Origin of the sequence: Microbacterium sp. USTB-Y (assembly GCF_023703415.1) — a bacterium.
Lineage (GTDB): Bacteria > Actinomycetota > Actinomycetes > Actinomycetales > Microbacteriaceae > Microbacterium.
Genome location: NZ_JAGMTU010000003.1, coordinates 340,055 through 396,820 on the forward strand (window position 1 = coordinate 340,055; position 56,766 = coordinate 396,820).

Annotated in this window: 52 protein-coding genes (1 of these 52 running past the window's edge); 26 read left to right on the forward strand and 26 right to left on the reverse strand. The window is 68.0% G+C overall.

Annotation, left to right across the window (positions count from 1 at the left end; all coding sequences use genetic code 11):
- The 3 genes in view from fumC to J8G10_RS08825 are tightly spaced (each overlapping or abutting the next) and all read left to right on the forward strand, a layout consistent with a single transcriptional unit that may run on beyond the window.
- Positions 1–599 carry the end of a class II fumarate hydratase gene (gene fumC / locus J8G10_RS08815; protein WP_251443288.1) on the forward strand. 862 nt of this gene lie to the left of the window's left edge, so the window shows 599 of its 1,461 coding nt (coding positions 863–1,461); the start codon falls outside the window, past its left edge; its stop codon occupies positions 597–599.
- Positions 599–1,858: a threonine/serine exporter ThrE family protein gene (locus J8G10_RS08820; RefSeq protein WP_251443289.1), complete on the forward strand. Its 1,260-nt coding sequence runs from the start codon at positions 599–601 to the stop codon at positions 1,856–1,858. The genes fumC and J8G10_RS08820 overlap by 1 nt, the downstream gene beginning before the upstream one ends.
- Positions 1,855–2,574 carry a YoaK family protein gene (locus J8G10_RS08825; RefSeq protein WP_251443290.1) on the forward strand — a complete coding sequence of 240 codons (720 nt, stop codon included), beginning with the start codon at positions 1,855–1,857 and terminating at the stop codon, positions 2,572–2,574. The genes J8G10_RS08820 and J8G10_RS08825 overlap by 4 nt, the downstream gene beginning before the upstream one ends.
- 306 nt (positions 2,575–2,880) lie before the next feature.
- Here J8G10_RS08825 and J8G10_RS08830 read toward each other — a convergent pair whose 3' ends face one another.
- The gene (locus J8G10_RS08830) at positions 2,881–3,255 is read right to left on the reverse strand and encodes a CrcB family protein (protein ID WP_251443291.1); all 375 of its coding nucleotides are present in this window, start codon (positions 3,253–3,255) and stop codon (positions 2,881–2,883) included.
- Positions 3,252–3,647, reverse strand: a complete 396-nt coding sequence (locus J8G10_RS08835; protein ID WP_251443301.1) for a CrcB family protein — start codon at positions 3,645–3,647, stop codon at positions 3,252–3,254. The genes J8G10_RS08830 and J8G10_RS08835 overlap by 4 nt, the downstream gene beginning before the upstream one ends.
- Before the next feature lie 294 nt (positions 3,648–3,941).
- Here J8G10_RS08835 and J8G10_RS08840 point away from each other — a divergent pair, with 294 nt between their 5' ends.
- From J8G10_RS08840 to J8G10_RS08850, 3 genes are all read left to right on the forward strand, one after another.
- Positions 3,942–4,778, forward strand: coding sequence for an alpha/beta fold hydrolase (locus J8G10_RS08840; protein WP_251443303.1), 837 nt, complete (start codon positions 3,942–3,944; stop codon positions 4,776–4,778).
- Between the two features lie 106 nt (positions 4,779–4,884).
- Positions 4,885–5,949 carry a metallophosphoesterase gene (locus tag J8G10_RS08845; protein WP_251443306.1) on the forward strand — a complete coding sequence of 355 codons (1,065 nt, stop codon included), beginning with the start codon at positions 4,885–4,887 and terminating at the stop codon, positions 5,947–5,949.
- Positions 5,946–6,329 (forward strand): hypothetical protein, encoded by a 384-nt coding sequence (locus J8G10_RS08850; protein ID WP_251443308.1) that lies wholly within the window; start codon positions 5,946–5,948, stop codon positions 6,327–6,329. The genes J8G10_RS08845 and J8G10_RS08850 overlap by 4 nt, the downstream gene beginning before the upstream one ends.
- A gap of 37 nt (positions 6,330–6,366) precedes the next feature.
- On the opposite strand, the gene J8G10_RS08855 is transcribed toward J8G10_RS08850, so the two are convergent.
- From J8G10_RS08855 to J8G10_RS08870, 4 genes are all read right to left on the reverse strand, one after another.
- Positions 6,367–6,684, reverse strand: a complete 318-nt coding sequence (locus J8G10_RS08855; protein ID WP_251443311.1) for a hypothetical protein — start codon at positions 6,682–6,684, stop codon at positions 6,367–6,369.
- Between the two features lie 627 nt (positions 6,685–7,311).
- Positions 7,312–8,100 carry a helix-turn-helix transcriptional regulator gene (locus tag J8G10_RS08860; protein WP_251443313.1) on the reverse strand — a complete coding sequence of 263 codons (789 nt, stop codon included), beginning with the start codon at positions 8,098–8,100 and terminating at the stop codon, positions 7,312–7,314.
- A gap of 143 nt (positions 8,101–8,243) precedes the next feature.
- On the reverse strand, positions 8,244–8,462 hold the full coding sequence (locus tag J8G10_RS08865) for a helix-turn-helix transcriptional regulator (RefSeq protein ID WP_251443316.1): 219 nt from the start codon (positions 8,460–8,462) through the stop codon (positions 8,244–8,246).
- 220 nt (positions 8,463–8,682) lie between these two features.
- Positions 8,683–9,390, reverse strand: coding sequence for a hypothetical protein (locus J8G10_RS08870; RefSeq protein WP_251443319.1), 708 nt, complete (start codon positions 9,388–9,390; stop codon positions 8,683–8,685).
- A 117-nt stretch (positions 9,391–9,507) separates the two neighbouring features.
- Between J8G10_RS08870 and J8G10_RS08875 the strand changes: the two genes are divergently transcribed.
- The 7 genes from J8G10_RS08875 to J8G10_RS08905 all read left to right on the forward strand — a co-directional run bounded on the left by J8G10_RS08875 (position 9,508) and on the right by J8G10_RS08905 (position 20,753).
- A complete protein-coding gene (locus J8G10_RS08875; RefSeq protein WP_251443322.1) occupies positions 9,508–10,263 on the forward strand; it encodes a TnsA-like heteromeric transposase endonuclease subunit in 756 nt (251 codons plus the stop codon).
- Positions 10,250–12,109 carry a Mu transposase C-terminal domain-containing protein gene (locus J8G10_RS08880; RefSeq protein ID WP_251443325.1) on the forward strand — a complete coding sequence of 620 codons (1,860 nt, stop codon included), beginning with the start codon at positions 10,250–10,252 and terminating at the stop codon, positions 12,107–12,109. The genes J8G10_RS08875 and J8G10_RS08880 overlap by 14 nt, the downstream gene beginning before the upstream one ends.
- Positions 12,110–12,119: 10 nt before the next feature.
- Positions 12,120–13,190: an ATP-binding protein gene (locus J8G10_RS08885; RefSeq protein WP_251443327.1), complete on the forward strand. Its 1,071-nt coding sequence runs from the start codon at positions 12,120–12,122 to the stop codon at positions 13,188–13,190.
- Positions 13,187–15,115 (forward strand): zinc-ribbon domain-containing protein, encoded by a 1,929-nt coding sequence (locus tag J8G10_RS08890; protein WP_251443330.1) that lies wholly within the window; start codon positions 13,187–13,189, stop codon positions 15,113–15,115. The genes J8G10_RS08885 and J8G10_RS08890 overlap by 4 nt, the downstream gene beginning before the upstream one ends.
- A 599-nt stretch (positions 15,116–15,714) precedes the next feature.
- Positions 15,715–17,217, forward strand: coding sequence for an AAA family ATPase (locus J8G10_RS08895; RefSeq protein ID WP_251443342.1), 1,503 nt, complete (start codon positions 15,715–15,717; stop codon positions 17,215–17,217).
- The gene (locus tag J8G10_RS08900) at positions 17,214–18,956 is read left to right on the forward strand and encodes a hypothetical protein (RefSeq protein ID WP_251443344.1); all 1,743 of its coding nucleotides are present in this window, start codon (positions 17,214–17,216) and stop codon (positions 18,954–18,956) included. Before J8G10_RS08895 ends, J8G10_RS08900 begins: the two co-directional genes overlap by 4 nt.
- 183 nt (positions 18,957–19,139) lie before the next feature.
- The gene (locus J8G10_RS08905; protein WP_251443346.1) at positions 19,140–20,753 is read left to right on the forward strand and encodes a histone-like nucleoid-structuring protein Lsr2; all 1,614 of its coding nucleotides are present in this window, start codon (positions 19,140–19,142) and stop codon (positions 20,751–20,753) included.
- A 303-nt stretch (positions 20,754–21,056) separates the two neighbouring features.
- On the opposite strand, the gene J8G10_RS08910 is transcribed toward J8G10_RS08905, so the two are convergent.
- From J8G10_RS08910 to J8G10_RS08925, 4 genes are all read right to left on the reverse strand, one after another.
- Positions 21,057–22,112, reverse strand: coding sequence for an ImmA/IrrE family metallo-endopeptidase (locus J8G10_RS08910; protein ID WP_251443348.1), 1,056 nt, complete (start codon positions 22,110–22,112; stop codon positions 21,057–21,059).
- The gene (locus J8G10_RS08915; protein WP_251443351.1) at positions 22,109–22,993 is read right to left on the reverse strand and encodes a hypothetical protein; all 885 of its coding nucleotides are present in this window, start codon (positions 22,991–22,993) and stop codon (positions 22,109–22,111) included. Before J8G10_RS08915 ends, J8G10_RS08910 begins: the two co-directional genes overlap by 4 nt.
- 31 nt (positions 22,994–23,024) lie before the next feature.
- The gene (locus J8G10_RS08920) at positions 23,025–23,951 is read right to left on the reverse strand and encodes a hypothetical protein (protein WP_251443353.1); all 927 of its coding nucleotides are present in this window, start codon (positions 23,949–23,951) and stop codon (positions 23,025–23,027) included.
- 145 nt (positions 23,952–24,096) lie between these two features.
- On the reverse strand, positions 24,097–24,258 hold the full coding sequence (locus J8G10_RS08925) for a hypothetical protein (RefSeq protein WP_251443357.1): 162 nt from the start codon (positions 24,256–24,258) through the stop codon (positions 24,097–24,099).
- A 227-nt stretch (positions 24,259–24,485) separates the two neighbouring features.
- On the opposite strand from J8G10_RS08925, the gene J8G10_RS08930 reads away from it, so the two are divergent.
- On the forward strand, positions 24,486–25,943 hold the full coding sequence (locus J8G10_RS08930; protein ID WP_251443360.1) for a hypothetical protein: 1,458 nt from the start codon (positions 24,486–24,488) through the stop codon (positions 25,941–25,943).
- A gap of 70 nt (positions 25,944–26,013) precedes the next feature.
- Here the strand turns inward: J8G10_RS08930 and J8G10_RS08935 are convergent, their stop codons facing one another.
- Entirely contained in the window at positions 26,014–26,553 is a 540-nt protein-coding gene (locus J8G10_RS08935) for a hypothetical protein (protein ID WP_251443363.1), read from the reverse strand.
- A gap of 508 nt (positions 26,554–27,061) precedes the next feature.
- Here J8G10_RS08935 and J8G10_RS08940 point away from each other — a divergent pair.
- Together J8G10_RS08940 and J8G10_RS08945 are read left to right on the forward strand one after the other, a co-directional pair.
- Positions 27,062–27,379 (forward strand): DUF2853 family protein, encoded by a 318-nt coding sequence (locus J8G10_RS08940; RefSeq protein ID WP_251443366.1) that lies wholly within the window; start codon positions 27,062–27,064, stop codon positions 27,377–27,379.
- Positions 27,380–27,490: 111 nt separating this feature from the next.
- Entirely contained in the window at positions 27,491–28,405 is a 915-nt protein-coding gene (locus J8G10_RS08945) for a cyclase family protein (protein ID WP_251443369.1), read from the forward strand.
- 58 nt (positions 28,406–28,463) lie between these two features.
- Here the strand turns inward: J8G10_RS08945 and J8G10_RS08950 are convergent, their stop codons facing one another.
- Positions 28,464–28,616 (reverse strand): hypothetical protein, encoded by a 153-nt coding sequence (locus J8G10_RS08950; RefSeq protein WP_251443372.1) that lies wholly within the window; start codon positions 28,614–28,616, stop codon positions 28,464–28,466.
- Between the two features lie 275 nt (positions 28,617–28,891).
- Here J8G10_RS08950 and J8G10_RS08955 point away from each other — a divergent pair, with 275 nt between their 5' ends.
- Both J8G10_RS08955 and J8G10_RS08960 read left to right on the forward strand, forming a co-directional pair.
- Positions 28,892–29,428, forward strand: coding sequence for a GNAT family N-acetyltransferase (locus J8G10_RS08955; protein WP_251443375.1), 537 nt, complete (start codon positions 28,892–28,894; stop codon positions 29,426–29,428).
- A 96-nt stretch (positions 29,429–29,524) separates the two neighbouring features.
- Positions 29,525–31,168, forward strand: coding sequence for an acyl-CoA dehydrogenase family protein (locus J8G10_RS08960; protein ID WP_251443378.1), 1,644 nt, complete (start codon positions 29,525–29,527; stop codon positions 31,166–31,168).
- 5 nt (positions 31,169–31,173) lie between these two features.
- On the opposite strand, the gene pntB is transcribed toward J8G10_RS08960, so the two are convergent.
- Both pntB and J8G10_RS08970 read right to left on the reverse strand, forming a co-directional pair.
- Positions 31,174–32,571: a Re/Si-specific NAD(P)(+) transhydrogenase subunit beta gene (pntB, locus tag J8G10_RS08965; protein ID WP_251443382.1), complete on the reverse strand. Its 1,398-nt coding sequence runs from the start codon at positions 32,569–32,571 to the stop codon at positions 31,174–31,176.
- Positions 32,568–34,109 carry a Re/Si-specific NAD(P)(+) transhydrogenase subunit alpha gene (locus tag J8G10_RS08970; RefSeq protein WP_251443385.1) on the reverse strand — a complete coding sequence of 514 codons (1,542 nt, stop codon included), beginning with the start codon at positions 34,107–34,109 and terminating at the stop codon, positions 32,568–32,570. Before J8G10_RS08970 ends, pntB begins: the two co-directional genes overlap by 4 nt.
- Positions 34,110–34,451: 342 nt before the next feature.
- Here J8G10_RS08970 and J8G10_RS08975 point away from each other — a divergent pair, with 342 nt between their 5' ends.
- Positions 34,452–34,889: a hypothetical protein gene (locus J8G10_RS08975; protein WP_251443388.1), complete on the forward strand. Its 438-nt coding sequence runs from the start codon at positions 34,452–34,454 to the stop codon at positions 34,887–34,889.
- A gap of 46 nt (positions 34,890–34,935) precedes the next feature.
- Here the strand turns inward: J8G10_RS08975 and J8G10_RS08980 are convergent, their stop codons facing one another.
- A complete protein-coding gene (locus J8G10_RS08980; RefSeq protein WP_251443391.1) occupies positions 34,936–36,759 on the reverse strand; it encodes an alkaline phosphatase family protein in 1,824 nt (607 codons plus the stop codon).
- A 127-nt stretch (positions 36,760–36,886) separates the two neighbouring features.
- Between J8G10_RS08980 and J8G10_RS08985 the strand changes: the two genes are divergently transcribed.
- A complete protein-coding gene (locus J8G10_RS08985; protein ID WP_251443394.1) occupies positions 36,887–38,203 on the forward strand; it encodes an esterase family protein in 1,317 nt (438 codons plus the stop codon).
- 48 nt (positions 38,204–38,251) lie between these two features.
- Here J8G10_RS08985 and J8G10_RS08990 read toward each other — a convergent pair whose 3' ends face one another.
- Positions 38,252–39,550 carry a cation:proton antiporter gene (locus tag J8G10_RS08990; RefSeq protein ID WP_251443397.1) on the reverse strand — a complete coding sequence of 433 codons (1,299 nt, stop codon included), beginning with the start codon at positions 39,548–39,550 and terminating at the stop codon, positions 38,252–38,254.
- A gap of 22 nt (positions 39,551–39,572) precedes the next feature.
- A complete protein-coding gene (locus J8G10_RS08995) occupies positions 39,573–40,529 on the reverse strand; it encodes a LysR family transcriptional regulator (protein WP_251443400.1) in 957 nt (318 codons plus the stop codon).
- A gap of 81 nt (positions 40,530–40,610) precedes the next feature.
- On the opposite strand from J8G10_RS08995, the gene J8G10_RS09000 reads away from it, so the two are divergent.
- Positions 40,611–41,651: a YeiH family protein gene (locus J8G10_RS09000; protein ID WP_251443402.1), complete on the forward strand. Its 1,041-nt coding sequence runs from the start codon at positions 40,611–40,613 to the stop codon at positions 41,649–41,651.
- Between the two features lie 121 nt (positions 41,652–41,772).
- On the opposite strand, the gene J8G10_RS09005 is transcribed toward J8G10_RS09000, so the two are convergent.
- The 5 genes from J8G10_RS09005 to J8G10_RS09025 all read right to left on the reverse strand — a co-directional run bounded on the left by J8G10_RS09005 (position 41,773) and on the right by J8G10_RS09025 (position 46,811).
- Complete coding sequence (locus tag J8G10_RS09005) at positions 41,773–42,789, reverse strand: magnesium and cobalt transport protein CorA (RefSeq protein ID WP_251443404.1); 1,017 nt, start codon at positions 42,787–42,789, stop codon at positions 41,773–41,775.
- Positions 42,790–42,868: 79 nt separating this feature from the next.
- Positions 42,869–44,125, reverse strand: a complete 1,257-nt coding sequence (locus tag J8G10_RS09010) for a serine hydrolase domain-containing protein (RefSeq protein WP_251443406.1) — start codon at positions 44,123–44,125, stop codon at positions 42,869–42,871.
- Positions 44,126–44,263: 138 nt separating this feature from the next.
- Positions 44,264–44,968 (reverse strand): response regulator transcription factor, encoded by a 705-nt coding sequence (locus J8G10_RS09015; protein ID WP_251443409.1) that lies wholly within the window; start codon positions 44,966–44,968, stop codon positions 44,264–44,266.
- Positions 44,965–46,242 carry a histidine kinase gene (locus J8G10_RS09020; RefSeq protein WP_251443412.1) on the reverse strand — a complete coding sequence of 426 codons (1,278 nt, stop codon included), beginning with the start codon at positions 46,240–46,242 and terminating at the stop codon, positions 44,965–44,967. Before J8G10_RS09020 ends, J8G10_RS09015 begins: the two co-directional genes overlap by 4 nt.
- Positions 46,239–46,811, reverse strand: coding sequence for a hypothetical protein (locus tag J8G10_RS09025; protein WP_251443416.1), 573 nt, complete (start codon positions 46,809–46,811; stop codon positions 46,239–46,241). Before J8G10_RS09025 ends, J8G10_RS09020 begins: the two co-directional genes overlap by 4 nt.
- 227 nt (positions 46,812–47,038) lie before the next feature.
- Here J8G10_RS09025 and J8G10_RS09030 point away from each other — a divergent pair, with 227 nt between their 5' ends.
- Both J8G10_RS09030 and J8G10_RS09035 read left to right on the forward strand, forming a co-directional pair.
- Complete coding sequence (locus tag J8G10_RS09030) at positions 47,039–48,100, forward strand: hypothetical protein (RefSeq protein ID WP_251443419.1); 1,062 nt, start codon at positions 47,039–47,041, stop codon at positions 48,098–48,100.
- 111 nt (positions 48,101–48,211) lie between these two features.
- The gene (locus tag J8G10_RS09035; RefSeq protein WP_251443422.1) at positions 48,212–48,865 is read left to right on the forward strand and encodes a response regulator transcription factor; all 654 of its coding nucleotides are present in this window, start codon (positions 48,212–48,214) and stop codon (positions 48,863–48,865) included.
- Between the two features lie 27 nt (positions 48,866–48,892).
- On the opposite strand, the gene J8G10_RS09040 is transcribed toward J8G10_RS09035, so the two are convergent.
- Positions 48,893–50,644: a sensor histidine kinase gene (locus J8G10_RS09040; RefSeq protein WP_251443425.1), complete on the reverse strand. Its 1,752-nt coding sequence runs from the start codon at positions 50,642–50,644 to the stop codon at positions 48,893–48,895.
- Between the two features lie 79 nt (positions 50,645–50,723).
- On the opposite strand from J8G10_RS09040, the gene J8G10_RS09045 reads away from it, so the two are divergent.
- The gene (locus J8G10_RS09045) at positions 50,724–50,930 is read left to right on the forward strand and encodes a ribbon-helix-helix domain-containing protein (RefSeq protein ID WP_251443428.1); all 207 of its coding nucleotides are present in this window, start codon (positions 50,724–50,726) and stop codon (positions 50,928–50,930) included.
- A complete protein-coding gene (locus tag J8G10_RS09050; protein WP_251443431.1) occupies positions 50,927–51,292 on the forward strand; it encodes a Fic family protein in 366 nt (121 codons plus the stop codon). Before J8G10_RS09045 ends, J8G10_RS09050 begins: the two co-directional genes overlap by 4 nt.
- Before the next feature lie 38 nt (positions 51,293–51,330).
- Here J8G10_RS09050 and J8G10_RS09055 read toward each other — a convergent pair whose 3' ends face one another.
- Entirely contained in the window at positions 51,331–52,716 is a 1,386-nt protein-coding gene (locus J8G10_RS09055) for an ATP-dependent RecD-like DNA helicase (RefSeq protein WP_251443433.1), read from the reverse strand.
- Between the two features lie 130 nt (positions 52,717–52,846).
- Between J8G10_RS09055 and J8G10_RS09060 the strand changes: the two genes are divergently transcribed.
- A complete protein-coding gene (locus J8G10_RS09060) occupies positions 52,847–53,965 on the forward strand; it encodes a hypothetical protein (RefSeq protein ID WP_251443437.1) in 1,119 nt (372 codons plus the stop codon).
- A gap of 15 nt (positions 53,966–53,980) precedes the next feature.
- On the opposite strand, the gene J8G10_RS09065 is transcribed toward J8G10_RS09060, so the two are convergent.
- Entirely contained in the window at positions 53,981–56,017 is a 2,037-nt protein-coding gene (locus J8G10_RS09065; RefSeq protein WP_251444355.1) for a cytochrome c oxidase assembly protein, read from the reverse strand.
- 271 nt (positions 56,018–56,288) lie between these two features.
- Positions 56,289–56,576 carry an HU family DNA-binding protein gene (locus J8G10_RS09070; RefSeq protein ID WP_045250850.1) on the reverse strand — a complete coding sequence of 96 codons (288 nt, stop codon included), beginning with the start codon at positions 56,574–56,576 and terminating at the stop codon, positions 56,289–56,291.
- Positions 56,577–56,766: the final 190 nt, after the last annotated feature.

Below are 56,766 nucleotides of genomic sequence, written 5' to 3' on the forward strand. Positions count from 1 at the left end.
GCTCGCTGGACGCGATGGTCCGCGCTCATGCGGCGCTGCGCGGACTGGCCGTGTCGTTGATGAAGATCGCCAACGACATGCGCTGGCTGGCCTCTGGGCCGCGGACCGGGTTCGCGGAACTCGTGCTCCCGTCCAACGAACCGGGCTCGTCCATCATGCCGGGCAAGGTCAACCCGACCCAGTGCGAGGCCATCGTGATGATCTCCATCCAGGTCATCGGGGACGACGCGGGCGTGGCGTTCGCGGGCTCGCAGGGCAACTTCGAGCTCAATGCCATGCGCCCGATCATCATCAACAACTTCCTCCACTCCGCGCGGATCCTCGGCGACGGGATGGCGAAGTTCCTCGAGTACTCGGTATCCGGCACAGAACTGAACGAGAAGAAGATCAGCTCCTACGTCGGCGAGAGCCTCATGCTCGTGACAGCGCTCAGCCCTGTGATCGGATACCAGAACGCCGCCCACATCGCAGAGGACGCCCTGGCGAAAGACCAGACGCTTCGCGATGCGGCGCTTGCTTCCGGCAAGGTCACCGCAGAGCAGTTCGACTCCATCGTCGTGCCGGCCGACCTCGTCGGTCGCGGAGTCGGCGGAGCCTGATGCAGCTGCACAACGACGTCGACGCGCTGGCGACGAGGCACGACCTCATCGCCAGCGCGTCGGCGACGCTCCAAGCCTCAGGTGAGTCCACCTCGGTAACGCTCGCCGCCATCGACCGGATGAACCACGGCCTGGGCACCGACGTCGAACTCATCCCCGCCTGGACGTCCGTGACACTAGCGGAACGCGGCACCGGCGTGGCCTCCGCGCCCCGCATCGTTGTCGCGCCACCGACCGGAATCGCCATGAATGCCGTCGCGAGGCTGATGCGAACAATCGACAAGGTAGGCGCGGGATCAGCGAGCGAGTCCCATCTTGCAACGGCACTCGCCGAGGCGAAGAAGATGCGGCCGGCCAACATCTGGCTGTTCCTCCTCGCCTGCGCCACCGGTTCCGCCGCGTTGGCGGTCATCTTCGGCGCCCAGGACGCAACGGCCGTAGGGCTCGCGGCGGGCAGCGCAGTGCTCGGTGGTGTCGCCCGCCGGGCGCTCGCACGCCTGCACGTCGGACCCATAGGCCAAGTCTTCACCGCCGCTCTCATCGCGGGGCTCATCGGTGGGCTTGCCGTGCACGCAGATCTCAGCTCCGCTCTACGGCTCATCGCCGTCTGCCCTGCGATGATCTTGGTCCCCGGACCGCACATCCTCAACGCCACGCTCGACCTGCTCAACCTGCGGATCCCGCTCGGCTTCGCGCGTCTCGGATACGCCGGCCTACTCCTGCTGTCCATCGGGACGGGGCTTGCCATCGGCTTGGCCGCCTTCGGCACGGGACTCCCACCCACCCCACAGGGACGCGAGGTCGCACTTGGCCTGGACGTCCTCGCGGCAGCCATCGCCGCCGCGTCATATCCGGTGTACTTCGCGATGCCCCTGCGGCTCATCTGGTGGCCAGTCGTTATCGGCGCGGTCGCGCACGGACTCCGGTGGTTCGTCATGGACGTGTGGGGCTGGAACATCGCGGTGGGCGCGCTTGTCGCGTGCCTGTTCGTCGGGTTCGCGCTGGCCCCTGTCGCCCACGCTAAGCACATTCCGTTCGCCGGTATCGGTTTCGCGGCCGTCGTCTCGCTCGTCCCAGGGGTCTACATCTTCCGCACCATCGACGCACTGGGGGTGCTGACGTTTGCCGGCAGCGCGTCACCGTCGTTCGGGGCGCTTAGCGATGGTGCAACCGCAGTCTTCATAATCATGGCGATGACGGCAGGGCTTGCCATCCCCATGCGGTTCTACGAACTCATCCGGCTGAGGCGGATGACATGAACCGGCAGATCTCACTACCTGCTGCCCTCGCGGTCATCGCCGGGGTCACCGACGTCACAAGCTGGCTGCTGCTCGGTGGATTCTTCTCCGCACACGTCACCGGCAACCTCGTGGTGATAGCCGCAGACGTCGTGCGTGGGACACTCCCCGACCTCGCCTCGATGCTGGCCGTGCCGGTGTTCATCGTCGCGACCGTGGTCGCAACCTTCGTCGCCCGTCGGGTCGGTGCCCATACCTCTGCGACGAACAGGTTGCTCCTCGGAATTCAGGCGGCGTTCCTCATCGCGGCAGCCGTGCTGTCCTTCACCACCCAAGCGTCGGCACACCCGAAATCTGGGATCGCCGTCCTCATCGGGATGCTCGCGGTGTGTGCAATGGCAGCCCAGAATGCCTACCTCCATCTAGTCCCGGATCGCGCCCTCTCCACCGCGGTGATGACCGGCAACCTCGTCGCGGGAACCATCGCCGTCACGGACATCGCCCGGTCGCGGGGGAAGGATCAGCAAGCGCGGCAGAGATGGACCCAGGCATGGCCACTGCTCGCGGGCTTCATCGGCGGGTGCCTGGTCGGCGCAGCCGGAGCGACCTTGTTCGGCGACCACGCGGCTGTCTTGCCCGCCCTGCTCGCGTTGGCACTGTTCCTGACGACGATTCGTCCCGGTTCCTTCGACGTTCCGAACCCTCGTTCCCCCGACGTTCGACAGAAAAGCGCCTGAAAATGAGCCTCCGGCACTCGAATGCGAAACCGCCGCGTACACACGACTCGGCGACGGCGGCTGTCGCAGCATCAGGGAGAAACGATGCGTTCGCCTTGCCTATCCTCGTCGCCTACGTCGTGCTCATTCTCCCGGTCCTGGTACTTCGCGTCCTCGTGATTGCGCTGTGGGACCGTCTGGCGAGGAGACGGAGTTCGGCTGGGGGGCCGGAGCAGGGCACGCCCTGACCTCTCGGCTCAAGCGCGCAGACGCTCAGCCGCCGGCGTCGCGAGTGATCCCAGCAGCCGCGGCTTTGCAGGACGGTAGTCACGCGGAGAACAGACCAAGTCCCAGCAGCCCCGCCGCAAGCGCCGCGGTAAGCATGCCGCCCGCATAACCGACAGCAAGCCCCGTGCGTCGGCGGGCGAAGAGCTCAGCGGCCTGAACACTCGCGGTGCTGAACGTCGTATATCCGCCGAGAAATCCCAGGCCGAGCACGACGCTCCATGATTCGGGCAGCAGCGATGCGTCGGCGGCCCCGGTGACGACGCCGAGGTGGAAAGCTCCCGTCACGTTGATGATGAAAGTTCCCCACGGGAACGCACCGCCGACGTGCGCCGTGATGCGGGAGTCGAGTGCATATCGCGCCGTGGCGCCTAGTCCTCCGGCCAGAGCGGCGAGGAGACCGATGGTAGGGGTCATGCCCGGGCTACCGGAATAGTGCGGGCCTGGCACGCGCGCTCAGCGAGGAACGCTGACAGGATCCCCAGCACGACCGTGGGAATGGCATACGCGGCGCCAAGGAGCAGGCGATCCCCGAGAATGAGGCCGTCCGTTCCGACGGCCAAAGTGCTGTAGGTCGTATAGCCACCCATCAGTCCGGTTCCGAGCAGAAGCCTCATCCGAGTGCGCGCTGAGGTGGATACGACGAAGCGGCTGGTGAGCCCGTAAAGGACTCCCAGCAACCCCGCGCCAGTGATGTTGATCACGAACGTGACCCATGGAAACTCGGAGTCTCCGGGAACCAAGCCGAGCAGGATCCGCAGAAGCGTTCCGGCCGTTCCACCGATGAAGACGAGGATGTAGGGGTTCAACACCAACCACCCGGGAAGTGGATGTGCGCACGCATCGTCGATACTCCGTGAGACATGATTGACCTCCTCCGTCTCAGTGACCCTAGGTGTGGTGGAACGGCGCGGAGCACGACGACTGTCGAGTCCGATGTCGACAATCGCCGATTCGCCAGAGCGAGCATGAGGACTCGTCAAACGTCGGAGCCGTCTCGCTGGCTCGGCCACTTACCGTGAGGTGTGACTCCGCCGACCCGCGCGGAGATCTCATGACGGAAGCCGGGCGCTGCCCGGCTCGAGAACATCTTGGAGACCCTCATGCCCTTTGTGACCGCGGACGACGGTACGGATATCTACTTCAAGGACTGGGGCCCCCGCGACGCCCAGCCCATCATGTTCCACCACGGCTGGCCGCTCTCGTCGGACGACTGGGACGCCCAGATGCTCTACTTCCTCGGCAAGGGATTCCGCGTCGTCGCCAGCGACCGTCGCGGCCACGGTCGTTCCTCGCAGACCAGCATCGGCCATGACATGGACCACTACGCCAGCGACGTGAACACCGTGGTCGAGCACCTCGACCTCCGCAACGCCATCCACATCGGACACTCGACCGGCGGCGGCCAGGTCGCCCGTTACGTCGCGAAGTACGGCGAGCCGCAGGGCCGTGTCGCCAAGGCGGTCCTGGTCTCCTCGGTTCCACCGTTGATGGTACAGACCGACGCGAACCCGGAGGGCACCCCGATCTCAGTCTTCGACGGCTTCCGTGAGGCACTCGCCGCGAACCGCGCCGAGTTCTTTCAGGCTGTCGCTTCGGGTCCGTTCTACGGGTTCAACCGCGAAGGAGTGGAACTCTCCGAGCCCGTCGTCGCGAACTGGTGGCGCCAGGGCATGACGGGGAGCGCACTCGCCCACTACGAGGGCATCAAAGCGTTCTCCGAGACCGACCAGACCGAAGATCTCAAGGCCATCTCGGTCCCGGTCCTCGTCCTCCAGGGCGACGACGACCAGGTCGTTCCCTACAAGGACGCAGCCATCAAGCAGCACGAGCTCCTCCCGAACTCCGAGATCAAGATCTACGAGGGGTACCCGCACGGCATGCTCACCACTCACGCGGACGTCATCAACCCAGACATCCTCGCCTTCATCCAGGGCTGACCCGTTCCACACCCCGAGGCCGTGTGCTCGATACTGTCGAACACACGGCCTCGCGCGCGTTCCTGGACTCGTTAAGAATCCGGGAAAGGCCAGGATGCCGTGGCGCATGACCTCGACATCCATCCAGATTCCCGGTATATCTGGATTGCATGACGAGGTCGAGATGAAGGCTCTAGAGGTGACGGCGAGCATCACGCTGCCGGATACGCGCGTCGCAGTGGTCGGCGATCTCCACGGCAATGTTGGTTGGGCACAGGTTCTGGCACGGACGCTGCCTTCCCTCGCGCCAGACGTGACGACCATGCTGCAGCTCGGCGACTGGCAGATGCCGCCCGCCGAGACTGATGAGGTCTTCGCCGAGACGGGCATCGAGCGCATCTACGTGACCCTCGGGAATCACGACCGCTGGAACGAGATCACTCCGCTGCTCAACAGGCATCCCGGCGCCGCTGTGCGCGTCTCAAAGATGACGTGGCTCCTCCCGCGCCCGGCGCGCCTGACCATTGGCGGCCGCCGCGTCTTGTCAGTCGGAGGTGCCGCGTCGGTCGACCGCGAGTCGCGGATCGAAGGGCTGACCTGGTGGCCGGATGAGGCCATTACCGACGAGCACGTCGCTGCCGCCATCGCTGGTGGCTCCGCGGATCTGATGCTCACCCATGAGTCCCCTGCCGGCACCCCTGTCCGACCCGTCCAGAGAATCCTCCGCACCAACCCGCACGGGTTCCCGCAGTCCGCGCTGGATGCGTCCGCGTCGTCACGAGCGCGAGTCAGTGAAGTGTGGGATGCCGTCCGGCCGGAGCTGCTGATGCATGGCCACTTGCATGTGGCTGGCGGCGGTAAGACCGAAGATGGCCGACGGGTCGCAAGCTTCGGGAGAGACACTCACGAGGGCAACCTCGGAATCCTCGACATGAAAACGCTGAAGGTATCTGCGCCGAGCCTCGCGGTGATCCGCGGGATGGCAGATCGATGGGAGGATGACTACCTCGAGCGCGAACGGCGGATGAAGAGCGTCGCAGAGTCGCTGCACTTCGGTGCCCTCGACGGGAAGAAACCATCACCTGCTGCCACCCAGGATGCCCGCGACTACGTCAACGGGCGCCGCACCCTCGACGAGCTCATTGAAGACGTTCGCCGCCGTCATACGCGGCGCCCCGAGGACGAGGCGTGAGCGACGAGAGTATGTCGAACCCGTGGGCGGAGATCGTCGGCCCGTGCTACACCGTCGGTCGCGCTGCGCACGTTCTCGGATGGACTGAGGAGGAGGTTGTTCGCGCCGGGGACGAGCTTCGCCTCCTGACGGTGCGCACATCCGACGATGCCCTGCTCGTCCCGTTGTTCCAGTTCAAGAACGGCGCGGTGGTCGCTGGGTTGCCGGACGTGCTCGGCATCCTCGCGACGGGGACTGCAGGCCGATGGACGTGGGCGCAGTGGCTGAACGGGAGGCTTCCCAGCGCGGTCACGCCTCGCAACATCGAGCTTCTCTATGACGGACGACTCGACGAGGCGGTTCGTGCCGCCGAGCATGACGCATGGGCGTGGCGGTCATGACGGCAAGGCTGGCACACCCGCCGCAAGCCTGCGGGCATCAGTCACCCACGGCGGGGACGACGGCGTTGCCCCACACCCAACAGCGGAACACCTGATCCCCGGCCTTGAATCCGATCCCTGCGGCCTGGCGTGTCGAGCGCAGCAGCACGGCATCGACCTGAACCGCTTCCGGTCCGAACCGGACCCACGCAGAGACCTTGGGATGAGGGCGGGGGTAGATCGTCAGGGGCTGCCTTTCGAGTGCCAGCTCTCGGTCAGTCAGCGATTGCAGCGGTCCGGCGCGGGACGCCTCGAGGACCGATGAGTGCTGCGCGTAGCGGTCGTACAGCGGAGCGAGTCTCTTACTGGTCCCCATAAGCCGGCGATCCTTCCTCCGGCCGAACGCTCCACAGCATACGAGCTGCCTCAGACGTCTCGGACTCGGCCCCGTGGAGGTGACGATGATTCACTCGCTGTGGAGTTCTGGAGGTAAACACGGGCCCCGGCGCGAGGCCGTCGCCTCCTGCATCGGTCGCGGCCGCTCGGCAGCTCTCTGGCGTGCTTCGACCGGGGATGTGTTCTCCGCGACTCTTTCTCACCTCATACCCTGCGGCGAAAATGAGGGTCTTCCCATAGATTCGCAAGATTCTCTTCAGATCCACGCGCTGCCAAGGTCCCTGCCAAGGTCGAAATGCCCCGTTTGGCCAGTCGGGAGTAGAGGAGCCGGGTCTCCAGCCAAGGTGACCAAGTGCGGGGAGTGCCCCTATAGAGAATCTGGGAGTGAGTTCCCCCCTATATCTACTACTTACTTTTTGATCTCATATATGAACTAACTACTACTTGGCAGCCTTGGCAGGCCCTTCCGATCCCAGCGGAGAGTAAGGCTCCCTCCAGCCAAGGTCACCTTGGCAGGACCTTGTCAACCTTGGCAGTATTCGTACCAATGTTCGATTTTGGACCGTTGCAAGCGAAGACCGGAGGGTTCGCGACGTTGGCCAACGACCTAGATCGTGTCCGGATCGGGCAGCCGGTCTTGCATCGGAACGTGCAGCGAGTGCGAGGGCGGGGTGCGGTGCGCGTCGAACCAGGTGAACGGGTGACGGTCTTCGAGGAGTAGCGGCAGGGACGGTAGACCGAGGGGAACCTCCCAGTCGGCTGAGTGCGCCTCGTCGTCCAGCCAGTCACTGAGAACATCCCAGTCCTCATCACCGATTCCATCGTCGCCGTTCCCCGGTCGCGCGGTGATCCCTTCGAACATCTCCGGCATGTCCGCAAGGAGGTCCTGCGCGCGCGGGAGGGCGGCTCCGATGAGCACTTCGTCGATGAAACGCCCCGGTCGCATGACGGGAAGAACGCCATCCCCGATCTCGCCCGCGACAGCAGCACAACGCTCGCGCGCCTCCTCTGCGTATGCGCGGTTGTCGCCGATGTAGAACATCACCCTGCCATCGAACGCAGCGAAGGGGCCGACCTGGTGCAACGGCTCCTCCGGCGACGCGATCCACTCGCGAAGCTCGTCCGCCCATAGGTCGAGGACCACAGCAAGTGCGAACGCCTGCCTGGGGGTGATCTCCGTCGCATTCGCCCACTGCCGCTCGAAGAGCTCATCATCGCCCGCAACTCGTAACGGGCGCACGTCGAGAACCCGCTCGCACGCCTGGCTAGTCTCGGCGGCCACGGCTGTGTGATCAGCCTCCCAACGTCGCCAGGTCGCGAGACTCACCTTTGCTCGGGCGGCAGCCTCAGATTGGGTGAGACCAAGGTTCTTTCGGATATTCGCGCGCTCAGACATGTGTCGATTCTTGCTGAGCACTCACTGAGCAGTCAAGCCAATGAGGGCAATCAGGCGGAGTGCTCATTGAGCACTCCGCCTGCCGCAGCCCGCAGAGCCAGCCGCGGCTTGGCGCGAATGGTCAACCACAGCGAGGGCACGACTTATAGGCGCGACTCCGCCATGAGCTGTTCAACAGATAGGTCGAAAGCCTCGGCGATGCCGACCAGCGTCGTCATTCGAGGATTAGACGGCCCGGCATCCTGCTTCGCACTAGCCGACCGGCCAGCCTCGATGAGCTGAAGCTGATTCTTCGTGATCCCGACCTGAACGGCGAGCATCTCCTGCGTCAGGCCGGAGTCCTGACGCAGCGCACGGACCACGCCGCCGAACCTCGCAGCCGCTTCAGGACCCCACATCGCACTCCATGCTCAACAGGGGGCGACGAGATCCATGCATGGTGCGCCCCGTTAGACACGTCCAACGGTATTAGGCGTCACTCAAATTCTTTGGCACGCCGCTTGAAATCCCGGTAAACCGGGATTACAGTGCTATCTCATGACGCGCAGCCACCTGCGGCGGGCTCCATCTGAACCTACGAGGTCAGCTACGACCGCGTGCCGCTCGCCATGCGTTCTGCAACCGCGCGATGATGGCGATCCCTCGCTCGCGCTCATACACACCTCCCGTGAGCGTCAGGTCCACGGCCACGACGGCGTCAGGCATGGACGGCGCCGAATAGGAGATCGGGAGCGTGTTGTCGAACAAGACGTTCATGCCGTCGTAGTCCTCGACGAAGAGATGCCGGGAGGCGAAGGCAACACTGCTTCCATCCCGGACATATCCCGCTGCGTAGTTGTACGCGCGATTGACCCGCACTCCGAGGTGACGCGCAGCGGGCCTTCCCGTGCGGATGAGGTCCTCCCATGAGACGTCTGGACTCATTGGTGACGGCGCGTAGTAATGTGCGCGAGTTCGACCAGAGGTGGCTTGCACGATCCCTTCCGCAGATTGCGCAGCGATCTGCTGACGCACGCGCGCCAACGTGCTTGCCGAAAGCCACGTGGGCTGTAGACCTGATAGCTCCCAGAGCATGCCCCACGCGGTCGCCGTGCTCAGTGCACGCCCCCGCCCCCGCTGCGCAGTGGCTCGGTAACGCTCAACGGCAGCTCGGCTCGTGAGCCACGTCCCTGAACGCAACTGACGACCCGCTATCAGCCGATCCTTCAACAACGCCTCAGCATGCCGCTCGCCGACTGCAAGAACTGCTGCCGCGTCCGCCGCCGTGATCTCGCGCTTGCCATATCTCATCGCTTTCCCGATGTTATATGGCAAGCGAGCGACGGCATAATCACGCTTTTCAACCTCCAGAACTGGGATTTTGCTTCCTGACGCATTTCGGTTTCTGGTGCCGCGGAAATACTAGACATGACAGAAATCACAACACCCTCACCCGGCACTGCGACCTGGATTCGAGACGGAGTCGCGCAGTCAGCACCGCTCGACGCCGGCCTTCTCGCTCAGGAGCTCTACACCGCCGACCCGGTTCGCGTCGGAAACGCCTACCCGCACCAGCGGAACTACCACGGCTACTACTGGATGGCCGCGACCCAGAAGCACGTCTGGCATGAGTCGCTGCTGGAACGCGACTCCCTGATGTGGCTCGACCACACGGCAGACATCCTCGCCGTCACCTCCCAGCCGATGCTGCTCGTGAACGGAGACGGCGTCTACCACTACCCAGACTTCATCGCCCTCGACGCCCGCGGTGACCAGACCGTCTACGACGTGAAGCCATACGGTCGACTCAACGCCAAGGCGCTCGCGCAATTCGAGTGGACCCGCACCGTCTGCGAAACCGTCGGCTGGAACTACCGCATCCTCACCGAGCTCCCGCACCAGCACCACGTCAACCTCACCTGGCTCGCACAGTTCCGCCACCCCGGCCACCACCCTGGCGCGGACGCCGAAGAGGAACTGCTCGCCGCTCTCGGCCACGACTCGACGGTGGGCGACGCCATCACGCTCATGACCGCGAAGAGCACACCTCTCGCGCGAAGCCACGTGTTCCACCTCATCTGGACGGGGGCGCTGTCGTTCGACATGAACACACTTCTCTCCAACGGCACACCACTCGTCGCCCCCGCCTCTCACCGTCAGGAGTTCCCGCATGCCCACGCCTAACATCGCCGTCGCCGTCGCCATCGACGGAGACGTCTATGAACTCGAAGCCGCCACCACCAAGGGCGTGACCCTTATTCACCGCGTCACGGGCGACAGCCGCACCGTGACCCACGCCGAGCTCGCCAACCTCGTCCCCAGCGAGAAGCAGCGCTCGCCCCGCCTGCTCGACCACGTCCCCTCCCATGTGCTGCACGCTGCGAGCATTCTGGCGACGGACATCGAAGAGGTCCTGACGGGCGTGGGCCGGAAGGGCAAGTGCTGGCCTGAGTATGACCTGGAGACCACCAGCCAGGAGCAGCGCATCGCCCGCAAGCTCGGCGAGCTGGAGCGCACAGGACGCGGAATGGCTCGCTCCACGTTCTTCGGCAAGCTCATGAAATACCAGCGAGACGGGCTCGTCGGACTCATCGACGGACGAGCCATCAGGAACTACATCCCTAACGAAAAGGTCGAGATAGTCGTCATCAATCACCTCATCAAGACCATCAATGACCAGGTGAAGTGGTCCACAGGCACGAAGAAGCGCATCATCGAGCAGACCACGAAGTCGCTCGAGGCCGTGCACCCGGGCGTCAAGCTCCCGAGCACGTCCGCGTGGTACCTGCTCATCGACCGACTCGGTCACGGCAAGCATGTCACCGGCAGCGCGAAGACCCGCAAGTCTCTCGCCAACCGCCCCAAGGACCGCATGCTGGGGAAGAGCGAGCCCCTCCTCCCCGGCTCGCAGGTCGAGGTCGACACCAACACGATGGACCTCGAGGTCCAGACACCGAAGGGCGAGCGCAAGCGCGCACGCCTGTCCCTCATGCTGGACGTGAACTCACGCACCATCATGGCCTACACGTTCCGCCTGGACGGGACCAAGGGCGTCGACCATACGATGCTGCTCGCCCAGGCCCTGACGCCGCGGGCCAACCGTCCCTCCCGTTCGGAATTCCGCGAGCTGCTTCAACGGAAGCACCCGGGACTGCCCCTCCTGTCCGACGATGAGTACGAGCGTCACGCTGCCGAGCACCCGTACATCTACCCGGCCAACATCACCGTCGACCGCGGCACCGACTACATCACCCCAACGTTCCGGAACGCAGTCGAGCAGCGCGGCGGCAGCGTCGTCCTCTCCGCGCCATACACACCGACGAGCAAACCGCACGTCGAGCGCCAGTTCCACACCATCAACACGATGTTCGTTCAACACCTCGAGGGGTACGTCGGCCGCAGCCCCGAGCACAAGGGCAAGGAAGTCCCGACCGAGAAGCTGCTCACCCTCGAGGCCCTCAGGGAGCTGTTCGAAGACTGGGTCATCAGCGTGTGGCAGAACGCACCTCACACCAGCCTCCGCCATCGTCTGCATCAGACGCGTCACATCTCACCGAACGAGAAGGCCGGGCAAGCGGCACTGAGCGTCGCGCAGCTGCACCTGCCGCTCAACGAAGACAACTTCATCCTCATGCTGCCAAGCAAGTTCCGCCGCATCACCGCCACCGGCGTCAAGGTCGACAAGCGCGAGTACGACTCCCCAGAACTCAACATGCTCCGCGGCACGCTATCGGACATGCCGCGCCACAAGGGCAAGTGGGAAGTGAAGGTCGACCCCTACAGCCCCGAGGCCGTGTGGGTTATCGGCGGAGAAGGCGAGCTCATCGAGTGCCTCGAGCGTGGCGCTGCAATGCGCCGGTACGAGCCCGACTTCGCCCCCGTCGAGGACGACTACCGGGCCCTCACCGCAAAGGCCGACGCCGAACTCGTCGGAACGCGCTTCCCGCAGGCCAAGCAGCCCGCTGCCCTTCCCGAGTACACGGTCGTCGACGAAGAGCTCAACGACGACGACATCCTCCCCACCTTCTGAAAGGACCACCATGACCACGCTCGCCTTCACCAGCCACAACTCTCACACGACTGCCCTCAATCGCCGAGAGTCCCTGCTGCACTACCTGCAGCGCCCGCTCGCTGCCCCCGTCCCGCTGGACACAACGTCGTCTGCCGACCGGCACGAGCACGACCAGCAACGGATGGACTACCTCTCGGGAGGAATCGTCCTGGCCACGTCGACCGTCGCCAAGGGCAAGCTCCTCCTCGCACGCGCGTTCCAGGAGAACAGGGCACGCAATTCCGGCCACTCAGGCGTGATGCTGTCCGGCGACTCCAGCCTCGGCAAGACCACGACCGCGAAGCGTCTGTTGCGGTGGGTGCTCGAGGAATACACCAGGCAAGTTCCGCACTGGGAACAGGACGAACACATCCCGGCCGCGTACGTCGAGGTACCGTCCGGCAGCAACGCCAAGGACCTGCTCCGCGAGTTCTGCGACTTCTACGGCCTCTCAGTCCTGTCCCGCGACACCACCGCCGACCTCCGAACCAAGGTCGTCGGCGCCATCCGCCGCGCCCGCACCCAACTCATCGTCGTCGACGAGCTCCACAACCTCGCGGGCCGCGCCTCCGGGCTCGGCGAAGCCGTCGACCTCCTCAAGGGGCTCCACAATGACGTGTCTGCCACGTTCCTCTACTGCGGGCTCGACGTGACCAACTCCACCCTCATGCACGGAGCTCGCGGACAGCAGCTCATGAGCCGGTTCGCAGTCATCGAGCTCAAGTCGTACGACTGGGCCGACACCGACCAGCGCAAGGAGTGGAAGCTGCTCATCCGCACGTTCGAATCCCAGCTGCAACTGCGTGACCACACGGTGAGGACCCTCGACCCGCTCGCTGAGTACCTCTACCAGCGCACCGGCGGTTCCATCGGCTCCCTGAGCCGACTGCTCACCGGCACCGCCATCGACCTCATCCAGAACAAGGCGAAGGTCGAGCTGCTCGACCAGAAGCTGCTCGACGCCTACACGCTCGACCTCACCGCCGAGACCTTCTACCGGAAGGTGCTCGCAATGAAGAAGACCAAGTCGATGTCGGCGCTCGAGAAGGTGATGGCATGACCCCCATCGCCCTGCACCGCAGCTTCCCGTTCACCGTCCGCCCCGGCCACCGCGAGACCCTCGACTCGTTCACGCGCCGCACCCTCGCAGCCAACGGCGAAAGCTACTCGCTCCCACGACACCTCGTCACGCTCGCAAAGGCACACGACGACGACGCGACATGGGAGTCGCTCCTCAGCGCCAAGGTCAGGCGCCCGCTGGACAGGCTCATCAAGGCCCTGCCCCTCGACGACGCAGGGCTGGGCGACTGCGAGTCGTGCCGGTCGCAGACCACCGAACGATGGGCGTGCCTGCTCTGCAGCCACGGTGAACACATTCAGCAGCACCCTCACCTGGACGACCTCGTCTGCGAGCGCCACCAGCGATGGACCGGCCCGGGCACGACTGCGGAGACACAGACCGCGGTGACGGGCGCCGAGGTCGCCGCTCACCGCCGGTTCCAGCGTCTCCGTCGTGATGGCGGCCTCGACCTCCACCTATTCTTCGAGGTCCTCAGCGCGCTTGAGAGTGACCTCGACCAGCCGACGGCCAGCGCCTTCCGTCACGCCGTCGCCATCGTCGACTGGGCCCAGCGGACCGAGACGGTACACCGCCTGTTCGACCCCGCAGTCCCGTACGCCGCCACGTTCGCCTGGCTCCGAGAGGCGCTGGCCAACATCGTCGCGCGCTCGACCCCTGCCGCCGCGCGAGCGGTCTGGCTACACCTGTGGCCCGCTCACCTCGCACTGAACACGGCTCTGCGCGGCTACGCCGGCTACCGCGCCGGCAGCGTCCACGATTTTCAGCTGCCGGACGACATCACCAGCTGGTACCCCCGTCCCTCGGCCCTCAAGGGCACACGGGAGTACCTCGCGTGCACCGGCGACGACAACCTCTCGGCTCTCGCGCGCCTCGCCCGAGACAGTGACGACGCGCCGACGGTGGCGGAACCGCAGTTCCGCACTATCCACTGCACACGCGGTCATCTCTATATCGAGGTCCGCACCACGGAGGATGACGACGTCGAGACCCCCTGCCCTACCTGCACCGGGGTCCACGTAGAGCGGGGTGTGAACGACCTCGGGACAGTGTCGCCCCTCATCGGTGCCCAACTCCACCCCACCCTGAATGGAGACCTCACCGCCTCCGACATCGCAGCCCGGAGCCACACGGTGGTCTGGTGGAAGTGCCCGGAGAAGGGGCACCCGTTCCGGGCCATGCCCTTCAACCGAACCCTTAACGATGCCGGCTGCGGCGTCTGCCTCAACCGCGTCACCATCCAGGGCATCAACGACCTCGCCACGACACACCCCCGCATCGCCCGTGAGCTCCACCCGAAGACCGGATACGCCAAGAAGGCCACCCAGCTGAACGCCGCTGACCCGAAGACGCGCGATTGGCTCTGCCCGAAGGACCACTCGTACCGCGCATCTGTGAAGGCGCGCGTCCGCGGCAAGTCGTGCGACGAGTGCAAGAAGCAGCGCACCCGCACCTCGGGACGCAGCATCATCGACACCCACCCGCACCTGGTCCCGAGCTGGCTGCCGGAACTCAACGAAGGGCGCGAGCCCGCCGACTACACGAAGGGGTCGAAGCTCGAAGTCATCTGGCTGTGCACCAAGAGCGGGCACACGCACACTTTCCCCATGCGCCTCGAAGCACGAACTCGCGGATGCGACTGCCCCTACTGCGCTGGCCGGCTCCTCCTCGAGGGCTTCAACGACTTCGCCACCACCGACCTCGAACTCGTCGGCGACTGGCACCCCTACCGCAACCGCAAATACCCGAACGAGGTGATGCGCGGGTCGAACGACAAGCACCACTGGAAGTGCAAGGACGGCCACGAGACCCACCAGAGCATCCCGAACCGCCGCCTGTCGGGCGGATGCGTGGAATGCCCGTGGCACGAGCGGTCCGGGAATGCCGCTCTTGCGCCACATCGCTAACCCCGACCTCGAGGATTGCGCAACGGAGTGAAGTGAATCGTCGATGGCACTCGCCCTCAAGATGCCTCGCTCATTGCGCGACTCTGGTCTGCGAGCACGACGGAGGGCGCAGGGCAAGCTGTGGCGTCGACACTTAATCGACAAGTCCTTCGCGTGGCGACGAAGTCATCGGCTGGCGCCGTTGGATGTGGGTCTCGACTGAAACGTGCCCGGCTTCGACGGCACTTGGCCGATACGTTAGACGCGGCGGCCGTGTCCGGCCAGACATACGGAAAGTTACGTTCGATGGGGGAAGCATGGCCGAAGACAGTGTGGCGCGAGTTCGTGTTCACGAGTTCGCGAGCCTAGCGGGCGTTTCGAATCGAGTCGTTCTCGAGCGGCTAGCCTCACTGAACGAGTATGTTCGTTCACCCTCGAGTGGGCTTACACCTCCGGTCGTTCGACGCCTTGCACTGTCATTCGGAGTGGATGTCAGCGAGCTTCTTGATGCGCAATCTACTCGCAGGTCTAGTGCCCCTGAAACGCCTGCCCCTCCCACGACGTACGAGAACGAGTACGGATGGCACTCGGGATCGGTGAAGGCGCCGAGAAGCCCAGCTTTGGCACGAGAACTTGAGGCAATTGAGATGCGTTTTCCAGCACTCAAGGAACACAGGCGACTGTTAAGCCTGATGGGTTCGCAAGTTATCCAGGCGAGGCAGATCAAGACCGGGCCTCTGGCCGGGTGCGCCAGACTCCGAATCCGGTTCAGCGAAGCTATCGAGTCGGCGTTTGGCCTCACACGCGAGGTCCTCGCTATCTACCTGCCCTACGACGACTTTCAGTCGCGGTCTTATGAAGCCGCCCTTCGCGAGTTGCGCAGCATGAGCCAGGCAGTAACGCCCGACCTCATCCTGATTTGGGCTCCCGATGAACGACTTAGTACCAAACTCGCGGAGTGGGGAACCCTCCAGGCCATCTCGATCCCCTTTCAGCTCGACAGCGCCGACTCTTTCGGGCTCATTGAACTCCTGCAGGGCCATATCCACCTGCGCAATCTCTTCGAGACCACCGCGCCTGTCTCGGGCTCAACCTTCTTCGGTCGACGAACCGTGCTGCAGGGCCTCCGAGAGGATGTACTGAGCCAACGTGCCGCGGGAATCTTCGGCCTGCGTAAGGCAGGCAAGACAAGCATCTTGTTTCAGCTCGCAGAAGAACTTCACCACGATTCAGTGGTTCCGGTCCATGTGGACCTCGAGGCAATGCCGTCGCCACCCGTTGACCCGACAGACGACCTCCTCGCGCTACTTCGATTTCGCATCACCGAGGCACTGAAGGCACGAGGCTTACGGGTCAAGGAACTTGCGGAGCTGTCGGACTTTCCAAGCAATATGCAGTTCAAGATCGCGATGCAGAAGCTGCTGCGCCAGCTGAGTGCCTCCGACACACGGATTCTGCTCATGCTCGATGAGATCGAGTTCCTCACTCCGAGCGGTCAGGCCGGCGCTGGCGCCACCGAGCTTCCGAGGGTCGCCCAAGTGCTGGCCACACTTCGGAGCCTGACCCAAGAATCCGGAAACATGTCGCTCCTTCTCGCTGGCCTCACAAGCTCTATCGTCGAGCAGGGCATGCTTCACGGACGTCCCAACCCGTTCTTCCGGTGGGCGCGAACGATTTACGTGGGACCTCTTGAACGAGAGGACGCAGATGACCTGGCCCTGTCGTTGGGCCGCAGGATGGGTATCTTCATCGCCGAGGGTGCTCGGGAGGCTCTCTACGAAGCGACCGGAGGCCATGCCTATCTGTATCGCAACCTCGCATCCGCCGTCGTGAAATCTCTCCCCGTGCACGCAACCAACCGGACAATGGCGCGGCGAGACGTTCTCGGGGCTCTAGGACCTTGGAAGACGGAGGTGCACGGATACATCGTGGAAGTGATACGCCACGTCGAAAGCTACTACCCCGCAGAATCCGTGTTGCTGGAATCAGTGAGGAGCATGCCCGAGGTGTTCGAGGAGTTCGCGGCGGAAGAAGTAGAGGCAACTCGTCACCTCGTCGAACTCGGGCTGCTCGAGCCTGCCGACGGCGGATACCGCCCGGCTGCGCTGTTGGAACTGCGTTGAGCGCGATTGACATACGCCCGCATTGGAGGGAGTGGGCCCAGTCGATAGCGGAGAAGACCGATGTAAGCACCATCGTTTTCTTGCAACTCGGATCCAACTACCTCGCATCCGTCGATCTCCTCTCCGAAGTCGGCTTCTCCCTTCAATCGGTCGAGTCCTTCTTGGACAATGATGAGGTCGAGGGGAACCGGATCGTCCTCACTGGGCTCGACGACCTGGCTACGGCCTCCGGAGAGCAACGGCTCGGGATGCTCCGCATTAAGGTGCTTGAGCAGGTCCGAGGAGGACGGAGGTTTGTTCTTCAGTCGCGGGCCCCACGTATCGTCTACGAGTCGCGCGGGAGCCTACTCGTGATGGATGCGACCTTCATGACTGGCCCTCCGAAGTCCAGCTGGGCGGAGCAAGCATCGCCCTCGTTCATCTTCGAGGCGGAACTGGATCCTGCCCGCCCGTTCAGGTCAGTTCTGCGCGACACCTTGAGCGAACTCGGATTGTCGCTATGCGCTCGCCTGGATCGCGTCATCTACGAGTTGGGGAACCCAGATCTCAACGCGCACAACCTCGATGGCTCAGAGACGGAGGCACTGCGCGGTGCGGGACTTCTGAACAGCTCGAATCGTTGGGAGGTGCCGGATCCGTCAGCGCTGATGCGGAGGGAGCTCACCGACGTCCTCGACGGCAAGCGAGATGCCACCTTGCATCTGACCGCGGTAGTGGAAGAGTTCGACGCACTCACATCCACGCTGCGCAGAACCCTCCGCGCGGCGGCACGCGCGCGCTGGGGTCCCGGATGGGCGGTTGAGTGCATACCGCAGGACTTCGCAGAGAGCATCATCAAGCGAGCGTCGAGTGATTTAATGCCACTCGCGGAGTCCATCGAAGACGTTCGGGATGCCCTTCTCTGGCTGAATGTGCGCGAGTTGCTTCGTCTCCGAAGGGACTGCAGCTTCGGCAGGCTCGGTATGGGAGAGGCCGCATGGAAGATGGCGGAGCGCGAGCTCGGTGCGGTTGAAGATCGCCTTCGCTTCTTCGGACATCTCACGCGACAGGATGAGGAGTGCGTGCGGAAATGGAGCGGACTCTTCGCGGACAAGCTCTCGCACACCGGCCACCTCGACCGCACACATTCGTCGCCTGCCCAAGCTCAGCGTGAGGCTGAACTTCTCGACCGGATCCGTGACGACCTCGCAGTAAACCCGGCCTTCGGCACCCCTGCAGGCGCGGCGTTCCTTGACCTGGTAACGACCACGCTCCGTTTCCTCAAACGCACTTCCGACACCTCCGCCAAGTACACACGCCCCTTCCCTGCCGGCAAGGCACCAAAAGAAGCCGCACTTCAAGAGCATTTCTATTGGTACTTGGGGTCGACGGGCATCGGCGATACCTCTTACACCGAGGTTCCAAACATGGCAACCGGGCGGGTCGATGTACTGGTTCTCGGAGACAACGGAACTCGGTTCGTTACCGAAGTCAAAAGAGAACTCGGCGACGCCTCGATGACGTCCCTCGCGAGTTCCTACTTCGGCCAGGCCTCGGACTACCAAGTCAACAACGAACCGTTGGGCCAGCTTCTCGTCCTCGACCTCACCAGTCACACCAACGGCGTTCCGTCGGTGAAGGACTCCGTTCACGTGGAGACTCGCGACGTCGGCGGAACGCTCCGATCCATCGTGATCTACGTCGTTCGTGGCAATCGTCCCCCGCCGAGCGCTATTCGCACCCTTGCGTCCAAAGCGTGAGCTTGTGACATCGCGATAGAGCGCCTCGTGGTCGAAGCCCGCCGACCGCGTCAGACACACGTATGCGGCGGTTCCTTGTGGATGGAGGAGGGGACCGCCTGGGCATCTCTGTCCTGTCCGCGGTTCTCGGCATGATGGAGACACGTGCGCCAGCCTGTTGGCGACGGGAGGAAAGGGGTGGGGATGGGCTGGCTCAATCGCCTGTTCGGCAACAGTAAGCGGATGGCATTAGGGGCACGGGCAGCCACCACACCTGCTCCAGCCGGGGCGCCGCCTCACTTCGCCATCATCGACGTCGAGACCTCGGGGCTGTCGCCCAAGAATGACCGCGTTCTCGAGCTAGCGATTGTGCGCGTCGATCACCGCGGCCATGTGGTCGATGAGTGGTCATCGAGATTCAACCCCGAGGGCCCCGTCGGAGCAACTCACATCCACGGCATCACGCAGGCCGACGTGGCTCACGCGCCGCTATTCCGCGACGTAGCGACGTCCATCGTGCCGTACATCTCCGGCCTCCCTATCGCTGCGCACAACGCTCGCTTCGACCTCTCCTTCCTCCGGGCCGAGTTCCGAAGAGCTGGTTGGGACGTCCCATGGCTGCCCGCATACTGCACCCTTGACGGCAGCCATCACTACCTTCCCGACCTTGACCGACGGCGGCTCGCCGATTGCTGTTGGAGTGCTCGAGTCCCACTGCACGACGCCCATTCCGCGCTCGGAGACGCACGTGCGACGGCTGGCCTCCTACGCCACTACCTGGAGTTGCAGGCGCAGGTTCCACCTCACCCAACGCTGTTGTCCGTGCAACACGAGGCGCGAAAGGTTCTCTGGCCAACAGGCCCGAGCCGCGCGCCGCTCGCGTCCGTCCCCGACGAGCCCCGAAGTCGCCCCTCAAGTCGCATCCGTTCCTCCAGCACCCGGCCTAAACAGCCCCTGCTGCTCGCGCAGCTGACGAAACTCAGCCTCGCGGAGGTACTGGACGAGGGCGCTTCTGTCGGAACGCTCGCCTACGTCGAGACTCTCCTGGACGCGCTTGAGGATGGTGTCATCTCAGATGATGAAGCAGCTGCTCTGCAAGACCTTTCCGAGATGTTCGAGCTCGCTGAGGCCGACGTCACGTCCGCGCACACCGCGCTCCTACTGGCCCTTGCGCACAAGGCGCTCGACGATGGGCACGTATCTCGAGACGAGCGCGCAGAACTCGAGGCCATCGCCTCCACGCTCCGACTGCCCACGGAGCTGGTTCCCGGCCTCATCAAGGAGGCGGACGCCGCCCGAGCTGCGCGGTTGAGCGCGAAGCTACATGACCTGCCCAGCGATTGGCCCCATGGCGCCCCCCTGCGCGTCGGGGACAAGGTCGTGTTTACGGGATTCGTCGAGCGAGAACGGCAACGCACTCGCTTGGAAAAGCGTTCCGTGGAACTAGGTGTCCGAGTCTTGGGCACGGTATCCGGACTAACAACGATGGTGGTGACCGACGGATCCTTCGCAGGCGGCAAGCTGGAGCGCGCGGGTGAGCTTGGGACCCGCATCATCGATCCCGAGACATACGCAGTGCTGCTTAAGCATCTACAGCCGATTGCTGCGCCGAGCCCAAGTGCGAAACGTAGTGCTCCGACCTCTGCGCAAAGGCCGGAAAGAGGCAGCGCAGCAGCCGCTTCGAGCGCCTCCTCCCCTGGCGAGATTCGCGCCTGGGGTATCACGAATGGCTATTCGGTTGGTGTCCGAGGCCGACTCCCTATCGAGTTGGTTGAGGCCTACGAGCGTGCGCAGCTCGACTCGAGCGCTCGAGCCTGAGGCGATGCCATCAGATCTTGCATCACGCTCGTGCGGAGAGGAAGAAATCAGCTGGGGCGCCCGACTAGCTACGAAATGACCTGAAGATCGTGGATCGAGATCGACCATGACACTTCCTCGGCGTTCAGAAGCCCGGCGTGGACCAGTGCACTGGTGGCGGTGGTTGCCTGCGTGAGATCGGCAGAGCCAGCGCAACTGTGTGCGGGTCGCGCACTCGAGACAGATCCAGCCACTCGTCCGATTACAGGCACACGCCTCCGTTGCGTTCGGTTCGCGTCCTGAGTTGCGCGGGGGTCTCTGGCGTCACAAGCCCGCGCACTCATCGCAGACGGCCGCGTTAGTACTGAACAGTTGAGCTGGTTTCTCCAGGAAGCAGTCATTGCATGTCTGCACCTTGACACGCGACGCGCATTCGCAGCGACCGCATTCTGGGCAGAATCCCGCGCTGCACCGGCCGCACCGCTCGCCCCAGACTTGAAACAGTTCCTGACAGTGCGTGCACTCCTGCCACCTGGCTTGCACCGTTGGAGCAGACGTCGAAAGCGAGATCGCCTCCCATGGAGCGTTATGAGCAACCGCGACGACCACCGTATAACCTCCCATCGCGGTCGCTTGCGCATAGAGAGACGTGCCTTCGATACCGTCCCGGTAGATGAACCGGTGGTCGCGCACCGTAGCTGCGTCCAGCGATGTAGCGCGCAGCGCTCGCATCACCTTTGTCTGGGACTGGTCCCGTCCTCGTCTCAGTGGGAGCTCTCCGACACTGCTCGCGAAGGCAACATCATCATTCTCGTCCAGGAGAACAACATGTCCCGGGCTTTGCAGACGTTGAGCTGCCGCGACGCATGCCGCTGCCCGCGACGCCCCTGACGCCTGCCACAGCCCCGCGACCTGCGTAGCCAACGGTGTTCCGGATCCCAGGTGCACCTTCAGCATGTCGTCCGGGAAGAGCACTGCTGCGGCGAACGCGTCGCAGGTGAGTTCCTCTAGTTGCTCCCCCTGGTCGACTTGGGCGTCGAACTCGGCACTCAGGGTCGCATCATTTAGTTGGAGATGATGCCCGAGCTCGTGCAGAGCGGTGAAATGCTGTCGAGGGATGGCACTTTTCGCCCAGATGCCAATGCGTGCAGGGGTATGGTCAGAAAAGTACACGCCCGCGATTGCGCAATCGCTGGTCGGCACCGCATCGAGAAGCATCACCTCGAGTTCAGGCCACGTCTCAAGCTCTGCGATGGGGTGGGTCCGCAGCGATACGAGGGCCTCTGAGCCCCGTTCTCGCACGATTTCAAGCATGCGTTGCACCCGGGGGTGAACAAGGGCTCGAGCGAGGATGAATGCCTGAGTGCTCGTGCTCGTCACTCCGCCATCCCCATCTGCAGATAGGTGTCGACGCGACCTGCCCAGTCGACTTCATCGCGCCTTTCTCCCCTCGCGGCCAATCCCAGCACGCTCTGCGCGAGGTGATTGAACACTTCTGACTCGGGTTCTTGCCGAAGCCGGGCCACCGCTCTCAATCTCGCACCCCGGTGCCAATCGTTCACGATTGGCACGAGTTGCTCCGGCGGCGCCGGGTTCGCGTCCAAGAGCTCCTCTGCGCTGACTCCCAACAGCTCGGCGACGCGCTCGGCTTGGGGTTCGTCCAGGGCGTTCTTTCCGCGCTTCAGTTTGACTGCCAACGGCGTATCCCCGCCAAGAGCGCTGGCGAGGTCGCCAAGAGCGATGCCTTTCAACCGCTCCTGCAGCGTTCCCTGACCGCCCCGAAGACGCGCAGCATGCGTCAGAGCCTGAATCGAGTACTCAAGAACCTTCTTCTGCGCGAGACGCGGGCTACTTTCGTTGGCAACCATGTATCCACACCGAAGCACCCCCGCCTCGGCGGCCACGGCTACTTCATCCACAGAACGGTACGTCTTCATCGTCGCGACCTGGCGATCCAAGATGATGGCGCCGACATCCGCGGTGAGCGTCACCCAGATGCTCAGCGGTTCGTTCAGCTCCGTTTCTTCCGCCGGTACGACAACCGTCGTCTCATCCGCATCCTCGTCGCCTATCCCTACCGGTGTCACGCGCACACGGTTGCTGTCATCAGGTGCGGTGTCCACCAAAACCAGCTGAACGATATCGTCCCATCGAGCACGCCAGATACTGCCGGGGCCCGGTACATGATCCTCTGTGTCGTGACGCCGCACGGGTCTCCGTCCGGCGACTCTCGAGAAGGTGTCGCGCTCTTCGTCGGCCATAGTCATCTCCTCACCCAAGAAAGGCGATAGTTCATTTTGCGTGCATATCCAGGCTGCGCGCACGCACGATCCCGAGCACGGCCTGCGCGGTATCATCACGAACGACCAAAGCGCGCAGTTTGTCTTCTAGACCAGACACGAACGTCGCAGTCGCTGTGGGAACCACAACCTTGATGGTCGCCAGGGGTGCTGGGAGCAGGCAAAGAACAAGGCGTTCGTCCACATTCAGTGCGGACCAAATGATGTCGGCCTGCTCGACAGCCTCTACCCGCTCTCCGGGTTCCTCCAGCAGGGAGGCATCGCTGTCGGGAAGGTCATCGTCAAACAGCAGGTAGAGGTCGGGGTCGCCGAGCTCGAAGTGCTCGACAAGTGCGCAGGCAAGCTCCCGAGCCCGCATCGCGCCCCCTGCTTCGCTCAGAATCGCGTGGGCGGCATCGCTTAGGCACCGCCTATTGTGCGCGGAGGTGGGTCCGCCTTCGTTCAGGACGCTGATGACACCTACCATGCGCAGGCCGGGGGCGGCGAGTAACTCTCGCCAGTCTCCGCTGAAGATGCTCTCGCCGAGCGCGGGGAGAGTCCACCCATCCTGCCCTGCGAGGACGGCCTTCGCGTCGAGGATGCTATCAGCGGGCAGGATCCCCTTCAGCCGCTTCTGCAGCCGACCGGGAGCAGTCGCTCGCGCCCAGTCGATGAGCGCACGCGCGATAGCGCGGAACGCAAGGTTCTCGAAGGACTCGTCGTCGGTGGCCAGGGCGTAGAGCTTTACGGCCGTGGCATGCCCTTTGTGTTCAAGGAAGTACGAGTGAAACCACTCGCTTGAGGCCTCTCGTGACCACGACTTGTACCCGGGCGGCGGCGGGTACCAGGAAGCTGCTCGCGGAATGAGGTCGATGAATAGTGCATACGTGACGGGGCCCATCTCCCCGTCACGATCCATCTCCTCGTAAGGCGAACCCATGCCACCCTCCCCAGCTTCTACGCCGTTGCACGCACGCCTCCCACAGCGTCACCGCTATCGATACTGGCCTCTCGGTGGGCGCGTGGCAACGTCTGTGCTCAGGTCTGCCGTGCGGGGACAGCAGATGCTGTCCCCGCAGCAGTGATTAGGCGAGGCGGATCAACTTCCACGTAACACCCTTGTTCGCGTAGGGCGGCATGATGTTGCCCTTCGCGATGGGGGCGGTGGTCGAAGGCGTACCCTGGACCTGCCAGACGCCGGACTCCGGGCAACGCTCCCCGGTTCTTGCGGTGATGCCAACAGACATTGTCGATCCTTAAGTGCTGACCTGCCGGGCGCTTCGGGCCTCGGTCAGGTGATGGTTTCCCATCTACCTAGCCCAGACGTACTGACTCCGGCACGGTCGCGCGCACACCGAAGAAGGCCCCTGCGTAGCTCTTCACCGAAGGCATCAACGGATGAAAGCTCCTGCTGAGAAGGGGCACCGCCGCTCATCTGGACGTGCAATGCGTCAACGTCCGGCAGGATCAGAGTGTGCTGTCCACCATAGACGTCATCGATGCGTACCTCACCGGCCGAGACGACGCGGATTTCACCACCGTAGCCGGCCGAGATTTGGAATCGTTCGGCGAGCGAGTGAGAGAGTTTTCGACGCACCACACACCTGACATCGACCAAAGGAACCACCCGGTCTACCTCGGAGGATGGCCGTCCGCAAACTTCGCCCTCCTCGGTGGCGACATGATCCTGACCAGTTTGCTGTACAGCGGTCAGGTGCTTGTGAGGGACCCCATCGCCGACTGGTTCTCCGTCGAGCAGTACCGCGTCGAGCACATGATGAGCGCACGACGAGGCTTTCACCCGCCTGACGAGGATGCAGAGACTAGGACTCGGCGTACGCGCGCGTTCCTCGCCACGGTCGTTCCGCAGCTTATGCGCATGAGGCCGCTCATCGAAGCAGGCATCGTCGTACCTGTCCCGTCTGAGCCATTGTATTTCCGGGAACGCGGTCGAATCGACCGCCTGCGTCGGGACATCGAAAGCCATCTAGCCATGGATCCGGTGCACTACGCCGCACGGTTCAACGCGGAAGAGATCGCGACCGAGGACAACGTCCGCGGCTACTTTCCGATGGCACCGGGGCCTGACCCGGCGCCGCAGGTTCGACGAGCCCTTAGCCACGGCGTCCGCTACTTCGCCCGCGAGTTCAGCCTCGCCGACAACTACGGTGTCACCTACACAGCCCCGTTCGCGCACGAACGCTACCTCTGCCAGGAGGGCGTGAGCCGGCTCGTGGGAACTTCATCGCGCGTAGTCGACGCCGTCCTACGCTCGGGACTCCCCGTGTTCCACGACCTGACCCCCGAAGTCATCCGTGACGTGCATGACGATGACGCCTTCGGTGAGTTCCGTGCAACGCTGCATCAGGTCTATCAAGGCACTCCGGTCGAGGACCCCGCGGCGGCGGCGGCCTATATCCGCGACCAGGAGAACGCACTCTTGCAGCCCCTCATCACGCAGGGCGAGCGAGCAGCATCCCGCGGATTCCTCGCTCGGCTGGGCGCATCACTATCTCAGAACAAGTTCGCCATCGCGGCGGCTCTTGCCACAGACGTGACTGTCGGGACGCTGGGGGCGGCGACTGCCATCGCCGTCGCCGGGACATTCGCCGACGACGCCATCAGGTCGCGGCGCGATGAGGGTCCGGTACGAATCTGGTCGTCACTGGTCGCTCACAACCAGCGCGTCAGCGATGAGGTGAGAGGAGTACAGCACATGCCCGCCGCGCCCAGCGTGGAGGCCACACCGTGGGGCATCCCCCGCGAACCGGGGATGAGTATTTCCGTCACTGCGGGTCAGCTGATCTGGGACGCCGACCCACGCCTCCTCGCAGACACGGACGAGGACGCCCGTGCACAACTCGGCGTATACGGACCCTGCCGATGCGGGAGCGGGAGGAAGTATAGGTTCTGCTGCGCAGGGGTCCGATGACTCACCAGTCAGGGCATCGGCGACAGATCTCCTGGGACCTAGTTCGCCCGCGCGTGGATCGATCCGGCGGTCAGCGAAGAGGCACCCAATCGTGCCGTTGCCGGTTCTCCCCGTCCCGCCAACAGACAAGAGCTGGGCTGTACATGAGGTCCAACCCGCCGACGCCGTCTTGCCGCGGCGGGCCTATCATCTCTGCCCGAGGGCCAGTGCCGCGGAGCGGCGCGTGCTCGCCAGCCGCTAGCGACCCGTCGACAACCGCGCCGGTGATGGGCTCACCGGGCGATTCGTAGCGTCGCTTCACGCCGTTGCGGACGATACGAAGGGCGGCGCGGCGGTCTTTGCGCGCCAGGGGTACACCCCACGCGAATACCTGAATGCCGTGGGCTGCAGACCCACCCTCGTTCTTGATGAGTCGAGGTTGCCCTTGAGTCGCTGGCAAGAAAGCAAACGCCGCGGGTCGAGGCTTCGTGCGTTCGAGATGCAAGATTATCGCTTGCCAGCCGGTGAATGCGGCTGCCAGCAGCGCGAAGAACGCAGCCAGCGAAGACACCACCAAGGCGAGCTCGGCGATGTGGTTGGCCGTCTCGGCAGCATCCGTCATGTTGCGCACCCACCCAAACTAGCCGCCGGCATGGCGCGCCTTCGAGGCGCCCGGCGTGGTAAGTCGGCGGGCCCTCACCGGTGGCGGCTCTCCGGCTTGAGAGTCCTCATCCTTCTTGCACTTCAAACAGACTGTTCCGGTGCCAGTCGATCTGCGTTCTCAACCAGTCACAGCTTGACGCACAGGAGCATAAAAACTCCTTTGAACTGGGCTTTGTCCCGCTCGATTTGTCTGGAGTAGCTGTGGAACTCCCTTCCGAGCGGATCGCAGAGAACCGCATGAACTTCAGTCCGAACAACAGGGTAAGTGCGGCTCAGTAGTCCGGGATAGATTTGGAAGTGACATCCACTCCCGCCCCGTCCGCGGATCCCCGCCACCGGCGCTCCCCGTCGCAGAGCCGAGCGGATCCGCACCCTGCACCGCCGGTTCCCGATCCGCGTCTGTTGCTGTTCGGATCCGGAGTCTAGGATCTCTGGCGAGCGAGGCATTCCGCCGAGCCGGAGCGAAGGAGTTCCCTATGGCCGACTGGGCCGCTGACGTCAAGATCTACCGCCCCAACGCCGATGACGCGGCGATCGAGGGCCTCCTCAAGACCTACCGGCTCGTGATGAGCAGCCAGGACTCGGCCTACGTCGCGTTCTCGGACGCCGACGAGGTCGCGACCGTCAAGACCAACTTCCTCAAGGGCAAGCTCGGCCTCACCGAGTCGGACGCCGTGCTCGACGCCGCGCTCGACGAGGTCAAGGAGACGATGAAGGCGGACCGCACGAAGAGCCGCATCACGGTCTACTACCTGCTCGCGGAGAAGTTCGGCAAGCTGGGCGACTTCCACTGAGCGCCTGCTCCACCGCCTGACGAGGGGGTCGCATCCACGCGAGCGGGTGCGACCCCCTTCGTCGTCCGGGATCGGACGCCGGAGCGCGCCGTTCCTCGCCATACTGGCCTCATGGCCTCCCCCACCGAGCATCGCGCGCACTTCGGCTTCGACATCGCCTTCGCCAACGGCGGAGGGATGCACGGCGAGGGATTCCGGCTCGACCTGCCCTCCCCCGATCTCGACGCCGACGCCGTCGGCCTGCTGCTGGTGCGCCATCTGGGACTCGCGCTCGTGGAATCGGTGACACTGCACGACCTCGAGATCGTCGTCGAGCCGCATCGCGGCAGCCGCGGCGTGGAGTCGCCGGCCGGCGCCGACCGGCGCATCGTCGACCTCTCGCACCCGATCCGCGCCGGGCTCATCACCTACCCCGGTCTGCCGGCGCCGACGATCACGCCGTTCCTCACCCGCGCGGACTCCCGGGCGAAGTACGCACCGGGCACCGAGTTCGCGATGGACGTCATCACGATGATCGGCAACACCGGCACCTACATCGACTCGCCGTTCCACCGCTATGCGGACGGCGGCGACCTGTCGTCCCTCCCGCTGGAGCGCCTCGTCGACCTGCCCGCCGAGGTCTTCCACCTCACCGACGCCTGGTCGGCCGATCGCCGCGGGATCGCACCGGAGACTCTGGCCGATCGCGACCTCCGCGGCACCGCGGTGCTGCTGCACACCGGCTGGGACCGTCTCTTCGGCACCCCGGAGTACGCCCACGGCGCCCCGTTCCTCACCGGCGCGGCGGCGCAGGCGCTCGTCGACGCCGGGGTCGCGCTGGTCGGCATCGACTCCCTCAACATCGACGACACCGAGTCCGGCGGCGAGCGTCCGGCGCACACGATCCTGCTCGCGGCGGGGATCCCGGTCGTCGAGCACCTCGCGAACCTGGGCTCGCTCCCGGCGCGGGGCGCCCGGTTCACCGCCGCCCCGCCCGCCGTCGCCGGCTTCGGCACATTCCCGGTGCGCGCGCACGCGATCGTCTAGGACGGATCCCGCCCCGCGGGCGGGACCGCCGACGACCGGCCCGACACGGCCCCCGCCGTCAGAGCCCCTCGATCGACCCCTCGAACCCGATCGTCGTCTCGATCGTGGGCGGCGGGATCGGGCCGCCGTCGTCCTCGTCCACGGGCGGACCGGCGGAGGGGCGCTCCTGCTCCTCGGCCTGGTCCTCGAACTCCTCGTCGTCGTGACCCATCTCGTCCTCCTTCGCGACGGACGGGTGCGAGACGCGTGCGCTCAGCCGATCCGGCTCGGCCGGAGCCGGATCCCGCCCTCTCCCGGCAGAGTAGGTCGGCATCCGCGGGCGCACAAGGCCCCACGATCCTCGCCCCCCTCCCCAGGGAAGCCCTCGCCCTCGCCCTCGCCCCTCCCCCGGGGAGCCCTCGCCCTCGCCCCCGCCCCTCCCCAGGGAAGCCCCGTCCCGGGAAGCCCTCGCCCCGGGAAGTCGGATGCCCGGGGTAGCGTGACCCCATGTCCTCACGATCCGCCGTCACCCTCCGGGCCCGCACCGATGCCGACCTCGACGCCCTCTACCTGATCGCGTCGGACCTCGACACCTGGGAGGAGCGCAACCCCGGCCGGCCCGCGGCCCGCACACGGGAGGCCTGGCAGGCCCGCATGGTCGAACGCGACACGGATCCGGCCTACAGCCTGAACTTCGTCATCGACGTCGATGGCGAGGCGGTCGGCAACGTCGGCCTCTTCGAGGTGGACGAGCTCGCGCGGCACGCCGAAGTCGGCATCGCCCTCGTCCCGTCGGCGCGCGGCAGAGGCATCGGCACCGAGGCCATGGCGCAGATGCTCGAGTTCGCCTTCGTGCGGGGCAACCTGCGCCGGGTGCACCTCGAGGTGATCGCATCGAACGCCGCGGCGATCCGCTCCTACGAGAAAGCGGGCTTCGTCGTCGAGGGACGCCAGCGCGAGCACGCCTGGGTGCGCGGCCAGTACGAGGACATCGTGCGGATGGGGATCCTGCGTTCCGAGTGGAGCGGCGCCCCCGCGGCCTGAGGCCGCGCCGTCGTGCGGGAACGCGGAAGGGCCTCGCAGCCCGGCGGACCGTCGCCGTTGTAGCGTCGGAGCAGACCGCGATCGAAGGGGATCCGCATGGCGACGCACAGCGTGACGAACCAGGCTCCGGCGCGCGAGGACCTGGACGAGTACTCGCTCGACCTGCCCCTCGTCGAGGGCGTGCGGCGGCACGGCGCGGCGTGGGCCGAGCCCGAGCTCATCGCGACCGGGACGCTGGTCGGATCCGCCGGATTCCAGCACGACGCGGAGCTCGCCGACGTGCACGAGCCGGAGCTCGTCGCGTTCGACCGCTGGGGCCACCGCATCGACGAGGTCGAATACCACCCCTCCTACCACCGCGTCATCGGCGCCGCCGTCGCCGCCGGAGCCCACACCGCCGCCTGGGCGGATCCGGTCCCCGGCGCACAGGTCGCCCGGGCCGCGCAGTTCCTGCTGTTCGCCCAAGTGGAGCCGGGGCACGCCTGCCCGGTCTCGATGACGCATGCGGTGGTACCCGCGCTGCAGCAGTTCGGGTCGGCCGGGCTGCAGGAGGAATGGATCCCGCGGCTGCTCTCCCGCGACTACTCGCCCGCTCTCGCGCCAGGCAAGACCTCCGCCCTGTTCGGCATGGCGATGACCGAGAAGCAGGGCGGATCCGATGTCCGCGCGAACCGGACATCCGCTGTGCCGGCCGGCGACGGATCCTGGATCCTCACCGGACACAAGTGGTTCTGCTCCGCGCCGATGTCGGACGGCTTCCTCGTGCTCGCCCAGGCCCCCGCCGGGCTCAGCTGCTTCCTCGTGCCGCGCGTGCTGCCCGACGGCGCCCGCAACCCGTTCCTCATCCAGCGCCTCAAGGACAAGCTCGGCAACCGGGCGAACGCGTCGAGCGAGGTCGAGTTCGACGGCACGGTCGGCCGGCTGCTCGGCGAGGAGGGCCGCGGGGTCCGCACGATCATCGAGATGGTCAACCAGACCCGGCTGGACTGCATGCTCGGCACGGCTGCCGGCATGCGCCAGGCCACGGCCGAGGCGGTCTGGCATGCGCAGCATCGCGCGGCGTTCGGCGCACTGCTGGTCGATCAGCCGGCGATGACGCAGGTGCTCGCCGACCTCGCGGTCGAGACCGAGGCCGCGATCACCGCGTCCCTGCGGGTCGCGGCCGCCTACGAGGCCGACGCCCCTGCGGCGGACGAGCCCTTCCGACGGCTCGCCACGGCCGTATTGAAGTACTGGATCTGCAAGCGCGGACCCGGCCACGCGTACGAAGCCCTGGAGTGCCTCGGCGGCAACGGGTACACCGAGGCGTTCCCGCTCGCCCGCCGCTACCGCGAGCAGCCCGTGATGGCGGTGTGGGAGGGATCCGGCAACGTCATCGCGCTCGACGTGCTGCGCGCGATCGCCCGGGAGCCCGAGACCGCCGACGCCCTGTTCGCCGAGGTGCGTCTCGCCGAGGGCGCGGACGCCCGCCTCGACGCCCATGTCGCGGACACCGAGCGGTTGCTCCGGGAGGCGCAGCGCGACCCGGCGTCCGCCGAGGCGCAGGCCGGCGCGCGCCGGCTCACCGAGGCCCTCGCCGTGGCGCTGCAGGGATCGCTGCTCGTCCGGCACGCCCCGAACGGGGTCGCCGACGCGTTCGCCTCGTCCCGCCTGGGCGGGTCGCGCGGGTTCCTCTACGGCGCCGCACCGGCCGCGGCGGCACGCGCGATCGTGGCGCGCGCCGCCGGGATCCCGGGCTGAGCCGCTCAGAGCGCCGCGATGATGTCCTCCACGCGCTGCTTGGCGTCGCCGAACAGCATCTGCGCGTTCTCGCGGAAGAACAGCGGGTTCTGCACGCCCGCGTAGCCCGCGGCCATCGAGCGCTTGAACACGATCACGTTCTCGGCCTCCCACACCCGCAGCACCGGCATGCCGGCGATCGGGCTGCCCGGGTCCTCGGACGCGGCGGGGTTGACCGTGTCGTTCGCGCCGATGACGAGCACCACGGAGGTCGACGCGAGGTCGTCGTTGATCTCCTCCATACTCAGCACGATGTCGTACGGCACCTTCGCCTCGGCGAGCAGCACGTTCATGTGGCCGGGCAGACGCCCCGCGACGGGGTGGATCCCGAAGCGCACGTCGACACCGCGCTCGCGCAGCTTGGACACGAGGTCGGCGACGGGGTACTGCGCCTTCGCGACCGCCATGCCGTAGCCCGGGGTGATCACCACGCTCTTCGCGGAGGTGAGCATGTCGGCGGCGCCCTCCGCGGTGATCTCGCGGTGCTCGCCCTGCTCCTCATCGCCCGACGCGGATGCCACGATCCCGAAGCCGCCGGCGATGACCGACAGGAACGAGCGGTTCATCGCCTTGCACATGATGTACGAGAGGTACGCACCGCTGGATCCGACCAGCGCGCCGGTGACGATGAGCAGGTCGTTGTTGAGCAGGAAGCCCGCCGCCGCGGCCGCCCAGCCGGAGTAGCTGTTCAGCATCGAGACGACGACCGGCATGTCGCCGCCGCCGATCGAGGCGACGAGGTGCCAGCCGAGGGCGAACGCGAGCACGGTGATCGCGATGAGCAGCCACAGCTGCTGGTCGATCACGAACCACACCGTGAGCACCAGGAAGGCGACCAGGGCGAGGATGTTCAGCACGTTCTTGCCCGGCAGCATGAGCGGCTTGGAGGAGATCCGCGCCGAGAGCTTGAGGTAGGCGACGATGGATCCGGTGAAGGTCACGCCTCCGATGAAGATGCCGATGAAGACCTCGGCGTTGTGGATCCCGACCAGTTCCGGCGCGATCTCCGCGTGTGCGAGGTGACCGTTCCAGCCGACCAGCACCGCGGCGAGGCCGACGAAGCTGTGCAGCAGGGCGATGAGCTCGGGCATGCCCGTCATCTCGACCACCCTGGCGCGCCAGAGTCCGATCCCGGCCCCCACGACCACGGCGACCAGCAGGAACACCAGTCCGATCACGGCGCCGCCGGACCAGGCGTGCGCGACGGTGAGCGAGACGGTCGCCACGAGCGCGATCGCCATCCCCGACACGCCGAAGATCACGCCGGAGCGCGCGGTCTCGTGCTTGCTGAGCCCCGCGAGGCTCAGGATGAACAGCAGTGCCGCGACGATGTACGCGGCGGTGGAGAGAGCCCCGACGGTCACTTCTGGCCGCCCTTCGTGAACATGGCGAGCATGCGGCGGGTGACCGCGAACCCTCCGAAGATGTTGATGGATGCGAGCAGCACCGCGACGGCGGCGAGCACCTGGACGACGGGATCCGGATCCGTGATCTGCAGCATCGCGCCGACCACGATCACGCCGGAGATGGCGTTGGTCACCGACATGAGCGGCGTGTGCAGCGCGTGGTGCACCTTGCCGATCACGTAGAAGCCGATCACCACCGACAGGGTCAGCACGGTGAAGTGCTGCGGCAGCGGCGCGGGAGCGAAGGCGTTCACCGCGAAGAGCGCGGCGATCCCGAGCACGATGAGCAGCGCCTTGCGGCCTGCGGACATGCTCTTCTTCGCGGGCGCTTCGACCGGGGTCGAGGCCACGGGGGCCTTCGCCGGAGCGGCGGCGACCTGCACGGGGGGCGGCGGCCAGGTGACGGCGCCGTCGCGCACGACCGTGACGGAGCGCTGCACGACGTCGTCGAAGTCGATCGCGAGCACGCCGTCCTTGCCCGGTGTGAGCAGGGCGACGAGGTTGGCGACGTTCGTTCCGTACAGCTGCGAGGCCTGGGCGGCCAGGCGCGAGGCGAGGTCGGTGTAACCGAGGATGATCACGCCGTTCTCGGTGACGATGCGCTCGCCCGCGACGGATCCCTCGACGTTGCCGCCCTGGCCCGCCGCCATGTCGACGATCACACTGCCGGGCTTCATCGCGGCGACGTCCGACGCGGTGATCAGCCGGGGCGCCGCGCGGCCCGGGATGAGCGCCGTCGTGATGATGATGTCGACGTCGGCGGCCTGCTCGGTGTAGATCTCCGCGGCGCGGCGGTCGTACGCCTCGCTCGTGGCCTTGGCGTATCCGTCCGCGGACTTCTCCACCGCCACGTCGACGGGCAGATACTCACCGCCGATCGAGGTGACCTGATCCGCCACCTCGGGACGCGGATCCGTCGCGCGCACGATCGCGCCCAGGCTCGACGCCGCGCCGATCGCCGCGAGGCCGGCGACACCGGCGCCCGCGACGAGCACCTTCGCCGGCGGCACCTTGCCCGCAGCGGTCACCTGGCCGGTGAAGAACCGGCCGAACTCGTGCGCGGCCTCGACCACGGCGCGATAGCCGGCGATGTTCGCCATCGAGCTCAGCACGTCCATCGACTGCGCTCGCGAGATGCGCGGCACGGCGTCGAGGGCGAGGGCGGTGATGCCGCGCTGGGCCAGGGACTCCACGAGGTCGGGACGCAGCGCCGGGGAGAGCAGCGCGATGAACGTCGCCCCGTCCGAGAGCAGGGCGATCTGCTCCGGATCGGGCGCCGTGATCGCGAGCACGATCTCGCTGCCCCACGCCCGCTCCCGTTCGACCAGCGTCGCCTCCGCGGCCGCGTAGGCCTCGTCGGGGTACGACGCGGCGGATCCCGCTCCGCGCTCCACGACCACCTGGTGGCCGAGCTTGCGCAGCGTCGCGACCGTTGCGGGGGTCGCGGCCACGCGCGCCTCGCCCGCAGGCTCGCGCACGATGCCGATGACTGCCATTGCTACCTCCTCTGCGCCCGTCCTCTGCGACGGGCGATGTGCGCATCACTGCGCGGTCGGGCGGCCTCGCCCGGACAACCTGCTCAGAGTACTGAGCCGTCCGGCGGCGATCGCTGGACTTTTCGCGATCTTACGCACAAAGAATCGCGGATCTTTGCACCCTGGCAACGATGCGTACCTCCGCTCAGCCTGCGCGAGGACCCCGCAGGCGGCGGGCGCAGCGGCGACCCCGGTCCGAACTCGATCACGATGCCCGCCGATCGCCGCAAGCCTCGCGATCCGACCCGAATCGACCGAGTTCGGAACGCCGCACGACGAGGACGTCGCCGTAGGCTCGAGGTCATGGCACCGGATCCGCGGCTCAGAGCACTACTCGGCGACTGGACGGGGACGGAGGAGCTCTTCCCCACGGCGTGGACGGATGCCGGATCCGCCCGAGGCGCCCTCAGCATCGAGCCCGGCCCCGACGGGATCCTGATCGACTACGTCGAGGCGCGCGACGGCGCCGAGGGTGCGCCGCTCGTCGCGCACGCGGTGATCGCCGGGGAGGGGTTCTGGTGGTTCGACACCTACGGCTTCACACCCGCCGCCCCGGGGACGGCGGTCTGGGAGGACGACGCGCTGCTGCTGGACCGTCGCTCCGACCGCGGGCGCACGGTGACCCGGCTGCGCGTGCAGGGCGACCGGCTGCTGCTCGAGCTCGACACCGCCGTCCCCGCCGATGCGGAGCTGGCACCCCTCGTGCGCGGGACGTACGCCCGGCAGGCCGAGCAGTCCTGACCCGACCGGGGACGCCCCCAGGGCGCACCGACCACGCCCGCTCCGCTCAGTCCTCGTCGGGAGGGCCGAACAGTCCCTTGCCGTGCTTGTGGAGCAGGTTGTAGGCATCCAGGAACGTCTGCGGCTGCTTGTCCTCGGGCAGGCCGTAGCGCGCGAGCAGCAGCCCGAGCAGGCCCTGCGCGGGCGGGGTCAGCGGCTTCGTCGCGTGCGCGTGCGCCGGGTGCGGCGGCTTCGACTCCGGGTTCGGGGGCAGATACCGCGAGGTCGTCACGGGCCAGTCCGCCGGGTGGCGGGGCTTCTCCAGGTTGATGATCTCGAACAGTCCGTTCGCGGTCGCGTCGCGGCGGGTCAGCGGGGTGAGCCCGTGCAGCCGGGTGAGCGTGGCGATGACCGATCCGTGATGCATCTCGTCGTGGATGATCGTTCCCTTGCGGGTGTAGGCGGACACGGCGATCGCGGGGACGCGGCAGCCGAGGCGGTCGAACTCGAACCCCATCTCGCCGGCGCCCGAGTTGTCCGGCGGCGTGGCCTTGGGCGGGACGACATGGTCGTAGGTGCCGCCGTGCTCGTCGAAGGTGACCAGCAGCAGGGTGTTGACCGCGTTGGATCCCTGCGGCGACGCGCTGCGGCGGATCGCGTCGTAGATGTCGTGCACGAGGTCGTCTCCGGCGCGCACATCCGAGAACGCGCTGTTGATGATCTCGGATCCGTCGACGTCGCTCTCCCTGCGCGCCCCGAACGGCGGGTGGAAGTCGTTGTGGTCGTAGATCATGCGCGGCTCGACGAAGGCGTACGCCGGCAGCTCGCCGTGCTCGACGTCGGCGTAGAAGTCGTCCATCGTGCCGAAGTGCTCGGTCCGCCAGAACTTCTCGAGCACCGGAGCATGCAGCACGCCGGTGAACGAGACCATCTGCACCTCGTCGAAGTAGACCTTCCAGCTCAGCCCCGCCTCCTCGAGACGGTTGAAGATCGTCGGCGACTTCGGCGCGTTCAGCCACTTGTCGTAGTCGCCCCCTTCGTGGTTCGTGACGAACCCGTGCGAGGTCGAGGCGTTGAAGAAGGTGCGGTTGCAGAACGTCTGCGACGGCACCGCGCAGAACCAGTGGTCGAAGACCGCGAACTCGCGCGCGAGCGTCGAGACCGTCGGCAGCATCTCGGGCGAGAACGAGCCCATGATGCGCTTGCGCTCCTCCTCCGTGGGCTCCTTGCCGTGCTTGAGCCGCAGGAGGTTCACCTGGTAGTCGGTGACGAAGCCGCTCATGGTGGGCGTCTCGCCCGGACCCGGGTGGTTGTACGGCGCGCGGAAGCCGCCCTCGTACAGGTCGGCGTTCTCGGCCGGATCGATCACGTTGTACAGCTGCGTGTTGACGTGCGGATACATCTCGCCCGGATCCGGATCCGGCCAGGTCATGATCTGGTCGGTCGGGCCCTCGTAGACGTGCGCGTCGTAGCGCACGCCGTCGAGCTCGTTGAAGTACTCGCCGAAGTCGAGCCCGTCGAACTCCTCCCCCTCGGGCAGGGTCTCCTTCGTGTAGAGGTAGCCGAGCAGGTTGTCGAAGGAGCGGTTCTCTCCCATCAGCACCACGATGTGGTCGAATCCAGGGGCGTGCCGCGGGGCCAGCTGACCGTAGTCGGAGAGCGCCTCGTCGAAGCCGCTGCGCTGGCCGAGCGCGTACCCGGCCACCGCTCCCGCGCCGCCGCCGACGACCGCCCCCGCGGCGGTCAGGCCACCGAGACGGAGGAAATCGCGACGCGACCGGCGGGCGGCGGACGGCGCCTCCGCGTCCGCTGCGGCATCGCCGGCGTCCGCCGTCGGTGTGCCGACGGGCTGGGGCTCGTCCTGCGAGGCCGGGGAACTCTTTCTCGCCATGCGGCGATCCTACTGAGCGCCGGGGGCGCCGGACCCCCGTCAGTCCCCGCTCCGGTGGCCGCAGACCCCGAGGGCTATAGTTCTCCTGTCCCGCCCCGTGATGACGCCGCCCTGGACTGGAGCCGCGATGACCTGGTTCTTCAAGCTGAACGTCATCGACGGCCCCCTCCCGCTCACCGTCTGGGGGGTGACGATCCTCGCCGCGATCCTCCTGCTCGTCCGGCGTCCCACGCCGTCCTGGCTGTGGCGGATCGTGATCGCGGCGGCTGTCGGGATCGGGCTGGGCGTCGCGCTCGTGACCTTCGTGAACGCGACCCACCTCTTCGGCCCCGCCCTGCCGTTCGCCTGCGGGTTCTGGATCCCCGGAGGGTTCGCCGCGATCCTCCTCGGCATCGTCTCGCTGTGGGAGCGCGGAGTGTGGCGCAAGATAGTCGCGGCGCTGCTCGTGCTCCTCGCCCTGCTCTCGACGGCGCTCGGCGTCAACGCCGCCTTCGGCATCAACACCACCGTCGGCTCCGTGCTCGGCATCGCCTCCGACGACAAGATCGACGTGCTGCCCGAGCCCGTCCCGACCGAGTCGTCGAGCGGACCGCTGTACAAGACCTGGAGCCCGCCGGCCGACATGCCCAAGACCGGCGAGACCGCGGTGCTCAGCGGCACCCACGCGATCGCGTCGACCGGCGGGTTCACCCCCCGCGACGCGCTCCTCTACCTGCCGCCCGCCGCGCGCACGGCCAACCCGCCGCGACTCCCCCTGATCGTCATGATGATGGGCCATCCGGGATCCCCGAACGCCACGTTCATCGCGAAGGCCCTGGACGACCTCGCCGCGAAGAACAAGGGCCTCGCGCCCATCGTCATCGTCGCGGATCAGCTCGGGCCCGGGGGCGAGCTGGACACGGGCCCGGACCCGGTCTGCGCGAAGACGGCCGCCTACGGCGATGTCCCCGCCTATTTCAACGTCGACATCCCCGCCTTCGCGACGAAGAACCTGAACGTCAGCCTCGACCACCGGGACTGGACGATCATGGGCTACTCCAACGGGGGCGCCTGCGCCTTCACGTGGGCCACCCGCCATCCCGACATCTGGGGCAACGTGGTCAGCATCTCGCCGGACGAGTACCCCGGCGTGGAATGGCGTGCCGGGGCGATCAAGAAGCTCTTCGGCGGGGACGAGGCGGCCTTCGACGCCCTCCGGCCCGAGGCGGGGATCGCGGAGAACCGGGGACGGTTCGCCGGCCATCTCGCGGTGTTCACCGTCGGCGGAGCGGATCCGGGCTTCCTCCCCGGTGCGAAGCGCAACGCCCGGCTCGCGGAGGAGGCGGGCTTCACCACGACGTTCCACGAGGTACCGGGCGCCGGGCACGTGGCCGACGCCCTCGACGGCGGCATCCCGTTCGCCATGGCCCTGCTGTACCGGCACCTCGGGCTCTCCGCCCCGTGACCCGTCGCCGGGCGTCGAGGGCCGGTGACCTCGGGGCCGTGCGCCCGCTCAGCCCTGGGCCACGCGCCGCTTCTCGAGCGCCCGCAGCGCGAACGGCGCCGCGACGCCGTGCAGCAGGATGCTGCCGACGACGGTGACGACCATGACCAGCAGCACCGCGTCGGCCTCGACGCTGTCGGTCTCGAAGGCGTTGTACGCGAGCAGGCCGAAGACGACGGAGGCCGTGCCGCGCGGTCCGAGCAGCCCGATGCGCACACGATCGCCGCGGCTGACGGAGCTGCCCAGGAGCGACAGGTACACCGGCCCGAGCCGCAGCAGGGTGAGCGCGAGGAGGGCGAGCACCAGGATCCGCCAGTCGAACGACGACGTGAAGGCGACGAGGGCGGCCCCGCCGAGCATGAACCAGACGAAGTTCGCCGTGAGGGTGCCGACCTCTTCGACCAGCAGCAGCTCGGAATGCGGGATCACCCGCTCCTGCATGCCGCGCGTGCGCGCGACGCGGTAGATGAGGCCCGCGACGAACGCCGCCACGAAGCCGTTGGCCTCGATCGCCGGGATCGTCGCGATGGCGTAGGCGATGAGCGGGAGCAGCAGCATGGCGTAGCGCGCGCCGCCCTCGTTCGCGATGCCCCGACTGCGGGCCGCCCGGAGCGCCAGGCCGATGACGCCGCCCAGCACGACGCCGATCACGATCGCCGTGACCGTCGCGGGCACCGCGTTGACGAACGCCTCCGCGAACTTCTCGGCGCTGTGACCGAGATCCTTGTCGTCCACGGTGACCGTGTCGGATCCGGTCGCGACCATCTTCTCGACGAGCGGGGCGATGACGACGGCGATGGGCAGCGCCATGCCGAAGATCGGGGAGACCAGGCCGTCGTTGTAGCCGCTCTCCACGTTCAGGATCGCCCTGATGCGCTCCGGCAGCAGCCTGCTGCGCAGCAGGCGCGTCGCCGGGGCGAAATCGGTCGGCATGATCACGCAGGCGATGACCACGGCGGCCACCAGCGCCTCGGGGAGGAGGAAGGCTCCGGCGATGGCGGTGAGGATGAGCGACAGCGGCAGCGCGATGAGCACGAGGCGCGCGGTCACCCTGCCCTCACCGCCGAAGATGCCGCCGCGCACCTCGGTCGCGTCGGCGAAGAGGAGGATCGACAGGATGACCTCGACGATCTTCTCGGTGATCGGGGCGTCCAGGGCGGCCGCGTAGGTCGGCAGGTCCCACACCGTGGTGGCGGCCCCCAGCACGAGCAGCATCGCCGGTCCCGCCACGCCCCACCGCTCGAAGCGATGGGACACGATCGACCACAGCAGCACGGCGGTGAGACCGAAGAGCACGAGCGGGGGCATCCGGTTCCTTCCGTGGCGACGATCAGAGAGTACCGCGGCCCGGGCGCGCCTGCTCCCGGGCCGTCTGCACGGCGACGTCGATCAGCTCCCGCCCTGCCATCGGCAGATCCCGCGCTCCGCCGCGCCAGAGGGCGGTGATCGGCCGGACCACCGGCTCGCCGGTCGTGCGCACGGCGCGCAGCCGGCCGAGGCGGATGTCGTCCGCCGCCTCCCTGCGGCTCAGGACGGCGGCCCCCAGCCCGTCGGCGACGGCCGAGCGCACGGCCGCGGAGGTCGGCAGCACCACCGCCGGCTCCGCGGCGTCGCGGCCGAGCCGCCGTCGCACCTCGTCCTCCCACGCGCGCCGGGTGCCGCTGCCCTGCTCGCGGGCCACGAGCGGCTCCGCGGCGGCCTTCTCGAAGGCGACGGGGCCCTGGCCGCTCCACGGGTGCTCCGGCGCGACCACGAGGACGAGCTCGTCGCTGTCGACCGTGGTGGTGCCGAGGTCGGACGGCACCTCGCTCGACTCGATGAACGCGAGGTCGGCGTGCCCGTCGCGCACGAGCGCCTCCGCATCGGTGCTGTTGCCGGAGAGGAGTTGCACGGCCGTCGGCGTCCGCCCCGCGGCGACCTGGTTCCGGCGCAGCGCCACGAGCCAGAGCGGCAGCAGCCGCGCCGACACCGTCTGACTCGCGGCGACCGTGAGCCGGGCGGCGCTCTCGCCGCGCAGCGTGCGGGTCGCCGTGCGGAAACGCGCGGCCGCGGCGAGCACGTCGTCGGCCCAGGAGGCGACGACCTCTCCCTCCAGGGTCGGACGGGTCCCGGACGGGGCGCGGTGGAACAGCGACAGACCGAGCTGGCGCTCCACGGCGCGCAGGCGCGTGGAGGCGGACTGCTGGGTCACCCCGGTCTCGCGCGCGGCGGCCGAGATGGATCCGGTGCGCACGACGGCGACCAGCAGTTCGAGCGAGCCGAGGTCCGGCATCGATCCGTCCGTCATCGTCACCCCACAGTCTCTGCCTGTACCCCTATCGAGCCTAGCCGGATACCGCGGAAGGCGCAGGCGGACGAGCCTGGATCCATGATGTTCCGCCCCGCCCGCACCCTTCCGGCCCGTCTCGCCCTGCGCGGGGTCGAGGTGCTGCCGGGGCTGGCGCTCACCGTGCCGATCGCCATCGTCGCCACCCTCATCGGCGCCGCGGTGCCCGTGCTCGGCTCTGCCCTCCCCGCGATCGTGATCGGAGTGGTCGTCGCCGTGATCCGACACCCCGGAGCGCGGTTCGCGCCCGGGGTCGAGTACTCCGGGAAGTTCCTGCTGCAGGTGGCCGTGGTGCTGCTGGGCGCTCAGCTCTCGCTCGAGGCGATCCTGCGGGTCAGCGCGGAGTCGCTGCCCGTGATGCTGTCCACCCTCGTCGTGTGCCTCCTCGCCGCGTGGCTGATCGGTCGGGCGCTGCACGTCGCGCCGCGGCTGCGCACCCTGATCGGGGTGGGCACGGGGATCTGCGGCGCCTCGGCGATCGCCGCCGTCGCCCCGGTCATCGGCGCTCTCAGCGCCGAGGTGTCCTACGCGGTGTCGACGATCTTCGTGTTCAACATCCTCGCCGTCGTGCTCTTCCCCCTGCTCGGCCACGCACTCGGGCTGGATCCGCACACCTTCGGGCTGCTGGCCGGCACCGCGGTGAACGACACGAGCAGCGTGGTCGCGACGGCGAGCGTCTTCGGCGCCGCGGCGCTGGGCTTCGCGGTCGTGGTGAAGCTGGTGCGCACGCTGATGATCATCCCGATCTCGGTGGGGCTGTCCGTGATCGAGTCGCGCAGGGCCGCCGACGGCCGGCGGATGACGCTGCGCGGCGTGGCCGGCCTGGTGCCGTGGTTCCTCGTGGGGTTCCTGGTCGTCGCGGTGCTCGGATCCCTCGGGGCGATCCCGGCGGGGCCGCGTGAGGCGATGGTGCACGCCAGCGGATTCCTCATCGCCACCGCCATGGCCGGCATCGGGTTGTCCACGGATGCGGCAGCGCTGCGCCGCGCCGGCTGGCGACCGCTCGTGCTCGGTGCGATCCTCTGGATCCTCGTCACCGCGACCGCCCTCGCGGTGATCTCCCTGACCGGCGCCGGGCGCTGACCGCCCCCGGTGAGGTCGGTCCTGCCGTGGTTCAGGTCGCGATTTCTGCTCTTCCCGCGCGGGTTTCAGAGCAGATAGTGCGACCTGAACGAGGGTCAGACCGCCAGGGTTCCGGATCCGGTCAGAGCCAGCCGCGCTTCTTGAACACCAGGTACAGCACGAAGGCCCCGCCGACCATCAGGCCGATCGCCATGGGGTACCCGGCGGCCCACTTCAGCTCGGGCATCACCTCGAAGTTCATGCCGTAGATGCCGGCGACGATGGTGGGGGCGAAGAAGATGGCCGCCCAGCTGGAGATCTTCTTCACCTCCTCGCCCTGACGGATGCTCTCCTCGGTCATCCGGCGCATCTCCTCGTTCTGCCGCCGGGCGACGATCGTCGCCTCCACCGTGAGCGCGTTGTCGAGGTTCGCCCGGAACGTCGACACCCGCTCCGACAGGGTCAGGATGTGGTCGAGCACGTCGCGCAGATAGCGCTGCAGCTCGAGATCGACGGAGTACTTCGCGGATCCGCGCAGCAGCGCCTCCAGCATCGGCTGCAGCGGCTGGGTCGCCTTCTGGAAGTCGATGACCTCGCTCGACAGCTCGTAGATGCGCTGCGTGACGTCCGAGTCGTCGAGGAACAGCTGCGCCTCGATCTCGTCGATGTCGTTCTCCAGACCGTTGAGCACCGGGGTGTACTCGTCGACGAGTTCGTCGAGGATCGCGTACAGCACCGCCTCGGGGCCGCCCGCGAGCAGCTCCGGAGCGTGCTCCATGCGTCCGCGCACGCGGGTGAGGCTCGGCGTCTCCGCGTGCCGGATGGTCACCACGAAGTTGGGCCCGACGAACACGTGCAGCTCGCCGAACTCGACCTCCTCCGTGGCGTCGAGGTACCGCGCGGGCCGCAGCACGATGAACAGGGTCTCCCCGTAGCGCTCGAGCTTGGAGCGCTGATGACCGGTGAGGGCGTCCTCGACGGCGAGCTCGTGCAGGCCGAACTCCGCCGCGACCTGGCGCACCTCGTCCTCGCTGGGCCGGTACAGGCCGATCCAGCCCATGCCGCCGCGGGCATGCATGAGCTCGAAGGTCTCGTCCAGCGTGTGCGGGGTGTCGGTGCGGACGCCGTCCACATAGATGCCGTTGTCGACGATGGCCATGCTCGCTCCTCGCGGTCGTGCAGTGCTTCGTCCGGCTGCGGGAGCCGTCGGAGCACGGGGAGGCGTCGAACGAACCCGGTCAGCCCTGCGGGAGCGGGCAGACGGCCAGGCTGTCGACCGCCTTAGCGTAGTCCTCCGCGGTGAACGGCAGTGCGAACTCGGGGGCTTTGCCGCCCTTTCCCGCGGGCGCCTTGGAGGCGATCGCGGCGAGTTCGAAGGCGAGGTCGCCGATGAAGGCGGATCCGACGGTCGAGTCGTTGAGCACCACGACGACCGTGAAGCCGGTCGTCGGGTCGGAGTAGGCCCCGGTGAGGTACCCGGGCGTGCCGCCGTGCTGGCCGATCATGGAGCCGACGAGGTACGCGCCCCCGGTGGCCTTGTACCAGCTCGGCGCGCCGTCGGCGACGGGCAGCGGGGATCCGAAGCGCTGGGGCGTCTTCTTCACGCGCAGCGCCTGCGCCGCCTCCGCCTGCATGTACCGGCCGAGATCGGCGACCGTGGACACCACGCCCGAATCCGTGTACCCGTTGCTCGACGAGCTGACCGTGATGTCGGTGGGCTTGGCGCACTGCAGCGCGCCGTCGACCTGCGGGAGGAACGACCCCTTGAGCGCCGGCGAGGGCGACGGGGCGGCCGCCTGCGGGCCGGGCAGCGACGTCGCGTTCAGGCCCAGGGGCGCGGCCACGTACTCGTGGATGAGCTGCGCGGCCGTCTGACCGGTGGCGCGCTCCAGCGCCTGCCCGAGCAGCAGGAACCCGGCGTCGGAGTCGCGGTAGCCGGTGTGCGGCGGGGTGCGGTTCTGCGCGAGGCCGTAGGACGCCAGTTCCTTCGGCTCCCACTGCCGGTCGGGATTGTTCAGCCACATCGGCATGGCGGTGGCCTCGGACGAGCCGATGCCGCCGGTGCCGTTGCAGAGGTCGAGCAGCGTGACGTCCTGCAGGTCGGGCACGCCGGACACGTACTCGGTGATGCTCGCGTCGAGCTTGACCGTGCCGCGATCGGCGAGCGCGTACAGCACGTCGCAGGTCATCAGCCGGGTGACGTCGCCGATGCGGAACGACATGTCGGCGCTGACCGGATCCTTGTCCTCGGCCGAGACCGTGCCGAGGCCCGTGACATAGGAGCCGCTCCACGGCGCCCACACGCCCAGGATCGCCCCGCTCGAGCCGCTCGCCGCCATCGCGCGCTCGACGGCGCCCTTGAGCTGGTCCCTCATGTCGGAGGGCAGATCCCCCTCGGTCTGCGTCTTCGGGGTGAACGCCGGGGTCGCGACATCGCCGGAGCAGCCGCTCAGCACGAGCGCCGCCGCGACGGCCCCTGTGATCAGCGCACCCACCCGCCGACTGATGTTCCGACCCATTCGCCCCCCTGACATCCCCCACGATTGTAGACGGCGCTCCTCTGCGCAGACGTCATCCCTCCGGATGATCCCGCGCTTCGGATCCGGATCGTGATCACCCGGGGATCCGCCCGATCACCTCTCCGCGGTGGTGCCGAGTCCGTGCGCGATCGCCTGCGCCCGATCGCGCACGCCGAGCTTGGCGAACAGCGCGTTGATGTGCGTCTTCACGGTCGCGACGCCGACGAAGAGCGCGGCGGCGATCTCGGCGTTCGAACGTCCCTGCAGCACGAGCGCGTAGACCTCGCGCTCGCGGCCGGTGAGAGCGGGGAAGCGCTCCGCCAGCGCCTCCTCCGAGACCGGATCGGGGACGGATCCGGAGAGCTCGGCCGCCGAGGCGCCCGCGGCGCCCGCAGCGCCGATGCGCCCCAGGAGCACGTCGCGCACCGGAGCGGAGAACGTGCTCTGACCCGCGGCGACGGCGCGGATGGCGGCGGCGAGCTCGGCCCTGCCCGCGTCCTTGGTGAGGTAGCCCCGGGCGCCCGCCTGGAGCGCCGCGACGATGTCGGCGTCGTCGGCGAAGGTCGTCAGCACCAGCACCGCGGTCCCCGGGGTCTCCGCCGTCACCCGCCGGGTCGCGGCGGCGCCGTCCAGCACCGGCATGCGCAGGTCCATGAGCGCGACATCGGGGCGGGTCGCCGCGACGAGCGCGACGGCCTCGGCGCCGTCTGCGGCGGTGCCGACCACCTCGAAGTCGTCGACCAGGCCCAGCACGGTCTCCAGCCCGTCGCGGATGATCGCCTGGTCGTCGGCGAGCACGATCCGGATCCGGGCGCTCATGCGGGGGCCTCCACGCGGAGCCGGAAGACGTCTCCCCCGTCGTCCAGGGTCACGACGCCCGCGCGCACGGTGCCTCCCACCTCCCCGAACCGCTCCCGCACGCCGGGCAGGCCGAAGCCGCCGCCGGTCGCCGCGAGCGCCCCGTCGTCCTGCCTGCCGCCGGTGACCGCGTTGTCGATGGTGCACTCCACCCGGTCAGGATGCCAGACCAGTGCTATCCGCACGGCGCGCCCCGGCGCGTGCTTGCGCGCATTGCTCAGCCCCTCCTGCACGGCGCGCACCAGTGCGTCGGCGAGCGCCGCGGGCACCGGACGCGAGGCGCCGGTCTCGGTGAGGCGGGCGCCGGCCGCGTCCTCCGGGTCGAGCAGCGCGTCGAGGCGACGAGCGAGCTCGGTGGGAGCCACCGCGGGCACCGGCGCCTCGGTGTCGTCCTGCTCCGGTCCGCGCAGAGTGCGGACGGCCTCGCGCGCCTCGTCCAGGCCGGAGACGGCGAGGCGCCGCGCCGCCGCCACCCGTGCCGCCGCGCGCTCCGCGTCGCCCGCCTCGAGCAGCGCCTCGGCCGCGTCGAGCTGAACGACCAGGCCGCCCAGGCTGTGCGCGAGCACGTCGTGCAGATCCCGGGCGATCGCGACGCGATGCGCTGTGGCCTGTGCCCGCACCGCCTCGGCGTTCGCGCGCTCCCGCTCGGCGAGCAGCACGCGCTGGGCGCGCCGCCCCAGGCCCACGACGACCGCGAGCGCGAGGGCCGCGAGGATGGTGAGCAGACCGAGCGCCGAAGCGGTCACCGTGCCCGCGTACCCCGCCGCGGTGAGCAGCGCCCCGGCAGCCACGCCCAGCGCCCCCAGGACCGCCGCCGTGATCCACGTGCCGGGGCCCACCGCGGCGTCGCTCGTGAGCAGGATCACCGTCACGACGAGCAGAGCGGTGCCGAGCCCCTGGGTCGGCACCGCGGTGAGCGAGCCGGCGAGGCCCATCACCACCAGGAGTGCGGGGGCGACGCCGGCCGGCACCCTGCTGCGCCCGGCGGTCCGCCCGTCCGGCGCGGCTCCCGGGCCGGACTGCGCCGCCGGGTCACCGCCGGTCGCGCCGATCCGCACCGCGAGCGCCATGCGCACGGCCCACGCCACGAGTCCGGCGCCGAACAGCCAGACCACCCAGGGTGCGGTCTCCGGCGCGACGCGCCAGAGCACCCAGCCGACGCCGAGCAGGCCCGCGGCGTTGACGGCGGCGCTCCAGCCCGTCATGGGCTGGATGCGCAGCGGGATTCGGGTCACGGAACAATGATGCGCGCGGATCCGCTCGGCGCGCTCGTGCGGCGCAGCGCGTCCACCCGGCGGTGCAGCACGACCACCCGGGCCGCACGGTTCGCGGCGAGCACAATGAGGATGAGCCCGGTCGCGACGCCGATGTGCGAGCCCAGCTGCTCGAAGGCGAACATGAGGCCGACTCGGACGCCGATGAGCACGACCCAGAGCGCGAGCCCCCACGGTCCGGTGCGGGTCTCGAACTCGGCGGCGGCCTGCGCGGCGGCCCGGTCGGAGAGCCCTGCGGCGGGCTGGTAGCCGGCGGGACGGGCGATGCGGCGGATGTGCGCCATCGCCCCCATGGCGGTGCCGAGGGCGAAGGCCACGACGAGCTCGACCACGAGGGCGACCACGTCCATGACTCCGATCACCTGCCCGCTCAGGGTCTGCAGCGACAGCACCGCCCCGATCACCGCGATGATCCCGGGCAGCATCCAGTCGCGCGCGCCGAGCACGGGGCGCCACGTCATCTGCCGCACGGCGACGAAGCCGACGGCGAGGAGGATCAGCAGGACGTTCGAGACGATCGAGAGGTTCATGTCTTCGATGCTCCCCGGATCCGCCTTCCGCGGGCACCGCCCAGGGGTGGAGATCCGCGGGTGGACGGGTGGAGATCCACACCCTGCCCCACGATGTGGTGCCTGCACCACATCGCTGTGGTGGCACGCCCATCGGCCGCGAGACCGCCGGTTCCTAGCGTATGAGAAGAGCTTCCGGATGGGAGGCGACGACATCCCCTCAGGGGCGAGAGAACAGAAGGAACACCATGGACACCACCACGAAGAAGACCACTCGCCGGCTGCTCGGCACCGGCCTGATCGCCACGACGGTGCTCGGATCGGTCGCCATCGGCGTGGCCACGGCGGCGCCCGCGTCGGCTGCGACGCCGCGCGCCGCAGCGGCCTCGGCCGACGTCACCCGCGGGTTCGACATCGTCAACACGACCAAGCACACCCTGGAGCTGCAGGGGATCGACGGCGCGGGCGACCGGGACGGCTACGCGCCGACCGGCACGAAGATCGCGCCGGGGCAGTCCTACCACTACGAGAAGGTCTACTACCTCCTCAAGCGCGGCGAGACGACGCTCACGTTCAACTACCGCGAGGCCCTGGGCAACGGTTCCGAGCGGATCTCCGCCTTCCAGGTCACGCTCGTCGTGGACGCCGTGAGCGGCACGAGCATCCGCACCGACGCCGGCGACGCGTTCACCGTCCACAATCAGGGGCTGAGCGGACAGCTGACGATCTCGGAGAAGGACTTCTCCGAGATCACGGTGCCGGCCTCTGATGCCCAGCGACAGGCCGAGCTGCTCAACCAGACCTGCGTCTCGGGCCTGGCGTCGTGCACGTTCCTGCCCGTCACGAAGGAGGAGGGCACGCCTCAGGTCCGGCTGGTCGCCGGGGGCGCGAACAACACCGACAAGGCCCGTGAGGGGAGCGTCACCACCAAGGTCGCGGCCGGCACGACCTCGTCCGTCGAGACCACCGGGTCGGCGAAGCTGACCATCAACGGGATCCTGGAGGCGGGACTCACCCACAAGTACGGCGGCTCCTGGTCCAGCACCAAGGAGGAGACCAAGGTCCAGTCGTACGAGGTGGGCGCCTACAAGAACTTCAACATGTGGTCGCGGGTGCTGACCGAGCGGGTGACGGGCGACTTCACGGTCAAGCTCGGCAAGACCACCTGGAAGCTGGCCGGCGTGCACTTCGACATCCCTCGGGCGGACGCCGACGTGCTGTACGACAGCGCCGAGCGCCCTCTGACCGACCAGGAGAAGGCCAGCCTGCCCAAGATCGTCGACATCAAGCCGATCGTCCCGGCCGGCTGACGAAGGAGAGGGATCCGGACCGCCGTCCGCACCGAGGGGTGTGGGCGGCGGTTCCGCTCGGGTACTGTCGGGTCACCGCCCCGGATCCCCACCCGTCAGTCAGGAGCAGGCATGCGCGTCGTCATCGCCGAGGACGAGGTCCTGCTGCGGGAGGGCATCTCCCGGATCCTCACGGACGAGGGGCACGAGATCGTCGCGACCGCGGGCGACGCGGACGATCTGCTCGGCAAGGCGCGGGCCCACCGCCCCGACCTCGTCCTCACCGACATCCGGATGCCGCCGGACTTCACCGACGACGGCCTGCGGGCCGCCCGCCGGATCCGCCAGGAGCTTCCGGGGACGGCGGTCATCGTGCTCTCCCAGTACGTCGACGCCACCGGTGCGATGGAGCTGCTGGCCGACGGCGCCGCCGGGATCGGCTATCTGCTCAAGCGGCGCATCCTCGACCTCGACGACTTCCTCGAGTCCGTGCAGCGGGTCGCCGCCGGCGGTTCGAGCATCGACTCCGACGTCATCTCCTCGATGGTGCGCCGGGAAGTGCGCGATCACACCGACGGCGGCATCGCCCGGCTCACGCCGCGGCGCCTCGAGGTGCTGCAACTGATGGCGCAGGGCTACAGCAACGCCCGCATCGCGCGCGAGCTCTTCGTGACCGAGAAGGCCGTCGCGCGCAGCATCGCGCTCATCTTCGTCTCGCTCGACCTGCCGCCGGATCCCGATGACCACCGCCGCGTCCTGGCCGTCATGCGCTATCTGGACCGGTGAGCGGGCGGCATCCCCGCATCGCTCGCACTATCCCAGCGGCACCTGCGCCCGCAGCGTCGTCCCGCCGCCCGGTGCGGACTCCAGCGCCACCGTCCCGCCCAGCGGCTCCACCCGATCCCGGAGGCTGCGCATCCCGAATCCCGGGACCGCCCCGGCCGCACCCCTGCCGTCGTCGCTCACCGCGATCTGCAGCCGGCCGTCGCGCAGGGCCACGACGACCGCGATCTGCCGTGCTCCGGCGTGCTTCACCGCGTCCGTGAGCGCCTCCGCGATCACGTAGTAGCCCGTCGACTCGACCTCGGCGTCAAGCCGGCCGAGCGGGGAGTCGATCTCGATCCGCACCGGGATCCGGATCCGGTCCGCCAGGGTCGCGATCGCGGCCTCCAGACCGTGGTCCTGCAGCCGGCTCGGCAGGAGCCCGTCGACGAGACCGCGCAGCTCGTCGAGGAGGGATCCGCAGTGCTCGGCGATCCGCGCGGCCTCGGACCGGACGTACGAGGGGTCGTCCGCCTGCCGGGCCAGCCGCTGCACGTCGATGCCGACGAGGACGATCCGCTGCTGGGCGCCGTCGTGGAGGTCCTGGGCGATGCGGCGGCGCTCGGCGTCGGCCGCGACGACGATCCGCCGCCGGGAGGTCTGCAGCTCCTCCGCCGCAACCTCGAGCCGCTGCACCGCGGAGCGCAGCTCGACGATCAACCGCTGCTTGTCCATCGCGACGCCGAGCGGCGCCGCGACGGTCGCGACCAGGTTCCGATCCGCGATCAGCGCGGGGTCGTAAAGGAGCGCGCCGGTGGGCGCCTCCGGCGGGCCGATCGGCCACCAGCCGCGCTCGGGGAGCACCACGACCGGGCGTCCGCCGCTGTCGACGAAGCGGGAGGATCCCGCTTCATCCGCGCCTGAGGCCCAGAGCACGCGGGCGCCGGGGTCGCCGAGCGCCCGTGCCGCGAGGGTGTCGAGCAGCGCCGGCTCCACGGATGCCGCCGCGATGCCCGCCGCGGCCTCGGCGACCTCGCCCGCGCGGCCGAACGCCCCGAACGTCAGCCCCACGAGGAAGGCGATCGGCAGGCCGCCGAGCATCACCGATTGCACCACGTCGGCCGCTTGCTGAGCTCCGACGCGGGGGTCGAGGTGCAGGACCACGACGGTCACCGCGATCACGGCGAGCGCCGCGCACCCGTAACCGACGAACGGCAGCAGCTGACGCCGCGGCAGCGCGGGCATCCGCGCCAGCCCGCGGCCGCACAGCACCACGGTGACGACGAGCGTGCCGATGCCCACGGCCGCCTGCAGCGTCCAGGCGACCTCGGTCACCGCAGGCCGCAGCACCACGACGATCTGCGGCGCCACGGAGACGAGGTACGCGACCGTCACGACCGCGCGCGCGGCGCGGCTCGGCAGCCGCCCGGAGGGGAAGGCGAGCAGCAGGTGCAGCAGCAGCGCCAGCGGCAGGCTGGACGTCAGCGTGCCGAGGACGTGCAGGGCCGGGAGGACGTCGTCCTGCGTGCGCGACGCCCACAGCGCCAGCGCGGTCAGCAGCATCAGCCGCCCGACGCGGTTGTGCGGGCGGCGCGACCAGGCGAGCAGGCCGGTCACGGTGTAGACGGCGACCAGGGCGCCGTCGAGGAGCGACCCCCCGAAACCCCGCGACGACGAGGGGACGGCGAGCTCGACGAGGCAGAGCGCGGCCATCAGGATCCCGATGCCGATCAGGGCGTCACGCAGGCCCGGTCCTCCCGCCGCCGGGACGCGCCCGCCCGGAGCACCGCTGAGCCGTGTCATGGGTACAGGATCCCAGCACCCGTCCACGGGCGGAACAGGCGGTCGGAACGGGCGACGGTGTCGGTGATACCATTCTGGTATGGCGATGACGGTGAGGATGCCCGCGGAGCTGGACGCGCAGCTGGGCGAACTCGCCGCGCAGCGGCACACCTCCAAGCACGCGCTGCTCATCGAGGCAGCCGACAGGTTCGTGCGCGAAGAGGTCACGACCACCCAGGCCGTGTCGATCGCGCTCGGGGTCGCGGACCGCTACGCCGAGCTGATCACGAAACTCGAGGACGCGTGATCCGATATGTCGAGCTCCCTCAGGCCGCCGGTATCCTCGACGCGCTGGATCTGAAGATCCGCGACATCGGGCTGCTGTCCTCCGCCCTCGCGCGACCCGCGAGCTCGATGTTCGGCGTCGAGGCGTACCCGGAGATCGAGGTCAAGGCCGCCGCGCTGATGTCGTCCCTCGCTCAGAATCCTCCGCTCTACGACGGCAACAAGCGCTTCTCGTGGATCCTCACGCTGACCTTCCTCGAGCTCAACGGCATCCGGATCGACATGGACACCGATACCGCGTTCGACCTCGTGGTCGACACGGCGCAAAGCCGTCTCGGCCTCCCCGAGATCGCCGAGATCCTCGCGGCTCACGTGCGTCGCTGAACTGGGATCGTCCCCGCGAGGTCACACCGGGTGCGCGACTAGGACCCGACCTGCGGCGTGGAGTCGCCCTGACGGGCCTCCCAGGCGGCGCGCATGAAGCGACGCACGTCCTCGTCGACGCGGATGTCGCGGGGGCGCAGCGGACGGGAGAGATACAGCCCCTCGAGCGAGGTCAGCCGCGACAGCGCGACGTAGGTCTGCCCCGGGGCGAACGCACCGGATCCGAGATCCACGACCGCCCGATCGTAGGTCTTGCCCTGCGACTTGTGGATCGTGACCGCCCAGGCGAGCCGCAGCGGGAACTGGGTGAACTCGGCGACCACCTCCCGGGAGAGAGTCTTCGTGCCGGGGTTGTAGATGTAGCGGTACCGCTCCCAGACGGCCGGCTCGACGTCGACCTCCTCGCCGTCGATCTCCACGCGCACGGCGTCGCCGAGGATGCGCACGACCGTCCCGATCGTGCCGTTCACCCAGCGCGGCGGCTCCGGCATCGCCGAGATGTCGTTGCGCAGGAACATCACCTGCGCGCCCTCCTTGAGCTGCAGCTCCTGATCGGCCGGGTAGTTCGCCTCGCCCCGGCCGAAGTCGCCGGAGATGTCGGCCCGCGCCTTCTGCACCTTGCCGGGGAGGGCGGCGAGATGGCGGGCGTTGATGCCGTTCACGATGTCGTTGCGTGTCGCGAGCGTGATGATCGGGATCTCGCCCGGGGCCGGATCCGGGGGCGTCCGTGCGCCCGCGTCGTTGAGGGCCCCGGCGATCTCCGCGGTCACCCGGCCGTAGCGCACGGCGTTCAGCATCGCCTTGAAGCCGGCGTCGGACTGCCGGTGGATGTGCACGAGCTCGCGCACGTGCAGCGTCGCGCCGTGCGTGCCGATGTCGAGCAGCCCGTCGGTGGCCTCGCCGCCGGTCCACACCTTCGCGTCGAAGAACCAGAACGAGCGGTAGTGGTCCTGGATGTAGCGCAGCTCGTCGCCGCGCGGGGGCACGGGCGCCAGCTGGTACGGATCCCCGAACATCACCACCTGCACCCCGCCGAACGCCTCGGCGCGGCGGCCGCGGGCCTGGCGCAGCGAACGGTCGATCGCGTCCATCAGATCCGCGTTGACCATCGACACCTCGTCGATCACGAGCGTGTCGATTGCGTTGAGGATCTTGCGGGTGGCGTCCGACTGGTCGATCTCGCTGTCGGCGATGAGGCCGATCGGCAGCCGGAACAGCGAGTGGATCGTCTGCCCCTCGACGTTCAGCGCGGCCACGCCGGTCGGGGCGCACACGGCGATCTGCTTCTGCGTGTTGTAGGCGAAGTGCTGCAGCAGCGTCGACTTGCCGGTGCCGGCACGGCCCGTGATGAAGACGTGCTCCCGGGTGTCCTCGATCAGCCGGAACAGTTCTTCCTGTTCGGCGGAGAGGTTCGGCGTGCTCACGGTCCTCGGAGTCTACCCGCTGCGGGCCGGTCGGACCGGGCGCCCGCAGCCTCCCATTCCCGGAGAAGCCGACCGATGCGGGGCGAGCCTCCCGGGGTTCGCGCAGGAGGGCTTTCGTAGACTTGCGCACATGGTGCAGTCGGCGGGGGTGCTGGCGCCAGGCGTGCGGTCGCGCCGGGCGCGGACGGCGCGTCGTCGTGCCCCCCTCTGGTCCGACCTCACACTGCTCGCCGTGGTCGGCGTCGTGCTCGTGGCAGCGCTCGCAGCCGGCGGGCTCACCGTCTACCGGGAGTTCTACAGCCCCTCGGCGTTCGTCGCCCGCTACCTCACGCTGCTCTCGGAGGGGCGCGCCGCCGACGCGCTGCGCCTGCCCGGCGTCGCGATCGGGCACGGCGATCTCGACAGCAGCACGTTCCGCTCCGCATCGGACGCCCTCCTGCGCCAGGCCGCGCTGGGGTCCCTCACCGACGTCGTCGTCACCGACGAGCATCCGCAGGGCGAATCGACCGCTGTCACCGTGCAGTACAAGGCCGGCGGCCACGCCGGCACCAGCACCTTCCTGATCGCACGGGAGGGCTGGATCGGCGTCGCGCCGTCGTGGCGGTTCGCCCAGAGCCCGCTCGCCGTCATCTCGCTCACCGTGCGCGGGTCCGACCGGTTCTCGGTCAACGGCTTCGAGCTCGACCGCCGGCAGATCGCGGCGAACGGCGCTGATTCCTCGGCGCGCGACGCGGTGCCGATGCTCGTCTTCTCCCCCGGCCTGTACTCGGTGTCGGTGAAGACGTCGACCGCCACGGCGCCAGGACTGGGCGTGCTGGCGGACAAACCGCTGGCCGACGTGCCCCTGGACGTGCAGGCGAAGCCCACGGACGGATTCGTGAAGGTCGTGCAGCTGCGGGTCAACGAGTTCCTCGACCAGTGCACGACCCAGACCGTGCTGCAGCCCACGGGGTGCCCGTTCGGCCTCACCGTGTCGAACCGCGTCACCGCCGGCCCTGTCTGGAGCATGGTGGCCGATCCGGTGGTGGCGCTGGAGGCGGACGCCGACGGCTGGCGGATCCCTCCGACCTCCGCCACCGCGCACGTGACGCTCGACGTGAAGTCGCTCTACGACGGCAGCGTCTCGCACGTCGACGAGGACGTGCCGTTCCAGGTGGACGGCACGATCCGGTTCCTGCCGGACGGATCCGCCTCGATCAGCATCACCTCGCCGGAGCAGTCCGCCAACCCGCCCGGATCCGAAGGCTGACTCCCCTCGGTCGCGTCACCGGGTGGCGGACCGGCGATCCTTCTCGGCCAGCGCAGCGAGCCGCGCGTTGTACTCCGCCAGTTCGGCGTCGCCGCTGCGGTCCGCCGCCCGGTCCTGGCGCTTCTGCACCTTAGCGTCGCTGCGGCTCCACTGGATGGCGACCGTGATCGCCAGGATCAGGGTGGGGATCTCCCCCACCGACCAGGCGACGCCGCCGCCGACGTACTGGTCCTGCAGCGGAGTCGCGCCCCAGGTGCGTCCCATCGCCCCGAACCATTCCGCGACCATCAGCCCCGACTGCATCATGATCGCCATGCCGAAGAAGGCGTGCGTAGCCATCACGGCGATGAGCGTGATGAGCCGCCCCGCGTAGGGAAGCCGCCGCGGCACCGGATCCACCCCGATGAGGCTGAGCACGAAGAGGTAGCCGGAGATGAGGAAGTGCGCGGTCATCCACTCATGCCCGATGTGGTCGGTCATGGCCCAGCGCACGAGATCGGTGAAGTAGAACGCCCACAGGGAGAGCACGAAGATCGCGGCCGCCACGAACGGGTTCGTGACCACCCGCGAGAACGGGGAGTGCACGGCCCACAGGATCCATTCCCGTCCGCCGCGCGTGCCGTCGTCGCGCTTGTCGATCGCGCGCAGCGCGAGGGTGACCGGGGCTCCGGACACGAGCAGCAGCGGGATCGCCATCGACAGCATCATGTGCCCGAGCATGTGCACGCTGAACAGGTACTCCTGGTACGCGTTGATCGCGCCGCCGGTGACCCAGACGAGGGCCACCATGCCGAGAATCCAGAACACCGTGCGGTGGACGGGCCAGGCGTCTCCGCGCTTGCGCAGCCGGCGCACCCCCAGCAGGTACAGCGCGACGCCGAGCGCCGCGGCGACGGCCCAGATGAGATCGAGGTTCCACATCGTCAGCCAGCGCACGGGGGTGAGCTCGGGCGGCAGGGCTGCTCCGGTGAGGATCTCGGCCGGCGTGCGCACGGCCGGGGCCTCGAGGCCGGCCGGCGGCGGGGTGCGCGACAGCGCGGCGGCGAGTCCGGAGGCGATGCCCATCAACGCGAGCTCGAGCAGGACCAGGGTCCAGAACGGGCCGGATCCGTTCGTCTCGAGCTTCGGGATGAGACGCGTGCGATAGCGGGCGCCGAGCGCGCCGAGCAGGATCAGCACGACCGCCTTCGCCACGATGAGGCCGCCGTAGGGCGTGAGCATGCCCGCCCAGTCGCCCACCGCGACGATCGATCGCGCGACGCCGGACACCGCCACCACGATGTAGGCGACCAGGGCGAGCGAGGAGTAGCGGCGCACGACCGCTGCGAAGGTGAGGCCGCCCCGCGGCGCCTTGCCCTTCTTCCCCGGCTTCGGCGTCTGGGCCGCGGGCGCGTCGGCTGCGGGCGCGGCGACCGCGGGGTCGCTCAGCTCGCTGCGGGATCCGCGCAGCACGATGAGCAGCACGAGGCCGCCGATCCAGACGGCCGCGCCGACCGTGTGCAGCAGCAGCGAGTTCACGGCGGCGTCGTGACCGCTGAGGTCGCCGGCGTGCCCCTGCGTGGCGAGCGGGATGAACGATGCGGCGGCGAGGACCGCCGTGAGCAGGGTCGCGGTCCAGCCTCGGAACGCGAACGCGGCGATCGTGATCACGGCGCCCGCGAGCACAGTCATCAGCCACGCCTGCCCCAAGGGCAGCTCGAGCAGGAACCGCCCCAGCTGCGCGCCGAACTCGGGGCCGGCGCTGAGCTTGACGCCGAGGGTCTGCAGGAAGGTGAAGAGACCGGCGACGGCGCTGGCGACGGTGTAGACCGCGGCGCCGATCGAGGCGGTGTCGAGCGCGATCTCGAAGTTCCGCGCCCCGCTGCGCAGCGCGAAGAGGGCGAGCACGAGTGAACCGAGCATCGCCGCCGCGCCCAGGTTGCTGATCGCCTTGACGACCGGCAGCCCCCAGCGCACCACGGGACCGGGGTCGAGGAGGAGGTTCGGCGCCGCACCCCCGCCGAAGGCGAGTCCGGCGAGAACGGCGAGGACCGCCGCGCCCACGAGGATCACAGGCCCCGCGATCCGCAGGGTCGAGGATCCGGCGGGCAGGGCGGTGCGGTCGGCGCCCGTCCCGGCCTGGGGGCGGACCCCGGTGGAGGGGCGATTCACCCCTCCAGCCTAGGCGCGTCTCCTGTGCGGGCCGTCCGGATCCGGCGTCCCGGGCGCACGCCGTTCGCGCCCCGTGACTCCGCCGACGGGATCGGCCCGCCCCGAGATCGCGACCCGTCCGGACACGCAGAAGGCCGCCCCCGAAGGGACGGCCTTGCGAGGCGGAGCCGGATTACTTGACGGCAGCCTTGAGCTTGGAACCGGCGGTCACCTTGACGCGCTTGCCGGCCGGGATCTTGATCTCGGCGCCGGTCTGCGGGTTGCGGCCCGTGCGAGCGGCGGTCGCGACCTGCTCGAACGAGATCCAGCCCGGGATCGAGACCTTGCTGCCCTTGGCAACAGCGTCCGAGACCGTGGCGAACAGGGCGTCGAGAACGCCGGAGACCGCAGCCTGGCTCTGGCCGGTGGCGCTGGCGATGCTCGCGACGAGCTCGGTCTTGGTGATGGACTTGTCAGCCATTTCATCCTCCAGCGACGGGATCCCGTCGCTTCGTATCAGAGTTCCGGATGGGCGGATGCCCCCCGTTGGTCGAACGACCGCCTTGAATGTATCAACCAAACCCTGGATTTCCGCGTCATTTCGCGGGTTTTGACGTTTTGCGGCGGCGTGTCGCGCCTCACCAGTCACTCCCGTCACAGGCGTGGGCACT

Bases quoted from the DNA above. Each gene is read 5' to 3' on its own strand.
- J8G10_RS08860 (WP_251443313.1), bottom strand. From the start codon at position 8,100: ATGTCTGAGCGCGCGAATATCCGAAAGAACCTTGGTCTCACCCAATCT.
- J8G10_RS08940 (WP_251443366.1), top strand. From the start codon at position 27,062: ATGGCCGACTGGGCCGCTGACGTCAAGATCTACCGCCCCAACGCCGAT.
- J8G10_RS09000 (WP_251443402.1), top strand. From the start codon at position 40,611: ATGATGTTCCGCCCCGCCCGCACCCTTCCGGCCCGTCTCGCCCTGCGC.
- J8G10_RS08885 (WP_251443327.1), top strand. From the start codon at position 12,120: ATGACCACGCTCGCCTTCACCAGCCACAACTCTCACACGACTGCCCTC.
- J8G10_RS08975 (WP_251443388.1), top strand. From the start codon at position 34,452: ATGGCACCGGATCCGCGGCTCAGAGCACTACTCGGCGACTGGACGGGG.
- J8G10_RS08915 (WP_251443351.1), bottom strand. From the start codon at position 22,993: ATGGCCGACGAAGAGCGCGACACCTTCTCGAGAGTCGCCGGACGGAGA.
- J8G10_RS08925 (WP_251443357.1), bottom strand. From the start codon at position 24,258: ATGTCTGTTGGCATCACCGCAAGAACCGGGGAGCGTTGCCCGGAGTCC.
- J8G10_RS08870 (WP_251443319.1), bottom strand. From the start codon at position 9,390: ATGAGATATGGCAAGCGCGAGATCACGGCGGCGGACGCGGCAGCAGTT.
- J8G10_RS08840 (WP_251443303.1), top strand. From the start codon at position 3,942: ATGCCCTTTGTGACCGCGGACGACGGTACGGATATCTACTTCAAGGAC.
- J8G10_RS08960 (WP_251443378.1), top strand. From the start codon at position 29,525: ATGGCGACGCACAGCGTGACGAACCAGGCTCCGGCGCGCGAGGACCTG.
- J8G10_RS08875 (WP_251443322.1), top strand. From the start codon at position 9,508: ATGACAGAAATCACAACACCCTCACCCGGCACTGCGACCTGGATTCGA.
- J8G10_RS09015 (WP_251443409.1), bottom strand. From the start codon at position 44,968: ATGAGCGCCCGGATCCGGATCGTGCTCGCCGACGACCAGGCGATCATC.
- J8G10_RS08945 (WP_251443369.1), top strand. From the start codon at position 27,491: ATGGCCTCCCCCACCGAGCATCGCGCGCACTTCGGCTTCGACATCGCC.
- J8G10_RS09035 (WP_251443422.1), top strand. From the start codon at position 48,212: ATGCGCGTCGTCATCGCCGAGGACGAGGTCCTGCTGCGGGAGGGCATC.
- J8G10_RS08820 (WP_251443289.1), top strand. From the start codon at position 599: ATGCAGCTGCACAACGACGTCGACGCGCTGGCGACGAGGCACGACCTC.
- J8G10_RS09070 (WP_045250850.1), bottom strand. From the start codon at position 56,576: ATGGCTGACAAGTCCATCACCAAGACCGAGCTCGTCGCGAGCATCGCC.
- J8G10_RS08830 (WP_251443291.1), bottom strand. From the start codon at position 3,255: ATGACCCCTACCATCGGTCTCCTCGCCGCTCTGGCCGGAGGACTAGGC.
- J8G10_RS09005 (WP_251443404.1), bottom strand. From the start codon at position 42,789: ATGGCCATCGTCGACAACGGCATCTATGTGGACGGCGTCCGCACCGAC.
- J8G10_RS08905 (WP_251443346.1), top strand. From the start codon at position 19,140: ATGGGCTGGCTCAATCGCCTGTTCGGCAACAGTAAGCGGATGGCATTA.
- J8G10_RS08955 (WP_251443375.1), top strand. From the start codon at position 28,892: ATGTCCTCACGATCCGCCGTCACCCTCCGGGCCCGCACCGATGCCGAC.
- J8G10_RS08920 (WP_251443353.1), bottom strand. From the start codon at position 23,951: ATGGGTTCGCCTTACGAGGAGATGGATCGTGACGGGGAGATGGGCCCC.
- J8G10_RS08980 (WP_251443391.1), bottom strand. From the start codon at position 36,759: ATGGCGAGAAAGAGTTCCCCGGCCTCGCAGGACGAGCCCCAGCCCGTC.
- J8G10_RS08990 (WP_251443397.1), bottom strand. From the start codon at position 39,550: ATGCCCCCGCTCGTGCTCTTCGGTCTCACCGCCGTGCTGCTGTGGTCG.
- J8G10_RS09040 (WP_251443425.1), bottom strand. From the start codon at position 50,644: ATGACACGGCTCAGCGGTGCTCCGGGCGGGCGCGTCCCGGCGGCGGGA.
- J8G10_RS09025 (WP_251443416.1), bottom strand. From the start codon at position 46,811: ATGAACCTCTCGATCGTCTCGAACGTCCTGCTGATCCTCCTCGCCGTC.
- J8G10_RS08970 (WP_251443385.1), bottom strand. From the start codon at position 34,109: ATGGCAGTCATCGGCATCGTGCGCGAGCCTGCGGGCGAGGCGCGCGTG.
- J8G10_RS08995 (WP_251443400.1), bottom strand. From the start codon at position 40,529: ATGACGGACGGATCGATGCCGGACCTCGGCTCGCTCGAACTGCTGGTC.
- J8G10_RS08855 (WP_251443311.1), bottom strand. From the start codon at position 6,684: ATGGGGACCAGTAAGAGACTCGCTCCGCTGTACGACCGCTACGCGCAG.
- J8G10_RS08950 (WP_251443372.1), bottom strand. From the start codon at position 28,616: ATGGGTCACGACGACGAGGAGTTCGAGGACCAGGCCGAGGAGCAGGAG.
- J8G10_RS09045 (WP_251443428.1), top strand. From the start codon at position 50,724: ATGGCGATGACGGTGAGGATGCCCGCGGAGCTGGACGCGCAGCTGGGC.
- J8G10_RS08890 (WP_251443330.1), top strand. From the start codon at position 13,187: ATGACCCCCATCGCCCTGCACCGCAGCTTCCCGTTCACCGTCCGCCCC.
- J8G10_RS08825 (WP_251443290.1), top strand. From the start codon at position 1,855: ATGAACCGGCAGATCTCACTACCTGCTGCCCTCGCGGTCATCGCCGGG.
- J8G10_RS08880 (WP_251443325.1), top strand. From the start codon at position 10,250: ATGCCCACGCCTAACATCGCCGTCGCCGTCGCCATCGACGGAGACGTC.
- J8G10_RS08845 (WP_251443306.1), top strand. From the start codon at position 4,885: ATGACCTCGACATCCATCCAGATTCCCGGTATATCTGGATTGCATGAC.
- J8G10_RS09030 (WP_251443419.1), top strand. From the start codon at position 47,039: ATGGACACCACCACGAAGAAGACCACTCGCCGGCTGCTCGGCACCGGC.
- J8G10_RS08985 (WP_251443394.1), top strand. From the start codon at position 36,887: ATGACCTGGTTCTTCAAGCTGAACGTCATCGACGGCCCCCTCCCGCTC.
- J8G10_RS09060 (WP_251443437.1), top strand. From the start codon at position 52,847: ATGGTGCAGTCGGCGGGGGTGCTGGCGCCAGGCGTGCGGTCGCGCCGG.